We start from the raw sequence: 55,821 nt of genomic DNA on the forward strand, positions 1-55,821 counted from the left end.
GCCCCCCCGCCCCACCCCCCCCACCACCCGGGGGGGGCGCGCGGCCGGCCCCCCCCCCCGGGGCGCGGCCCCCCCCCACACCCCCCGGGGCCGGGGCCCCCCCCCCCCGGGGGGGGGGGCGGCCCCACGGCTGCATGCGTGCGGGTACGACGCGCCGCGCGGGCCCGTGCCGGACGCTCGATCCGGCGTGTCGGTCAGTGGGCCAGTTCCCCGATGTGCGGCACGACCCGGGTCAGCCTCACCACGCCCCACAGGATCAGCCCGACGCCGACGGCCTCGGGCAGCAGCCACCAGCCGGTGCGGACGCTCTCCTCGAACAGGACGACGCCCAGCAACAGGCTGACCGTCGCGTCGCCGATGGTGAGGGCGGGCTGCGACGCGGCGAGGGGACCCGCCTGCAGGGCGTTCTCCAGCAGCAGGATGGCGCCGACGCCGGTCACCGCGAAGCCGTACGTCTGCCACGCGCCGAGGAAGGCGTCGAAGCCGTGGTCGGCGAGTGCCCCGGCGGACGATTTCAGCAGCGCGGCCGTCAGCGCGTTGCTGACGGCCGACGCCGAGCCGAGCACGGCGGCCCGGAACAGCGGCGGTCGCCCCGGCCGGGCCAGCGCGATCGCGCAGCCGACGGCTCCGAGGCACACCACCAGCACCGGGACCCACCGAGTCATCGGCGCCTGGTGTGTCGCGCCCGACGGCGCCGCCGAGCCGAGGACCAGTCCGAGGCCCACGACCACTCCCGCGACGGCCCACCAGCCCGCGCCGGGCAGACGCCGGTGCAGCAACGGGATGGCGAACAGCAGGGCGAAGGGCAGTTCCAGGATGAACAGCGGCTGCACGAGTGCCAGCGGCCCGTTCACGAGGGCCAGGGCCTGGAAGGCCGCGGCCCCGATCACTCCCGCGATGCCGATCAGCCAGGCGGGCTGCCGTGCCAGTGCGATCAGCAGACGCAGACCGCCGCCGGTCGGGACGGTGGATGCCGCCTTGCGCTGGAACGCCGTCCCCATCGCGTTACTCGCGGCCCCCAGCAGGGCGAACAGCACAGCCAGCACGGTCACTCCTCCACCATGCCCTCCGGAACGGCCCCGGGCCTCCCGGGGCGGCGGGGGCACACCCGCGCGGAGCAGCCCGGGGACCGCTCCGGAGCTCTAGAAGGGCGTCAGGGTGAGCCGGATCTCCGTGGGGGCGGTGTCCTGGACGTACGAGGCGAAGTCGGCGACGTCGTCGAAGGCGAAGCCGTACGCCTTGCCGTCCTCGGTCGCCGCGTGGATCGCCTTGGCGTAGTGGTTGGTCAGGTCGGTCCGGTAGAAGTCGCTCGCGGCCGTGCTGGGCTGGGCCGGCACGCTGAGCAGGGTGGAGCGGTTGAATCCGGCACCGAGGACCGCGGCGACCGGACCGGTCGTGCCGTCGTTGGGTGCGGCGAGGTTGCCGTCGCAGAACAGGACGTCGCGGGTGGTGGGCCTGCTGAAGGACACCGCGGCGGGCCCATCAAAGGTGAACTTGTCGGCGCGCACGCGGCCGGTGAACGTGCCGGCGTTCGTGGTGACGGTGAGGTCCTTCCCGGTGTAGGTGCTCCAGACCTCGTCGATGTACGGGGCGAAGTAGTCCTTGCCGAAGAGACCGGCGTCGAGACCGTGTCCGGGAGCGATGACGCGCACGTCGTCCACGACCAGCGGGGCGAACTCCTCGGCCTCGCGCACGGCAGCGAAGGCGGCGGCTCGTCCACCCTCGCGCAGGGTGCCCGTGGTCTGCTGCTCGTCCCCGGTCAGCCGGATGCTGAGGGGCACACTGAACATGTCGACCATCGTCGTGTTGCAGAACATCCCGGACGGGTTGTGGGTGAACTCCGCACAGTCGTGCAGCACGCCGTAGTTGGGGTCGGAGGCGACCCACCCGGCGGGGTACTGGAGCGCCGCGTTGCCGTTGCCGTCCGCCACGGCCTTGAACTTGAGCTTCTCGCCGAGGGACACGTAGACGCGCCCGGACAGGTACGGCAGGGAGAGTCGGGTCTCGCCGCCGGCGGAGAGGCTGAGAGCGTAGTCCGTGAAGCCGTCCGCGCCGTTGTCGGAGAGGGATACGGGGGCCAGGGTGCCGTCCTGGGTGACGCGGACCTGCTGTCCGTCCTGATTGCCGACGATGTAGACGTGCACGGACGCGTTGTCGAAGGAGCCGCTGTCGTTGACGATCGTCAGCGGGAGCGAGCCCGCGGCGGTCTTCGTGGTGCGGTCCGTCGTCCCGGCCAGGGCATGCGGCGCGACGGCGGCGATCGCCGGTGCCGCCACGGCCATGCCGCCGAGCGCGACGAACAGCTTGCGACGGGAGAGGTTGCGCTGGTGACGAGGCGTCATGTGTGCGGTGCTCCTCGGTACTTGTGCCTCAGCGAGGCGGTGGGGGGAGAATTGAGAGCGCTCTCAAACGTGGGGTGAGCGGCACCAATGGGCCCCGATGTTATGCACGAGACCTCCCGGGGCCAACCCTTCGGCCCGCCGGTCGACCCGCCCCGGGACGTGGATATTTGAACTATGTCCCGGTCTCCCCAGGGGCTTGATGCGCCCTTAATCCTCAGTTAGGGAAGGCGGACTCACTCCTGGCCGAGCGTCAGGGACAGCCGCACGGCGGTGCTCGAAGTCGTCGTGAACTCCTGGCAGTCGACCACCGCACGCAGCGACTGAGACGCCGCTCTGACGAGGTCCAGCCGTACCGGGGTCCCGTCCCGGGCGACGACGAGCCGGGCCTCCACCCAGGTCGCGGTCGTGCCCACGTCGGTGCGGTCCGTGCGCCGCCCGGTGAGCCATCGCGTCGCGCCCCGCACACCGGTGCTGCGCAGAGCGGGGATCTCCGGGACGTCGGCGGTGAGACGGCCGTCGTCGTGCAGTGTCCAGTGCGCCTGCCGCATACGGTCCCCGAAATTCGCAGCCTGCCGTGCGCGGGTTCCCGACAGCGGTTCGAGGGAGGTGACGGCGACGGCGTGGAAGGTCCGGGTCGCGTCCGCGGGCAGCGACACCGTGCTCCCCGGCGACGGCCCGTCGGTGAAGGACGGCAGCCCCCGCGGACGCGGCGGCGCGGCCGGTGCCGAAGGGCTGGGACACGCCGTGGGGGTCCCGCCCGCTCCGCCGGACCTTCCGCTCGGTGTGCCCGTGGGCGCCGGGCGGCGCTCGTTCGCGTCGTCGGCGAACACTCCTCCCGAAGGGCGGGACACCAGGGGCAGCAGTCCGACGACCAGGACCGTCGCGGGGAACAGGACCGCCGCCGCGTGGACCCTTGCCGAGGTGACCGCGAACCGGGCGCCGTAGGCGACGCGGACGCGCCTCACCAGCGGCCACAGCAGGACGACCGCGAGTGTCACCCACCATGCGGGGTCGGCGGTGAGCGCGTGATGGGCGAGCGCCAGCGCCTCCCGGGTCGCGCGTTCCCGGGACGCGCCCAGCAGTACGTACGCCGGTACGGCGCCCAGTACGGCCAGGAGGAGCTGGGCGAGAAGGGCGCTCGGCCACAGCAGCGCCTCCAGGAGTTGCACCGCGCCGCTCTCCTCCCGTGTCGCGCACCAGATGCGCAGTCGTACGGGCGGGTGGTGAAGCCGGGCCGGACCGCCCTGGTCGCCCTGCTCCAGACGGCGCAGGGCGCGGACGAGGCCGTCCGGACCGGCGGTGTGCACGGCCCATCGGTCGGCGTCGAGCTCCGCCGACCACAGCGCGGCCACGACGAGGAGCAGCACCTTGGGCACGCTGAACAGCACCAGGATCACCTCGGCGAGCGTCAGCGTGGCGGTCGCGTTGCCCGTGCCGAGGAGCAGGGCGACGGGGACGACGACGAACACCACCAGCACGTACGGCCAGACTCGGACCAGGGCGGTGAACGGGCTGCCGAGTCCGGCGACATGCTGCTCGCCGCGGCGCAGATGTCCGATCTCGTGCAGGAGCACCACACGGGCCGCCGCCACGTCCGTGTCCCACAGATGCACGAGCGGGGCGAAGACCCCGACCCGTGTCGCCCGCCGGCCGCCCGGATAGACGCGGGCGGACAGGCCGGACCGTGTGCTGATGCGCAACCGGGCGCCCGGCGCGTGCTCGTCCAGGAAGGCCTGCATCTGCTGGTGGAAGTGCGGTGCGGGCGTACCGGACGGTGCCGGCCGGACGTCCGGCTCCGTCGGCGGTCCGGTCGGCGCGGGCGAGGGTGCCGGCGGCGGAGCGACCAGCGGATGCTCCGGGGGCAGGAGTCCGTGGCGCCGCTCGATGGCGCGGCAGCGGACCGCCGGGAAGAGGAGCACGAGGACGGCGGCCAGCAGGAAGAACAGCGGCAACAACTGCACCAGGCTGAGCACCGCGGTGACGAAGCGGCCCCGGCCCGCCGCGTCGAGCCGGCGCAGGCCGTCGCCCACTCCGAAGGCGTGGCCGATCAGTGCGGGGACCTGCACGACGAAGAGGGCCAGGGTCACCCACAGCCACGGGGGTGACTCCCCCGCACGCGCCGACGGCCGGACTGCTGTCGGCCCGCTCATGGCATCGCGCGGCGCTGGCGGGTCACCACGCCCGGACGGCTCCGGCGCCGCGGTCGGGTCGGACGGAACGCTCCCAGCTGTCGGTTCGCTCGGATCGGACCCGGCAGTCGCCCGGGCCGAGGCGGGGACGCCCACACCGGTCGGTTCGATCGGGACGGACTCGGCCCGATCGGTCGATCCGGTCGCCGCGGACCGGGCAGGCGCCCCGGCCGTGGTCGGGGCGACCGCATCGGCCGGTTCGACGGCCGCGGTCGGGACGGACCTCTCCGTCGTCCCGGCCTCGGTCGGGACGACGGCATCGGTCGGTTCGGTCGAACGGGGCGCCGCGCCGGGCCCGGTCCGCGAGTGCGCCCGGCCCCGGCCTCGGTCATCCGCGGCCGGCTCCGTCCGGGTCCTGCGGGGGCCGTGGATCGGCCCCGGCGCGCGGACGACGGGGCCGGGAACGCAGGCCGGGTGCCGCGGAGATGAGCCGGCGCAGGCGCGGCCGGATGCCACGCGAGGTCGGCCGCGGCGGTTCCTCGCCCACGAGGGCGTCCAGGAACGCCGCCGCCTCGTCCGGTTCGCCCTCCGCCAGCAGCCGGGCGGTCACCTCGGCGGCGAGGTCGTCGGCCGCAGCCGGGTCCATGCCCCGGGCCCGGAGCCGTTCGCTCATCCTCAGGGCGGCCCGCACGGCCTCGACGGCGGGTGCGGGCGAGGGCGTCGGCCGGGGAGCGGTCCCGGACGAAGCGGCGTCTCCGGACGGGGAGTCGGCCGCGCCCCCGGAAGGGCTGCCGGATGCGGAGGCACCCGCGGGTCGGGGAGGGCGCTCGGGTCCTTCCGGTTCCGGCTCTCCGCCGGTCCGGGCGCCGTCCGTCGGCGCGGGCCGCGGCGGATCGGTCCCGTCGTCCGGTGAGGCGCCCGCGGAACGCTGCGCGCGCAGGCCGATCAGCAGGCCGGAGACGGACAGCACGTTGCCCAACTGCGGGCTGCCCAAGGCCGACTTGAGGGCGTCCGCGGCGTACGCCAGCGCGTCCAGGACGTCGGGCAGCACGGAGACCGTACCGCCCCCCATGCCGCCGGGTGCGGGACGGACGCCGGAGAAGAGGCCACGGCGCGTGGCGCCGCCCGCCGCGTACGTCCGTGCGGTCTGCGCGGCCAGTGCGGACTCGCCGGGCGCGGCCCACTCGGCGATCAGGACGCTCCACCGGTCGAGAAGTGCGGTCGCCGTCATGGCGCCTCCCGGTGCCGGGTGTGCGGGATGCCGCGGGTCACGAGGCCGTTCCCTCGAACTCGATGCGGAACTCGACGAGACCGTCCGTGCTGGTGCCCTCCGCCGTGAGGGATGCGGTGGAGGCGTCGAGAGGGCCCCGGAAGGTCGTGCCGGTGGCCAGGGCGTGCGGGTAGCCGCCGGGCAGCGAGCCCAGGTCGTTCCGGCAGGCCACGACCGGGCTGGACCAGTTGATGAGGTTGAGGGCGACCGCTTCCCGGGTGTGCGGGTCGGTGAGCCTGGCGTCGAGTTCGCCGCCGGACCAGTCCACGTCCCAGTAGGTCAGCAGCAGGTGCGGATCGCGGGGGTTGCCCGCCAGGTCCTGGCCGCTGGTCGTGCTGACGGCGGAGGACCAGAAGGACACGGCGCCGGACCGGGCGGGGTCGCCCGCGGCGAACAGCAGGGAGAACGGGTTGTCCTCGGTCTCGTCGCCGCCCGTGCGCGGTCGGCTCAGATCGAGCGTGCTGTTCGCCGAATAGGTCTGGCTGTCCGCGAGGCGGCGGGAGCCGTCCGCGTTGCAGTAGTCGTAGACGCGGACGGAGATGTCGGCGGTGCCGCCGTACTTCTTGCCCCAGAGTGCCGAGGCCTCCCCGTCGCCCTGTGCGAGCGTCTCCTCGTCCGGCGTGGCGGTGACCGTGTCGGCGGCTTCGGTCGTCGGCGTGTCGCTGATCGAGGGCGTCGGATCGGGGGGCGTGCTCGGCGAGGGCGGGCCGGAGGACGGTGGCGTGGCCGCGATCGTGCTCGCCGCCGCCGACGTTCCCCCGGCGTCCGGGTCCCCGTTCCCGCACGCCGTCAGCGCCGCGCACAGAATCCCCAGGCCCATCGCCGCCACGAGCCGGGTCCGGACGGATCCGGGCAGCCCGGTGGCACCTGTCCTGACGGACATGACATCCCCCTCCCCCGCCTGAAGGCTCCCCCACGAGCCCCAGGAGGCAGGACGTTACGCTTCGCGGTCACTCCGTCACGCGATACGTGTCCTTCGTTACCTTTTCGTGCCTGCGACCGCGCGCCGGTCCGGTCGTCGGCGCCCTGACCGGCGGCCCGGGCCCGCGGTGCCGCGCTCAGTCGGCCGGGCGGTTCAGCCGGGCCCGCTCCTTGGCCGCCTGTACCGCCGCCGTGAGGCTCTCGATGTCGTACGCGCCGTGGTGGCGGCGGCCGTTGACGAAGAACGTCGGTGTCCCCGAGACGCCGCTCAGGTCGGCGGACTCGACGTCCTCGGCGACGCGCGCGGCGCCGGAGTGGAGGCGCAGGGCCTTGTGGAAGCGTTCGGTGTCGAGGCCCAGTTGCTCGGCGTACCGGAGCAGGTCGACCGCCCGCAGGGCGCCTTGGTGGTCGAGGAGCAGGTCGTGCATCTCCCAGAACGCGCCCTGCTCGGCGGCGGCCTCCGCGGCCTCGGCTGCGAGTTCGGCGTGCGGGTGCACGTCGTCGAGGGGCAGGTGGCGAAAGACGTAGCGGACGTCTCCGTAGTCGGCCAGCAGTTCACGGATGACGGGCTCCGCGAGCCCGCAGTACGGGCATTCGAAGTCGGCGAACTCGACGACCGTCACGGGCGCGTCCAGGGGACCGCGGACGTGGTCGCGGTCGACGTCGACCGGCGGGACCAGGTCGACGATCGTGGCCCCGGTGCCGAGCAGGGCACGGGAGCGCGTCCGACCCGGCAGGTGGCCGACGATCCAGGTGACCAGCCACGTCGTCGCGAAGGCGCAGACGACCGCGCTCAGTACGCCGATCTTGGCCTGGGTCAGCCGCTCTCCCGAGAAGGCGAGGGTCGCGATCAGCAGGGAGACCGTGAACCCGACCCCGGCGATGGCCCCTCCTGCCGTGGTCGCGCCCCAGCCGACCGGCGGGCGCAGATTGCCGCGGCTGAACCGGGAGACGAGCCAGGAGGCGCCGACGATGCCCACGGGCTTGCCCACCACGTAGCCGGCCAGGATGCCCAGGGTGATCGGCGACGTGTACGCCTCGGCGAGCCGTCCGCCGTCGACGGTGATCCCGGCGTTGGCCAGCGCGAACAGCGGAACGATCACGTAGCTGGTCCACGGGTGGTACATCCGCTGGAGCCGCTCGTTGGGCGAGATCGCCGAGGCGAGACCGAGTCGTACCGACCGTTCCAGCTCCGGCGTCGGCTGCTCGCGGAACAGCCGGAACAGCCCGCTCGCCCGCTCCAGGTCGCTGCGGCTGGCCGGGTACGCGTAGGTCAGCAGCCCCATGGCCAGTCCGACGACGACCGGGTCGACGCCGGACCTCTCCAGGGCCACCCAGGTCGCGACGGCCAGCACCGCGTACACCGCGCCGCGCCGGACGTGCCCGGCCCGCACCGCGAGGATGACGACGAACAGGCCGAGGGCGGTCCACAGGGCCGGCCAGTCGATGGGGCCGCTGTAGGCGACGGCGATGACGACCAGGGCCACGAAGTCGTCGACCACCGCGACGGTGAGAATGAAGACCCGCAGGCCCGCGGGCAGGCGGCTGCCGAGCAGTGCCAGCATGCCGAGCGCGAAGGCCGTGTCGGTCGACATCGCCGCGCCCCAGCCCTGCGTGGAGGACTCGCCCATGTTGAGCGCGAGGTAGATCAGGACCGGCACGAGCATGCCTGCCAGTCCGGCGATCACCGGCAGGGTGACCCGTCTGCGTTCGCGCAGTTCGCCCATGTCGAACTCGCGCCGCGCCTCCAGGCCGACGACGAAGAAGAACAGCGTCATCAGACCGCTGTTCATCCACTCGCGCAGATCGAGGGCCACCCCTCGCGCGCCGAGGTGGACGGACAGCTCGGTCCCCCAGAACGTCTCGTAGCCACCTGGGGCGAGATTGGCCCAGGCCATCGCGGCGAGGGCGGCGGCGAGCAGGACGGCGGCGCTGCCCGTCTCCGTGCGCAGGAAGTCGCGCAGCGGTGTGTGCATGTCCGAGCCGCACTCGGTCCGCCCGGTCAGGTGGGGCGCCGTCGGCGGCATGCTCGTCTCCCGTTCCTGCCGCTCCGTGCCTGTCGCCGACCGGTTCGGCGTGGCCGGCGTCCGGGTCGGGAAGACGCGGTCCGAGCGGCTTGGTCGTATGTCGAGGTGAACCCTCACCCATCGCGCTCTGTTCCGGGCCGAGGCGCGCGGAGCCGCCGACAGTGCCAACACCAGCGGCGGCCCGGTGACACGCCCGAGCCCCACGTGCTCTGTTCCTGACCACGAGCCGACGCCCCGACTCCGGGTCGGCACACCTCGGCCCACCCGGCGTCCCGAGGGGCCGGCGAGGCCGGTCCGCGCGCGCAGGGGCACACACAGCGCGACAACCGCCGCACAGGTGCGTCAACCTCGATCACGACCAGACGGTCGTCTGCTCTTTTCCGTCATGTTCCGCAGCAGGCACACGAAAACTACACAGAGCCATCACTATGTGACGCGACGAAAGCGTTGACGACCGGCGTCTGAGGGGGGCACCGGCGTCACGCAAGGGGGTGCGTCCGCTCCGTGGGAGCAGTGCTCACCCCTGCCCGGGGAGGGAACTTCACCGCATGAAGCGGACCATTGGCTCGACCGCGCTCAGCGTGGGCACACTCGTCGCCCCGCTCGGCTCACCGGCCGAGGCGGCGCACTCCGACACCACCGCACCGCGCATCGACCCGCGGGTCCCGGTCGTGAGGGGCGGCGGCCCGGCCACCGGCGCGCTCGCGTCCGAACCGGGTGCAACCGCCGGCGTCCCCGAGCAGGACACGCCCGGCGGAGCTCCACGCACACGGGTACCCGCCGGAGTGACCGAGCAGGTGCCCTGCGCCCCGGACAACTGAACGGCGCACCGACCGAAGGTCCCGGCCGCACGCGGCGGCCGGGAAGGCCTGACCACCCCACACCTCGGCCGTGGAGCACATCCATGCACGTTCCCCACGCCGCGCGACGCCCCAGCGCGACGCGCGTCACCCTGCTCACCGAAGGCACATACCCGCACAGTCACGGCGGCGTGAGCGTCTGGTGCGACCAACTCGTCGCCGGCATGCCCGACATGGACTTCGACGTCATCGCCGTCACCGGAACCGGACGTGAACCGATCGTGTGGGACGTGCCCGACCACGTCTCGCGCGTCGTCGGGGTCCCGATGTGGGGACCGCCGCCCGAGGGCAGTCCGCCGCGCGGGCGCCGCCGCGACCGGCTGTCCGCCGCCTACGAACAGTTCCTGACCGCTCTGCTCGACCCGTGTGCAGAGGACCGGTTCGGCACCGCCCTGTACGAGTTGGCGTCCGCGGCGGCCGACGGGCAGCTGAGTCCCTTCCTGCGCGGCGACCGGGCCATCGCGATCCTCGCCTCCGTGTGGAACCGCCCGGGGCTCGCCGTGCGCGAGGCCCGGCCGACCCTGCACGACGCCATCACCGCCACCGCCCTGCTGGAGCACGCCCTGCGTCCGCTGGCCGCACCGCCGCCCGAGCACGGAGTGGCGCACGCCGTCAGCGGCGGCGTCGCCGTCCTGCCGGGACTGGCCGCGCTCCAACAGCACGGGGTGCCCCTGCTGTTGACGGAGCACGGGGTGTATCTGCGCGAGCGCTACCTCGGCTACCGCACCGCTCCCTACCGCTGGCCGGTCAAGGCCGTCGTCCTGGGCTTCTTCCGGCTGCTCGCCGAGGAGACCTACCGGCGGGCCGCGCTGATCACGCCGGGCAACCGCTACAACCGGCTGTGGGAGGAACAGGGCGGCGCCGATCCCGCGTCCATCCGCACCGTCTACAACGGCGTGGACCCGAGCGCCTTCCCGCCGGCCGGTCCCGAGCCGGAGGAACCCACGCTCAGCTGGGCGGGCCGGGTCGACCCGATCAAGGACCTGGAGACCCTCGTCCGCGCGCTCGCGCTCGTCCGGGCTCAACTGCCCGCGGCGCGGCTGCGGTTGTTCGGCGGCACCCCACCCGGCGGCGAGGCCTACCGTGAACGGTGCGAGGCCCTGGCCGCCGAGCTCGGACATGCGGACGCGGTCACCTTCGAGGGCCGCGTCGACGACATCAAGGACGCGTACGCGGCGGGCAACGTCGTGATGCTGTCCAGCATCAGCGAAGGATTTCCCTTCACCCTGATCGAGGCCATGTCGTGCGGGCGGGCGACCGTCTCCACGGACGTGGGCGGCGTACGGGAGGCCGTGGGCGACACCGGACTCGTCGTCCCGCCGCGCGATCCCGCCGCCATGGCCGCGGCGGCGCTGGAACTGCTCGCCGATCCCGGGCGGCGCCGCACGATGGGCGAGGGAGCCCGGCTCCGGGTGGTCGAACAGTTCACCCTGCGCCAGACCGTCGACACCTTCCGCTCGATCTATCTGGAGCTGTCGGCACTCGGCGGCTTCACCCTGCGCGATCCGTGGGAGGCCGGCACCGCCGCCGACCTCGCTCCGACGGGCGAGCCGCGGACCGTCCTGCCGAGGAGTCTGGCCGGATGAGCGGACCGATGGCCCTCGAACCCGGCGGCGCGGAGGGCGACATGCTGTCGCAGCGGCTCGCCGGCCACCGCGCACCGGCCTCGGCGGCGCCGGACCGCCCGGGACAGGCGGACCACCCGGAACGGGACGCGGTCGACCGGCTCGCCGCGGAACTCGCCGACCGCGTCGGCCCGGCCGTCCACCCCTACGAGGTGGCCGCGCTGCTGGAGTCCGAGGGCCTGACCGCCGAGGTGATCCACGAGCGGTACGGGCACCCGAACCTGTTCTCCCTCGCCTCCGCGCTGTACGAGCGGGTGCCGCGCACCTTTCCCGAGCCCGCGGCGCCACCCGACCCGTGGCGGCCGGACCATGTGCGCTGTGCCCTGCGCGGCGCGCTGTTCGCCCTGCCGGGACTCGCCTATCTGCTCACCGCCCGGCTGTGGCACGCCGCGCGCGACACCGACGTCCTGGTCGTGGCCGGGCTGGTGTCGTGGGCCTGGGGCCAGGCGCTCGGGCACCGGGCCTACCTGCGGATGGCCGCGGGACGGCGCGAGGCGGGTCTCACCCTGCGGGCCGGCGCGCCGCTGGGCGCCGCCGTGGCGACGGCCGTGGGGGCCCCGTTCGCCGGCACCGGCACGGCGGTGGCCGTGGCCACCGCGCAATCGGTGTATCTCGCGGCGGCCGGGGTCCTGCTGGTGCTGGACGGAGAACGGCTGCTGCTGGCCGCGCTGGCCCCGGTGGTCGCCGGATCGGTGGTGCTGCCGTGGTGGGAGCCGGGCACCGTCCTGCGTGTCGCCCTGCCGCTGCTGTCCATGGTGGGCACCGTCGGCGCGGCGGGCTGGGCGCTGCGGACCACCCGGTCGGTCGCGTCCGCGCCGGGCGCCGTCCGACCCCCGCTGCTGCCCTCCCTGCCGTACGGGCTGTTCGGCCTGGCCGCCGGGGTGCTGGTCCTGCTGGAGGGACGGCAGCACCCGTACGCCGTGATCGTGCTGACGGTCAGCATGGGGCCCGCCGAGTGGCTGCTGTACCGGTACCGGGGGATGTCGGTCGCGGCGCTGCGGGCGACCGCGACACCGGCCGCCTTCCTGTTCCGGTCCACCGGTGTGCTCGCTCTGTGCCTGTGCGCCTATCTGCTGCCGCTGCTGCCCGCGGCGCTGCTGACCGATGCCGAGCCGATACCACTGCTGCTGCTCGCGGCGACGCTGTGGACCGCGCTGCTCCTCCAGGCCTTCGGGGCCGCATGGCCGCCCGCCGGGGTGTGCCTGGCCGCCGCGGCCGGTGCCGCGGCGACGACTCTGTCGTACCTGCCGAAGGGCCCGGGACCGCTGTCGCTGTGCTGCGGCGCCGCCGCGCTGTGTCTCACGGCATGTGTGCTGCGGCTGCTGGGCCGGCCCGCACCGCACTCCTGAAGCACCCCGCCCTCTCCGACTTCTCATCCCGTCCGCTGTGTCGCACCGCTCGCATCCGGCATCCCGCCGGGACGACCGGACACCACCGCGGCCGTCGCGGGACGCCCGCGACACCGTCGCCAGACGCGGACACCACCTGCGCAACCCGACCGGAAGGACCAAGAGTTGACCACCGCACCGCTCGCCGCCGTCACCGGAGCCGAAGGCTTCATCGGTTCCCACCTCACCGAGGCGCTGGTCGCCTCAGGGTGCCGGGTGAGGGCCATGGCGCAGTACAACTCCTTCTCCTCCTACGGCTGGCTGGAGACGCTGCACCCCGACGTCCTCGACCAGGTCGAGATCGTCCTCGGCGACGTCCGCGACCCCGGCTCGGTCCGGGGTCTGGTCGAAGACGCGGACTGCGTCTACCACTTGGCCGCCCTCATCGCCATCCCGTACTCCTACCGGGCGCCGCACAGCTATGTGGACACCAATGTCACCGGCACGCTCAACGTGCTGGAGGCGGTGCGCGCACTGGGCACGCCCCGGCTGGTGCACACCTCCACCAGCGAGACCTACGGCACCGCCCGGACCGTGCCGATCACCGAGGGTCACCCCATCAACACCCAGTCCCCGTACGCGGCTTCGAAGGCGGGCGGGGACCGGCTGGCCGACAGCTACCACGCGAGCTTCGACACCCCGGTAGTCACCCTGCGGCCGTTCAACACCTTCGGCCCGCGCCAGTCCATGCGGGCCGTCATCCCCAGCGTCATCGGCCAGGTCGCGGCGGGCGAACGCACCCTCACCCTCGGCGATCTGCGCCCGACCCGCGACTTCACCTACGTCGAGGACACCGCGCGGGCGTTCCTCGCGGTGGGTACCGCACCCGCCGACCGGGTCGTCGGCAGGACCTTCAACGCCGGTACCGGCGGCGAGATCTCGGTCGGCGACCTGGTCGCGCTGATCGGCAAGGTGATGGACACGTCCCTCGACGTACGGGAGGACTCCCGGCGCATCCGGCCCGCCAACTCCGAGGTGATGCGGCTGGTCGCAGACGCGACCCGGCTCACCGCGGCCACCGGCTGGAGTCCGGCCCACGACCTCGAACAAGGCCTGGCCCGCACCGTGGAGTTCTTCCGTGACCCGGCCAACCTCGCCCGCTACAAGACCGGCATCTACAACATCTGACCCACCGGTACGTCCACGAAGGAGGAGTCCCATGCACGCAGTGATCCTGGCGGGAGGCAAGGGCGTCCGGCTGCGGCCCTACACCACCGCACTGCCCAAGCCGCTCGTGCCCATCGGCGATCAGCACGCGATCCTGGAGATCGTGCTGCGTCAGCTCGCCACGGCCGGATTCACCGGCTGCACCATCGCCATCGGCCATCTGGGCGAGATCATCCGCGCCTACGTCGGCGACGGCTCCCAGTGGGGCATGGCCGTCGACTACGCCACCGAGGAGAGCCCGCTCGGCACGATGGGCCCCCTGCTCACCATGCGCGAGCGTCTGCCGGAGTCGTTCCTCGTGATGAACGGCGACGTGCTCACCGACCTCGACTACGCCGACGTCCTGGGGCAACACCGCGTCTCCGGTGCGCCGCTGACGATCGCCACGTACGCGCGCAAGGTGCTCATCGACTTCGGGGTCCTGACCACCGACGCGAGCAAGGTCGTCGCCTTCACGGAGAAGCCGAGCATGGACTATCGCGTCTCCATGGGCGTGTACGGGCTGTCCCGGTCGACGCTCGACGGCTACACCCCGGGACTGCCGCTCGGCTTCGACGAGCTGGTGCTCGATCTGCTCCGGATCGAGAACCCCCCGCACGCCTACGAGTTCGACGGGTACTGGCTCGACATCGGCCGCCCCGACGACTACGACCGGGCCAACGCCGAGTTCACCACCCGCAAGTCACTGCTGCTCAAGGGAGCCTGACCACCGTATGCGCATTCTCGTCCTGGGCCTCACCGGCTATCTGGGCGGTCACGTCGCCGACCACCTGCACGCCCTCGTGGGCGTGCGGGTGCTCGGCGGCGGCCGCTCGGCCGCCGCCGAGGTCGGCATCGACCTCGCCACCGACCGCACGGACCAGGTGGCGAAGGCCCTCGCGTCGGCGGCACCCGACGCGGTCATCAACTGCGCGGGAGCGACCGGCGGCGACGCCGTGACGCTGGCCGAGGTCAACTCCCGCGGCCCTGCCGTGCTGTGCGCGGCTCTGCGCGACGCCGCTCCCACGGCACGCCTCGTCCATCTCGGCTCGGCCGCCGAGTACGGTCCCGGCACCCGGGACGTCGACGTCGCGGAGTCGGCCGCCACCCGCCCCGTCACGCCGTACGGAGCCACCAAGCTCGCCGGGACCGTCACGGTGACCGCTTCCGGTCTCGACACGGTGGTCCTTCGCGTGGGCAACCCGGTGGGACCCGGCGCCCCGCCCGCGGGGCTGCCCGGCCGGATCGCCGGGCTGCTGCGCGAGGCCGGCGGGGACCCGGACGCGGTGATCCGGCTGGGTGACCTGTCCGCCCACCGCGACTTCGTGGACGTACGGGACGTGGCACGAGCGGCGGCCCGGGCCGCGACGGCGCCCGCTCCGCTGCCCCGCGTGCTCAACATCGGCGGCGGGCAGGCCGTTCCGGTGCGCGACCTGGTGCGGGCCCTGGCCCGGATCGCCGGGTTCCGGGGGCGCATCGAGGAGAAGGGCGGCGGGTCCGTGCGCTCGGGGGACGTGTCGTGGCAGTGCTCCGACATCACCTCCGCCGCCGACGCCCTCGACTGGCGGCCGTCGTACTCGCTCGACGAGTCGCTGTCCGCGCTGTGGGCCGCGGTCACGGAACCTGCCGGCCAGGAGCGGGAGGGCGACCGCACACCATGAGCCTGCTGATCCCGCTGTACGTCCATCCGGGCGAGGACCCGGCCGCCTGGCATCGTCTGATCACCGCGGCGGACCGGACGTACGCGGTGATCCTCAACCCCGCCGACGGACCGGGTCCGAGCCCCGATCCGGCGTTCACCGCGGCGGCCGGCGCGCTGCGGGACTCGGGGGCCCGGCTGCTCGGCTACGTGGACACCGACTACGGCGCCAGGGGCCCGGACCAGGTCGCGGACGACGTCGCCCGGCACCGGGAGTGGTACGCGACGGACGGCTGCTTCCTCGACCGGGTGCCGTCGGGGCGGGCCGAACTGTCCGCCGTCAGAAGGCTGGTACGGACGGCGCGGCGGCTCGGTGCGGCTCCCGTCGTCCTCAATCCGGGCGTCCACCCGGCACCGGGGTACGCGCGGCTCGCGGATCTGGTCGTCACGTTCGAGGGCCATTGGTCCACGTACGTCTCGGCGTTCAGCAGACCGGAGTGGACCTCGCGCCATTCCGCCGACCACTTCTGCCATCTCGTGTACGGCGTGCCCGAGGCCCTCGTGCCGCTGGCCGTCCGTACCGCCCGTGACCGGGGCGCGGCGGTCTGCGGACCGGTCACGGGCGAACTGCCCAATCCCTGGTCGCGGTTGACGCCCGCGCTGGAGCAGGCGCTCGACTGAGGGCCGCGCTTCGATGTGACCGTCCGGACGGGACGGTCGTGTCGCCCGGGAGCACGGCCGTCCCGTCCGGCGCCGGGAGCCGACCCGGCGAGGCGGCGTCCCCGGCCGGTCGGCCACGGGGCCCGGGCGACGCGCTCCCGCCGGACCGGGAGGAGTCCGAAGTACGCGGAAGTACACGGCTTTTACCCGTACCTGATGGCATGGACCGGTCAAATCTGCGACGCTTCCCGCAGTCGCCGCCCCGGCTGCGGGGCGGCACGGAAGAACTCCCCAGCAATCACGCAACCGTCAGGCACAAGCCCCTGACCGCCCACGGCACACCCACGCCGTGGGCGGCACCGAGCAGGCCGCGATCCCGGCCGCCTCAAAGGAGTTTCGCGTGAGACCAACCCCCCGCAAGGCCATCGCCGCGAGCGCACTCGCCGTCACGGCGCTGGCCACCCTGTCGCTCCCCGGCACACCGGCGGCCGCCGCGCCGCCCGCAGCCCCCGTGGCCGCCGCCTGCACCCCGACGCAGGTGGTCGCCAACGGCGGCTTCGAGAGCGGCACTTCGCCCTGGAGCCAGTCGTCGACCAGGGTGATCACCAACCGCGCCGGCCAGACCGCCCACGGCGGCACCAGTTTCGCGTGGCTCGGCGGCGTGGGCAGCACCCACACCGACACGCTCTCGCAGAGCGTCACCGTCCCGTCCGGCTGCAGCAGCGCCACCCTCACCTTCTGGCTGCACATCGACACCGCCGAGACGACGTCGTCCATCGCGTACGACAAACTGACAGCGAAGATCGGCAGCACCACGCTGGCGACCTACTCGAACCTCGACAAGAACACCGGTTACGCGCAGAAGTCGTTCGACCTGTCGGCGTTCGCCGGCCAGACCGTGACCCTTGCCTTCACCGGCACCGAGGACTCCAGCCTCCAGTCCAGCTTCGTCGTCGACGACGTCGCGCTCGACACCTCCGGCGGTACGACCCCGCCGGCCGACTCCACCCGTACTCCGGCCGCCCCCTCGTACACCGTCAGCCTGAGCAGCGACACGAGCGGCACGGTCTGGTCGGGCCACGAGAGCGCCACCTTCACCAACGCCTCGTCCACCCCGCTGAGCGAGGTCCACCTGAGGCTGTGGGACAACTACCACGGCACCTGCTCGGCCATGCCGATCAAGGTCAGCAACGTCACCGGCGGCACCGCGGGTGCCCTGTCGGTCGGCTGCACCGCCCTGGAGATAGACCTGCCCGCCCCGCTGACGCAGGGCCAGAGCGCCACGATCGGCTTCGACCTGGGCATCACCGTCCCCAGTGGCGCCGACCGGTTCGGCCACGACGGCGCGTTCAGCTTCATCGGCAACGCCCTGCCCGTCCTCGCCGTCAAGGACGGCGCCGGCTGGCACCTGGACCCGTACACGAACAACGGCGAGTCGTTCTACTCCCTGGCCGCCGACTTCAAGGTGACCCTCGACCACCCGAGCACCCTGCTGGTCCCGGCGACCGGCACCTCGGTCGACACCCCCGGCTCCAGCGGACGCACGGTCACCACGGCCACCGCCTCCAAGGTGCGCGACTTCGCCTGGGCGGCGGGCCCCTTCAGCAAGATCTCCGGTACCTCCACCGCCGGCACCCGCGTCAACGTCTACTCCGTCTCGGCCATCAGCTCCGCCGACGCGCAGTCGATGCTCACCACGGCGAAGTCCGCGGTGGACGCCCACGCCTCGCGGTTCGGCGCCTACCCCTACGGCGAGCTGGACGCGGTGATCGACAACAACTACTGGTTCGGCGGCATGGAGTACCCGGGCTTCGTCCTCGACCTGGTCAGCACCACGGCGCTGACCCATGAGATCGGCCACCAGTGGTGGTACGGGATCGTCGGCGACGACGAATACACCAGTCCCTGGCTCGACGAGGCGTTCACCGACTACGCCACCGATCTGGCCCTGAACAAGACCGGCACCAACTGCTGGAACAGCGTCTCCTGGGCCTCAACGGCAGAGAAGATCACCAACTCGATGGCGTACTGGGACGCCCACTCGTCGCGATACTCCACCGTCGTCTACGGGTACGGGAAGTGCGCCCTGCACGATCTGCGGCGCCTCATCGGCGACACGGCCATGACCAAGCTGCTGAAGGACTACGCGACCGCTCACTGGTACGGCGTATCGACCACGGCCGAGTTCAAGGCAGCCGCCCAGGCGGCCACCAGCACGGACCTGACCTCCTTCTGGAGCACGCACCGCATCGACGGCTGACGCCGTACCGGCTCGCCGCGGTGGGCGCTCCCGGCGCCACCCGCGGCGAGCCGACGCCGCACGGCGTTCTGCCGCGTGCCGTCACCGATCGCGGCCGTTCCCGCACACGACGCGCCTCCGCGGGCTCGCCCGGGCGAGCCCGGCCCCCATGGCCCCGTCCACCCGTTTGCCGGCCGACCGGAATGCGCCGCCCGGCCGAATGGTGGAGCGTGGTGGGTGAGGAGGAGCGCTATGGCCGGGAGGGCCGGGTCGGGGCGGCGGAACGGGAAGCAGGGCTGGCTGCGCGGCTCGCCGCCTCCGCGTTGGGTACGGGCGCTACCGCCGGGCCTGCTGGTGGCGATCTGCGCGACCGAGCTCGGGATCGACCACCCGCTCGACGTCGGCTTTCTGCTCGGCGTCATCCCGACCATGGCCGTGCTCTCCTACGGCCCCCTGGCCACGGCTCTCTTCGGAACCGCCGTCGTGCTGCTGCTGAACGTCCCCGCCCTGGGACTGAACCGACCGGGCAACACCGACCTGCTGACCATCACCTTCATCGCCGTGCTCAGCGTGTTCGTGTCCCTGGTGCGCACTCGCCGGGACGCCCAGCTGGTTACGGTGCGCAGCGTCGCCGAAGCCGCCCAGCTCGCCGTCCTGCCACCGCTCGCCGAGCGGGTCGGGACGGTGCGCTGCTCCGGTCTGTACCGGGCGGCACAGAGCGAGACGCTGGTCGGCGGGGACTTCTTCGACGTGCGGGCGGGGCCCTTCGGCGTGCGGGCCCTGATGGGCGACGTGCAGGGGCACGGGCTGTCTGCCGTGGGCACCGTCGCCTCGCTGCTCGGGGCGTTCCGGGAGACCGTGCTCGACCAGCGGGACCTCAAGGCCACCGCGGCGCGCCTCGAACGCAGACTGGTGACGGACTCGGCGGGCGACCATCCCGCCGAGATGTTCGCCACCGCTCTGCTCCTGGACTTCCCGCCGGGGACCGGCGCGGTCCGGCTGGTGTCCTGCGGGCATCCGTACCCCCTGCTGCTGCGCGGCACGAAGGCGTTCGAGCTCGAACTCGAAACGGGGGCGCCCCTTGGGGCGGGGCTGTTCGACATCGCTCCGCCGGAGACCCGCACCGTCCGTCTGGAGCCGGGTGACCGGCTGTTCCTGGCGTCCGACGGCGTGTCCGAGAGCCGGGACAGGAACGGGACCTTCTATCCCCTGGCCGAGCGGCTGACCGCGCTCGCCGAGGAGTCGCCCGTCTCTCTCGTCGACAGCGTCTGGGAGGACCTCACCCGGTTCTGTCCCTCGATCCGCGACGACGTCACCATGCTGCTCCTGACGCCGGGCGAGGAGGAGACCAACCGTACCGACTAGTACGTAGGGTCAGGACGCGGTGGCCGCCGCGATGTCCAGGGCCGCGATGTGACCGAAGGTCATCGCGGGGCCGATCGTCGAGCCCGCGCCCGCGTAGCTGTGCCCCATGACCGCCGCGCCGGCGTTCCCCGCCGCGTAGAGGCCGCGGATCACCGAGCCGTCCGGGCGCAGCACGCGCGCCCGCGCGTCCGTACGCAGGCCGCCTTTGGTGCCCAGGTCGCCCGGGACGATCCGGAAGGCGTGGAAGGGGGCGAGCCAGAGGGGCGCCAGACAGGAGTTGGGGAGGATCGCCGGGTCCGTGTAGTAGTGGTCGTAGACACTGTCACCGCGGTGGAAATCGGGGTCCCGCCCGCTCAGGGCGAGGCCGTTGAAGCGGCTGACCGTGGCGCGCAGGGCAGCCGCGGGCACGTGGATGGCCGCGGCGAGGGCGTCGAGCATCCAGGCCTTGTACGCGGCGCCCGAGGTGTACCAGGCGTCGGGGAACGCGAAGGTCGGCGCGACGTCCTTGAACAGGTACCGGTTGCGGTAGTTCTGGTCGACGATCAGCCAGGCCGGGATGTCGGGCGCGGTCGCGTTCCGTGCGTACATGGTGTGCACGACGTCGCTGTAGGGGGCGGCCTCGTTCACGAAGCGGGCACCGGCCGCGTCGACCAGCAGACCGCCGGGGAGGGTGCGCTCGGCGAGGCAGAAGTAGGGCTGGTCGGGCAGCGGGATCGCCGGCCCCCACCAGGCGTCGTCCATCAGGTCGAGCGCCGCGCCCGCCCGCTCCCCCGCCCGGATTCCGTCGCCGGTGTTCTCCTTGGCGCCGACCGTCCACTCGGTGCCGATGGGCTGTTGCTGGTAGCGGGCACGCATGGCCGCGTTGTGCTCGAAGCCGCCGGAACCGACGATCACCCCGCGCCGGGCACGGACCAGGCCCGGAGTTCCGTTCCGGGTGACCACCGCGCCGGTGACGGCACCGTCCTGCGTGTACAGGTCGGTGAGCGGGCTGTTCAGCCACACCGGGACCTGCGCGGAGAGCAGACCGGCGCGCAGGCCGGCCGCCAGCGACTGGCCCATCGTCAGGGGCTTCTGCCCGAGGAGGGCCGCCTTCGTACCGCGGGCCAGGCATTCGGCGGCCACCGCCGCGCCCTTCGCGCTCACGGCGGCGAGAGTGAGCCACTTGTAGTCCGCACTGAAGACGACCATGCCGGCCGGGACCGGCATGTACGGCGGGTTCAGGTGCGCGAGTTCGGCGCCCAGGACGGTGCCGTCGAGCTGGTCCGGCTCCATCGACCGGCCGCGGGGCAGTCCACCGGGGAGCTCCGGGTAGTAGTCGCTGTAGCCCTCCATCCAACGGAAGCGGAGCGGGCTGTTCGCCATGACGAAGGAGATCATGGCGGGTCCGTGGTCCAGGAAGGCCTGCCGGCGCTCGGCGGACACCTCGGGGCCCACCACGGCCGCGAGGTAGGCGGCGGCCTTCTCGGGGGTGTCCGGGACTCCGGCGGCGAGGACGACCGGGTTGTTCGGGATCCAGATGCCCGCTCCGGAGCGTGCCGCCGAGCCGCCGAAGGTGGGGGCCTTCTCCACGACCACGCAGCTGAGCCCCTGCCGGGCGGCTGTCAGCGCGGCGGTCATGCCCGCCGCGCCGGAGCCGATCACCACGACGTCGAAGGTGCCGAGCCGGGGGAGGTCGGCCGCCGCGGCGGTGCCCGGCAGACCCGCGGCGAGCGCGAGCCCGGCACCCGTCGCGGCGCCGAGCACATGGCGCCGTGAGGGCCCGGGTGCCGGGGAGGGTGCGGTGGTACGTCCGACGGGTTCCGCGCTCGGGGACATGGCAGGGCACTCCAGCAGGGCGAGGGAACGTGGGGGCGTGCGGGTGCTCCGGGAGGCAGCGGGCGCCTGCCGTCACGGTTTCTGATGCGGAGTCAGGAATGTCGCGCGAGGGTCTTGTGAAGTCAAGGGGCGCGGACACCGACCCCCTAACACCCCAAGATCGGACAGAAGTTACCAACCGGTATGTAGTGACTTGACAAGCAAGTATCAGTAGAACGTGTTCTCACCCATCGACAGTGAGGAGCGTCACATGGGTGAGACTGTCCAGTACAACAACGAGTCCAGGGGTGTCTCGCGGCGAAGATTCATTGCTGGAACTGGTTCTATTGTTGGAGCGATGACGCTGGCGGGACATGCCGCCGCGGCGCCGCAGAGGTCGCTCACCGCCGCCGGTCCGATCCCCTCCGGAGCACACGTCCCCGTCCTGGTGATCGGCACCGGATATGGCGGATCCGTCACGGCGCTGCGCCTCGCCCAGGCCGGTGTCGACGTCCAGATGGTCGAGATGGGCATGGCCTGGGACACCCCGGGCTCGGACGGCAAGATCTTCGCCAACACGACCAGCCCGGACTACCGGTCCTTCTGGCTGCGGACCAGGACCAAGCAGCCCATCAGCAATTTCCTCGGCTTCCCGATCGACAAGAACGTGCCCCGCTACACCGGGATCCTGGACGCCGAGGAGATGGGCGGGATCATCGTCTACCAGGGCCGCGGCGTCGGCGGCGGCTCGCTCGTCAACGGCGGCATGGCCGTCACCCCCAAGCGGGAGAACTTCGGCGCCGTGCTCCCGTCGGTGAACGCCGACGAGATGTACGCGACGTACTACCCGCGCGCCAACGCCGGTCTCGGCGTGGGCACCGTCGACCCGACGTGGTTCGACAGCGCGGACTGCTACCAGTACGCGCGGGTCGGCCGTAAGCAGGCCCAGCGCTCCGGCTTCCCGTTCGTCTTCGTGCCCGACGTGTACGACTGGGACTACATGGAACAGGAGGCTGCCGGAACCGTCCCCAAGTCGGCCCTGGCCGGCGAGATCCTGTACGGCAACAACTACGGCAAGAAGTCGCTGCAGAAGACCTACCTCGCCCAGGCCGCGGCCACCGGGCGGGTCACGGTCTCACCGCTGCACAAGGTCACCTCGGTCTCCCCGGCCTCCGGCGGCGGCTACACGGTCCTCATCGACCAGATCAACACCACCGGGGACACCACCGCCACCAAGACCGTGACCGCGGACCGGGTGTTCTTCGCCGCCGGCAGCGTCGGCACGAGCAAGTTGCTGGTCAAGCTGAAGGCCACCGGGGCACTGCCCGGCCTGAACGACCAGATCGGCAAGGGCTGGGGCGACAACGGCAACGTCATGTGCGGTCGCGCCAACCACCTCTGGGACCCGACCGGCGCCCTCCAGGCCAGCATTCCGTGCGGCGGCATCGACAACTGGACCGCAGGGGGCGCGTTCGCCGAGGTCGCACCGCTGCCCACCGGCATCGAGACCTTCGCGTCGTTCTACCTGTCCATCACCAAGAACCCGAACCGCGCCGAGTTCTCCTGGAACGCCGGCACGGGCACCGTCGGCCTGAACTGGCAGACCGCCTGGAAGCAGCCGTCCATCGACATGGCCAAGTCGATCTTCGACAAGATCAACGCGAAGGAGGGGACGATCTACCGCACCGATCTCTTCGGCACGTACAAGATCTGGGGCGACCACCTCACCTACCACCCGCTCGGCGGCGCGGTCCTCGACAGGGCCACCGACAACTACGGCCGTCTGCACGGCCATCCGGGCCTGTACGTCATCGACGGTGCGCTCATCCCGGGCAACACCAGCGTCAACCCGTTCGTCACCATCACGGCGCTCGCCGAACGCAACATCGAGAAGATCATCGCCACCGACCTGTAACGGTCACCGGGCCGGCCGAGCGACCCGGACCCGTCAGTGGGTGGGCAGCACGCACACGGCGTCCAGGCCCAGCACATGGTTGAGCCGGCCGAACGCCAGCCAGGAGCCGATGCTCATGCTCAGCTCCACGATCTCGTGCTGGCTGTAATGCGCGGTCATCCGAGTCCAGAACTCGTCGTCCAGACCGTGGTGATCCAGTGCGTACCGCTCGGCGTACTCCGCGGCCAGCCTGGTGCGGTCGTCGAAGGCGTCGGTGGTACGCCACTGGGTCACCGCGTCGGCGAACTCCTCCTCGACCTTCCGCCCGTCCCGCTCGGTGCGCCAGTCGAGACAGAACAGACACCCGTTGATCTGTGCGATGCGCAGCCGCGCCGCCTCGAACTCGCGCAGCCCCAGGGTCGTGTGCTCGTACACCGACAGCGAGAAGTTCGCGGCGGCCATTCCGATGCCGGGGACCATCTCGCCCCACACGTAGCCGATCGGTTCCTGGCCCTCGGGAATGTCGATGTGCATGGTCGTGGTCACTTCCTTCCGAGTCGGCCGACTGCGGGACGCAGCGGGACGTCGAGTGCGTCGTAGAGTCCGGGTTCCGCGTCCACCAGCCAGTCGATGGCGCCGACCAGCCGTCCGACGGCGGTGGCATTGCCGCCGGCGGAGCGGTTCTCGCCCTCGTCGGTGGCCTCGACGGTCACCTGGATGCGCGGCCGGCCCTCGATGATCACGCGATGGGCGCCGTCGCCGTCGGGCGGCTCCGGCCAGTCCGGTGCGCAGGACGGATGGATGCGGGTCACGTGCTCGATGACGATCCTCGGTTCTCCGCCGACGATCCCCTGCACCTCGAACCGCACCGCACCCTGGGTGCCCGCCTCGAACTCGCCCATCGTCCGGGTGCGCACGGTGTCGGTGAGCGCGCGCCGGTCCGTGGTCTCCCGGATCTCGTCGAGTTCGACGCCGAGCGCCCGGGCCATCAGCCGGATCTGCCCGCCCCACACCATGGTGGGAACGGAGGGCGCGAGCATCAGCGGCTCGTAGTCCATCGGGTGCCCCATGCCGATGAGCTGACGGACGGAATCCTCCTGGTCGTACGTCGAGTAGTCGAAGATCTCCTGGCAGCGGACGGCGTCCACCGTGGTGCCGAGTCCGCTGATCAGCAGGGGCAGGACGTCGTTGCCCCACCCGGGATCGACACCGGAGACGAAGAGGGAGCCGCCGCCCTCGGCGACGGCGGCGAGCATCGGGTCCCGGAACTCCGGCGGGGCGTTGCGCTGGTCGTAGAGCGGATAGAGAGCCGGGGTGACCACCACCGCACCGGCGCGGATCGCCCTGCCGATGTCGGCGAGGGCCTCGTCGGGACGGATGTCGCCGGTCGCCGCGTACACCACGGCCCCCGGTGAGCCGGCCAGGACGGCGTCGACGTCATCGGTCGCCGCGACCCCCAGGCCGTGGTCGAGCCCGGCGAGTTCGCCCGCGTCGCGGCCGACCTTGCCGGGGTTGTGGACGAGCACCGCGGCGAGTTTCAGAGCCGGGTGCGCCTCGACGGCGCGGATGGCCGCGCGGCCGACATTTCCGGTACCCCACACCACCGTGGAAATCATGCGCGGAGGGTAGCCAGAGGACCTCGAGGTTCATAGAGCCGTGAGCGGTGAAATGTCCCGGGCTGTGCGCCGCCGGTGCGTCCGGGCCGTGCGCCGGTCGTCCTGGCGGCTCGGCGGCGGATCTAAGCTCGGTGTATGGCCAAGTACTTCGACGTGCACCCGGAGAACCCGCAACGGCGCATCATCGGCCAGGTGGCCGAGATCGTCCGTTCCGGAGGGCTCATCGTCTACCCGACGGACTCCTGCTTCGCGCTCGGGTGCCAGCTGGGCAACCGGGAGGGGATCGACCGCATCCGCTCGATCCGCCGGCTCGACGAGCGTCACCACTTCACCCTGATGTGCCAGGACTTCGCGCAACTGGGCCACTTCGTACGCCTCGACAACACCACGTTCCGCACCATCAAGGCGGCGACGCCGGGCAGTTACACCTTCATCCTCCCGGCGACGAAGGAGGCGCCGCGCCGGATGCTGCACCCGAAGAAGCGGACGGTCGGGGTCAGGATTCCCGACCATGTCGTCGCCCAGGCGATTCTCGCCGAGCTCGGCGAGCCGCTGCTGTCCAGCACCCTGCTCCTGCCGGACGAGGAGAAGCCCCTCACGCAGGGCTGGGAGATCAAGGAGGAGCTCGACCACGTGGTGGACGCGGTCATCGACTCCGGGGACTGCGGCACCGAACCGACGACCGTCATCGACTTCTCCGGCGGGGAGCCGGAGATCGTCCGCCTGGGGGCGGGGGATCCCTCCCGCTTCGAGTGAACCTCAGAGCATGCGAGTGACACCTTCCCGGTCTCCGCTCCCCCGGCCGACATGACGGAGCCGCGACGTGGGCCGTCCTCACGGAGGACCCACGCCGCGGCGGATGCGCGGTGGTTCAGGCCGTGCCGGTCAGCTGGTCGTCAGGGCGGTGTCGTCGACGACGAAGCTGGTCTGCAGGGAGGAGTCCTCGACGCCGCTGAACTTCAGCGTGACGGTGGAACCGGCGAGCGAGGACAGGTCGAAGGTCTTCAGGGTGTACCCCGAGGCCTTGTTGAGGTTGGAGTAGGTCGCCAGCGTCTTCGACCCGGCAGTGACCGTCAGCTTGTCGTACTGGGTGCTGGTCGTCGTCTCCGCGGAGTCGATGTGCAGGTAGAAGGTGAGCGTGGCCTTGCAGCCGCTCGGGATGGTCACCGACTGGGACAGCGTGTCCGTGTTGGTGGTGCCGTAGCCGTCCAGCCAGGCCTTGTAGGAACCGCCGTGCGCCGCCTGGCTGCTGGAGTTGGTGATGACGCCGCTGGTCGCGGTCCAGGTGGTGTTGCCGGACTCGAAGCCGGGGTTGCCGAGCAGCTGGGTCGAGGTGCAGGTGCCGCCGCCCGAGGGGCTGACGGTCCAGGTGAAGGACGCGGTGCCGGTGGCGCCCGTGCTGTCGGTCACCGTGACGGTCGTGCTGTACGTGCCGGCCGTCGTGGGAGTGCCGGAGATGACGCCGGTGGAGCTGTTGATGGACAGCCCGGTGGGCAGACCGGACGCGGCGTACGACAGGGCGCCGCTGTTGGTGCTGCCGGCCGAGATCTGCAGGCTCACCGCGGTCCCCACGGTGGAGGACTGGCTGCCCGGGTTGGTGACCGTCACGCCCGAGGACGGCGGTGTGATGTGGCTGCCGACGTTGATGCCCGCGAAGGCGTTGCCCACACCGGCGTACTGGGTGGAGTTGGTGCCGTACAGCGCGGCGGCGGCGTTGAGCGCCGCGGTGCGGGCGCCCGCGTAGTTGGTGCTGGACGTCATGTACGTCGTCAGCGCCTTGTACCAGATCTGCAGCGCCGCGGCCCGGCCGATGCCGGTGACGGCGACACCGTCGGACGTCGGCGAGTTGTAGGTGACGCCGTTGATGACCTTGGTGCCACTGCCCTCGGAGAGCAGGTAGAACATGTGGTTCGCCGGGCCCGAGGAGTAGTGCACGTCGAGGTTGCCGACACCGGAGTACCAGCTGTCGGCGGAGCCGCCGTCCTTGCTGGGCTTGTCCATGTAGCGCAGCGGGGTGCCGTCGCCGTTGATGTCGATCTTCTCGCCGATGAGGTAGTCACCGACGTCGCTGCTGTTGTTGGAGTAGAACTCCACGCCGGTGCCGAAGATGTCCGAGGTCGCCTCGTTCAGGCCGCCGGACTCGCCGGAGTACTCCAGGCCCGCGGTGTTGGAGGTGACGCCGTGGCTCATCTCGTGGCCGGCCACGTCGAGCGAGGTGAGGGCGTGGGTGCCGCCCGATCCGTCGCCGTAGGTCATGCAGAAGCAGTCGTCGTCCCAGAAGGCGTTCACGTACGCGGTGCTGTAGTGGACGCGCGAGTAGGCCGCGACCCCGTCGTTCTTGATGCCGCTGCGGCCGAAGGTGTTCTTGTAGAAGTCCCAGGTCATCTGGGCGCCGTAGGCGGCGTCGGCTCCGGCGGTCTGGGTGTTGGAGCCGGAACCGGTGCCCCAGGTGTCGTCGGCGTCGGTCATCAGCGTGCCGGTGCCGGACGTGCCGTTGTTGAGGCTGTACGTCTTGTGCCCGCCGCGCGTGCCGTCGGTCAACTGGTACGTCGAGCCGGACAGCGTGGTGTTCAGGGTCACCGTGCCGCTGTACTGCGTGTTGCCGGTGCCGGTCTGGACGCCCTCGTAGCGGTAGAGCTCCTTGCCGGTGGTGGCGTCGGTGACGACGTGCAGTTTGCTCGGCGTGCCGTCGTCCTGGAGGCCGCTGACGACGGTCTCCCAGGCGAGCCGCGGGGTGCCGCTGCCGGCCCAGATCACCTTGCGGGCGCTGTCGGCGGCGGGCTTGTGCGCGTCGAGGGCCTTGGCGGCCTTCAGCGCCTTGTCCGCGGCCGCCGACTTGGTGACCTTCGCCGTGGTGGAGGCGACCTTGATGGCGCGCTTGTTGTTGAAGGTGGTGCTCACCGTGCCGGAGGCCAGGGAGGCGGGCGGGGTGTGGACGACGAGGTCGCCGCCCAGCACCGGCAGGCCGGCGTAGGTGCGTTCGTAGCGGGTGTGGAGGGTGCCGTCCTTGTCCTTGACGACGTCCTTGACGACCAGTTTCTCCTTGGCACCGAGGCCGAGGGAGTCGGCGGTCGCCGCGGTCCGCTGCGTTGCGTTCTTCAACAGCGCGGTGTGCTGGGCCGGGGTGAGTGCGGCCTCCAGTCCCCCGGTGCGCAGGGGGCTGGTGTGGGGGGCGGGCTTGGCGGCTGCCGGGACCGTCTGTATGCCGACGGCCAGGAAAGCGGCGGTGGCCACCAGGGCTCCGGCCGCGGTCGCCTGACGGGGGATACGTCTCACTCGTACTCCTACTGCTTCGGCCGCGTAGGGGCGGCCGCTGACAGACCGGGCAGACGGGGTTGTGCTGTCCGGGACGAGCTGAGCTGGGGCGTGCGGGAACGCGACCGTGGGCAGGCCGGGTGAGGCCTGCGCGACAGGTGGGGGAAGGATTGCACTGTTGACCGATGCATGACATGGCGTTGCGGTCGATCGAGGGGCGATCGAGGGTTATCCCTACGCCACGCCCTCAGCGCCCCCTGTCCGCCACCGCCCGGCGGGGCAGGACGCCCACGCGACGGCCGACAATCGGCACATGGACGTCCTCGAACTGCTCGAATCCGCTGCGCTGTTGGTGCCCGAGGACCGGGCGTCCGGGAACGACGTCACGGTGAGCGACGTGTGGGAGTACCTCGCGGCAGACGACTGGGAGCTCGCCGTCGGACTGCTGGAGGAGCTGACGGACACCGGTCCGCTTCCTGAGCCGTTCTGGGAATCGCTCGCCGCTGCCGCCGAGGGGCTTCGGCTGGAGCGGAGCGCCGCCTGGTGCCACTGGCGGTGCTCCGAGCTCCGCAACGGCGTGGTGCTGGCCGATCTGACGCTGCGTCCGGCCGCGGAGGGGCCACGCACCACTCCCGTCCCCGGCGCGGGCGTACTCCGCCCGATGTGGGACCTCGGAGAGCGGACCGCCGATGGCGAGCCGGCGGTCCGCATCGCCGGGATGTGGGTGGAGCGCACCGCCCTCCTGGAACCGGGCGGACAGGGCCGGGTCCGGCTCGTGCCGCTGGTGCCGTCAGGCTGGCTGCACGTCGAGCCGGGTCAGGAGATCACGATGTACGAGACCCGGGTCGCGGCCGGGACAGCGGTCGTCGTGGACGTCCGTCTCCCTGCCGGGCAGGGTGGCTGACCCGCGGGGGCGACTCCGCAAGGCGGACAGCGCCACGGGGGACGACTCCCCCACAGCGGACGGAGCTTCGACACGCAGCCTCCCCAAGGACGACTTCCCACAACCGACGGCGCATTGACGCCCGGCCCTACCGAGGGTGCCCTCACGGCCGGCCGGCCCCCGGCACCTCGACCTCGACGGCCAGCACCTGGCCGTTTGCGGGCGTGACCATCTCGGACTCCGTCATTCCTCGCCATTCCGCGGCCACGACGAACAGGGTCGTGCCGTCCGGTCCGCCCAGTGCGCAGGTGAAGCCGCCGCGGTCGAGGTCGACGCGGTCCAGCACCTCGCCGCCCTCCGCGACGCGCACGCAGCAGCGGTTGGGCACGTCGGCGTACCAGACCGCCCGTCGCGCGTCGACGCAGATGCCGTCCGGGGTGCCGTCGCCGAGGTCGGCCCAGACGCGCCGGCCGGACAAGCCGCCGTCCGGGGCGATGTCGAAGGCCAGCAGGCGGTGCCGGTACGAGTCCGCGACGACGAGCGTGGCCTCGTCGGGCGTCACCGCCATCCCGTTGGGGAAGGCGATGTCGTCGGCGACCCTGCGCACCGAGCCGTCCGGGGCGACCGCCGAGACCCAGCCCGGCCTGAAGTCCTCCCCCGCCGTCGGGTCGAAGTCCGCACGGTTCACGTAGGCGGTGCCGCGCCCGTCGATCACGATGTCGTTCCAGCCGGACCTGCCCCGTTCTGCGTACGTGGTCAGCGAGCCGGCGGCCTCGCGGCGCAGCAGCTACCCGTCCGGCGAGGAGACGATCACCATCCGGCCGTCGGGATGCCAGGCGGTGCACAGCGGCAGCGACGCCGCACGGGCGAACACCTCGACCTGCCCGGCCAGGTCGACGCGGACCACCTCCCCGGCCGTCCAGTCGGAGACGTACAGCCGGTCGCCGTGCCGGCGCGGCGATTCGAGAAGTCCTCGCCGGTCGAGCAGTGTCCGTACCTCGCGCATCCTCACCACAGCCCTCGTCCGGCACCGGCACGGCGCCGGCGTCTCGCCCTCTGGACGAACGCGCACCGGCGGAATCGACAGGTTCCCTCCGCACGGGGCCGGCCGGCACAAATCCGGTCGCCACGTGGAACCGCCGCTGCCTAGCATGACCGGATGCCCGAACTCGAACGCCTCCGCCCCGAACACGCCCCGGCTCTCCTGCAGTTCGAGCGGGAGAACAGGGCGTATTTCGCCGCGTCGATCCCCGACCGCGGCGACGACTACTTCGCCCGCTTCGACGCGCGCCACGCCGAGCTGCTCGCCGACCAGGCGGCGGGCCTGGACATCTTCCACCTGGTCGTGGGAGACGGCGGCGAGGTCCTGGGGCGGGTCAACCTGGTCGACGTGGCGGACGGTTCGGCCGAACTGGGATACCGCATCGCCGAACGCGCGGCCGGGCGTGGCCTGGCGACCGCCGCGGTGCACGCGGTCTGCTCCCTGGCCGTCGCGGAGTACGGTCTGCGCGAGCTGCGGGCCAGGACCACCGTCGACAACGCCGGTTCACGGACCGTCCTCGCCCGTACAGGATTCGTGTCCGTCGGCGACGTCGAGTTGAGCGGTCGCCCCGGGATTCGTTACGTGCGAAAGCTTCGGGACGCCGACTCCTCGGCGGCCCGAAGCCTCCGGCAGGTTCAGGGAATCGGTTCGGCGGACGGGTTGCGCGGCGATTGATAGGCGCCGCTCGCCAGCATGCGCACCTCACCCGCCGGGGTGATCTCGGCACGGAGTATGCCTGTGGGATCGCTGTACACCGGGTGGCCACCCGGCCCGAGACTCTCGGTCCGCTCGACGACCACCTCGTCGGTCACGACGCTGGCACCGCCCGATCCCGGATGGGTGAAGGACAGCCGGAAACGGTCCGGGTTCTTCATGACGACCTCCCGCGCTCAAGCCACAAATGCGGGCAAAAACTTCCTTCTCCATCATGCGGCCAGATCCTCGTGAAGGCAGCCCCGCCGCGGCGGCAACAGCAGTTCCGCCTCTACGGCGTAGGGGCGGGCCCGTTGTGCGGACCGGCATCCGCGGCCCCTCACGTTGCGTGATGCCTCTCGCCTCCGGGCGCCGGGCAGTGTAGACATAGCACATGGTCGGACTATTGGGTCGAACCCGGGCTCAGTCGACCCGCCGCACCACCACACCGCTCCCTCAGCGTGGGTCGAACGAGGGCAAGCACCGTCGCGGCGCGTCCGCCGGGCCCCGGTCGGCACTCAGTGTGCGCAGTGTCGCCGGACAGGTGTTCGTCCTTCAGGTCGTGATCGTGCTGCTGCTGGTGGTGTCCGCAGTGGTGGCCCTGGTGCTTCAGGTGCGCCACGACAGCACCCAGGAGGCCCGCAACCGCTCCCTCGCGGTGGCCGAGACGTTCGCCAACGCTCCGGGCACCCGGGCGGCGCTGAGCTCCCCCGACCCCACCGCCGTCCTCCAGCCGAGCGCGGAGGCGGCCCGCAAGGCCTCGAACGTGGACTTCATCGTCGTGATGAGCACCGACGGCATCCGGTACACCCATCCCAAGCCCGACCGGATCGGCAAGAAGTTCGTCGGCACGATCGCGCCCGCGGTGGCCGGCAAGTCGGTCGTCGAGGAGGTCAACGGCACCATCGGTCCGCTGGTGCAGGCGACGGTGCCCGTCGAGGACCCCGGCGGCAAGGTCGTGGGCCTGGTGTCGGCCGGCATCACCACGGCGAACGTGGGCGGCGTGGCCGACCGGCAGCTGCCGATCGTCCTGGCCTCCGCGGGTGTCGCACTCGCCCTGGCCACCGCGGGCACCGCGCTCGTGAGCCGGCGGCTGCTGCGCCAGACACGCGGCCTCGGCCCCTACGAGATGACCCGGATGTACGAGCACCACGACGCGGTGCTGCACGCCGTCCGCGAGGGAGTGATCATCGTCAGCGGCGAGGGACGGCTCGTGCTCGCCAACGACGAGGCCAACCGGCTGCTCGACCTGCCCGAGGACGCCGAGGGACGGCACGTGCTCGACCTGGGGCTCGACGCGGACACCGCGGACCTGCTGGCCTCGGGGCAGATCGTCACCGACGAGGTGCACCTGGTCGGCGACCGCCTGCTCGCCGTCAACCAGCGACCCACCGACCTCCAGGGAGGCCCGCCGGGCAGCGTCGCGACCCTGCGCGACTCGACGGAGCTGCGCGCACTGTCCGGACGGGCGGAGGTGGCACGCGAGCGCCTGAAGCTGCTGTACGACGCCGGAGTGGGCATCGGCACGAGCCTGGACGTGCGACGGACCGCCGAGGAGCTCGCCGAGGTGGCCGTCCCGCGCTTCGCCGACTTCGTGACCGTGGACCTCGCCGACGCCGTCCTGAACGGGCAGGAGCCGGACCCCGTCAACGGGCTGCGCCGCACCGCGTCGGGCGGCATCCGCGGGGACGCACCGCTGTATCCCGTGGGCCACCACATCGGCTTCGTGGCCACCTCCCCCCAGGCCCACAGCCTGCGCACCGGGCAGGCGGTCATCGAACCCGCCCTCGGCGACGCCCCCGGGTGGCTCGCGCAGGACGTCCAGCGCACCGCGCGGGTCGTGGACTACGGAATCCACTCGCTGATCGCCGTGCCCCTGCGCGTGGGCCCGCTGATGATGGGCGTGGTCAACTTCTGGCGCTCGGAGAAGCCCGAGCCCTTCGACTCGGAGGATCTGGCCCTCGCCGAGGAGCTGGTCGCGCGCGCGGCGGTCTCCATCGACAACGCGCGCCGCTACACCCGCGAGCACACGATGGCGGTGACGCTCCAGCGCAGCCTGCTGCCGCGCAACCTGCCCGAGCAGAACGCGCTCGACATCGCCTACCGCTACCTGCCCGCCCAGGCCGGGGTGGGCGGGGACTGGTTCGACGTGCTGCCGCTGCCCGGTGCCCGGGTCGCGGTCGTGGTGGGCGACGTGGTCGGCCACGGGCTGCTGGCCGCGGCGACGATGGGGCGCCTGCGCACCGCGGTCCACAACTTCTCCGCCCTCGATCTGCCGCCGGACGAGCTCCTCGGCCTCCTGGACGAGCTGGTCGGCCGGATCGACCAGGACGAGCTGTCCGAGGAGGGCAGGTCCGCCGTCACCGGCGCCACCTGCCTGTACGCCATCTACGACCCGACGTCGCGGCGGTGCACGGTGGCGCGGGCCGGGCACCCGCCGCCCGCGGTGGTGCGGCCGGACGGCAGTGTGGAGTTCCCGGACGTGCCGGCCGGTCCGCCGCTCGGCCTCGGCGGCCTGCCGTTCGAGACGGCCGAGCTCGACCTGGAGGAGGGCAGCCGGCTGGTCCTGTACACGGACGGCCTCGTCGAGGACCGGGAACGGGACATCGACGAGGGCCTGGGACTGCTGCGTACCGCCCTGGCCGGGGCGGACCGCTCGCCCGAGGAGACCTGCCGCGCCGTGCTCCACGCTCTGCTGCCCGCCCGGCCGAGCGACGACATCGCACTGATCGTCGCCCGTACCCACGCCCTGGGCGAGGACCGGATCGCCGACTGGCAGGTCCCCTCGGACCCGGCGGCCGTCGGCGAGGTGCGCGCCTCGGTGACCCGTCGGCTGGCGGAGTGGGGGCTGGAGGAGATGGCGTTCACCACCGAGCTCGTCATCAGCGAACTGGTCACCAACGCGATCCGCTACGGCAACGGCCCGATCCGCGTCCGTGTGCTGCTCGACCGCACGCTGATCTGCGAGGTCTCCGACGGCAGCAGCACCTCACCCCACCTGCGCTACGCGGCGTCCATGGACGAGGGCGGGCGCGGCCTCTTCCTGGTCGCGCAGCTCGCCGAACGCTGGGGCACCCGCTACACGCCCGGCGGGAAGGTGATCTGGGCCGAGCAGCCGCTGCAGTGACCCGGCGCGGTGGCGTGCGCCGGGTACGCGGTGCGGACACGCTCAGCGGGCCAGCCGGCCGAGCAGGGACGAGGCGGACAGGATGCCGAGCGCCGCGGCCACGACCAGGACGCCGTAGTCCAGGGCTAGGTGGGCGGGCGTGCCGAGCAGCAGTCCTCGCAGGGCGTCGACCTGGTAGCTCAGGGGGTTGACCATGCTGACGGCCTGGAGCCAGCCGGGCATGACAGCGACCGGGTAGAGCGCGTTGGAGCCGAAGAACAGTGGCATCGTGATGGCCTGGCCGATGCCCATCAGGCGGTCCCGGGTGAGCACGATGCCGGCGATCGTCATGGACAGGCAGGAGAAGAAGGCCGAACCGAGGACGACGGCCACCGCGACGCCCAGCAGCCGCAGCGGGTTCCAGGTCATCGCCACCCCGAGCAGCGCGGCGATGACGACCACCACGACGGCCTGGATCAGCGCCTTCACGCCCGCGGCGAAGGCCTTGCCGGTGATCAGCGCCGAGCGCGGGGTCGGCGTGACGAGGAGTTTCGTGAGGATCCCGGCGTCCCGCTCCCAGATGATCATGATGCCGTAGAAGATCGCGATGAACATCGCGGACTGGGCGATGATGCCGGGTGCCAGGTAGTCGAGGTAGGGGATGCCCCCGGTGGGTATCGCGCGGATCCGCGTGAAGGTCTCGCCGAAGATCAGCAGCCACAGAGCGGGCTGGATCGCCCGGGTGTACAGCTCGGTGCGGTCGTGGCGGAGTTTCTGCAGTTCGACGGCGCACATCGCGCCGACCCGGGCGGGCAGCACCCGCCAACCGGTGCGGGCCCGCGGCGGGACCACGAGCAGGTCCAGTTCCCCCGTCGGCCGCACGCCGTCAGCCGACACGGGACGCGGTGCGGCGGGTGCTTCGCACATCGCTGAACTCTCCTGACCGGTCGTCGAGGCCACTGCCGGCGATGTCACGGAAGACGTCCTCCAGCGTGGGCAGTTCACCGTCCCCGGCGGTTCCCCGCCGTTCGCCGAGGCCCGTCCTCAGCTCGTCCGGGGTGCCGAGGGCGCGGATCCGCCCGCGGTGCATCAGCGCGACCCGGTCGCAGTACTGGTCGGCCTCGTCCATGTAGTGGGTCGTCACGAGGACCGTCATCCCGGTGGCCGCCCGTACCGCGTTGATGTGGTCCCACACGTTGGTCCTGGCGATCGGGTCGAGGCCGATGGTCGGCTCGTCGAGGATCAGCAGGCGGGGCGCGCTGACCAGTGCCTGGGCCAGTTCCAGGCGCCGGACCATGCCTCCGGAGTACGTCTTGGCCAGCCGGTCGGCCGCGTCGGTCAGGTCGACCGCCGCGAGTGCCTGGTCGACGCGCGCCGTGCGCTCGCGGCGGGGGACGTCGAAGACGCGGGCGAACAGGGACACGTTCTCCCGTCCCGTGAGTCCGGAGTCGGCGGAGAGCTGCTGCGGCACGTAGCCGAGCAGTCGGCGCACGGCCATGCGTTCGCCGGCGGCGTCGTGCCCGAAGACGCGGATCGTGCCGGCCGGGACGGGCAGCAGCGTGGTGATGCAGCGGATGGCGGTCGTCTTGCCGGCGCCGTTGGGTCCGAGCAGGCCGAACACCTCGCCGTCGCGGACGGAGAGTTCGAGCCCGTCGACCGCGGTGGTCTCGCCGAAGGTGTGGACGAGTCCGGTGCAGGTGAGGGCGTAACCGTCCGCCTCCGGCGGCTCCGGGGCCGCCCGGCCGGCCGTCTGAGGCCGGCCCTCGGCCGCAGCGGGGCCGCCTGTTCCGTCCGGCGCTTCGGAGCCGTGGTCGGCCCGTCGGGCGGGGTCTCCCCCGTCGGTGCTGTACCGCCTCATGTCTCCTCGGCCTCCTCGTGCAGGTTCGCCGCCAGCTTGCGCAGCGCCGGGATCGCCGCCTCCAGGGCCGCGCGGTCGGCGTCGTCCAGGCGGTCCACCTGGCGGCGTACGAGTGCCGCCCGGCGCTCGCGCCAGTCGCGCAGCCGGGATTCGGCCGCCGGTGTGGGCAGCAGGCGCGCGGCGCGCCGGTCGGCCGGGTCCGTCTCACGGTGCAGATAGCCGTCCCGCGCCAGCCGGTTGACCAGCGTCGAGACGGAGTTGCCCGCGAGACAGAGCTCCTTGGCCGCTTCCGACACACCGATGCCGGGACGGGCGACGAGCAGACGCAGCAGTTCGACCTCGGCGCCGCGCAGCCGCGGGGCGGTCATGCCACCGCGCAGCCGGCGCCGGATGAGGCGCTGCACCCCGGCCAGGGTGTCCGCGAGTGTGTCGGGAAAGGTCTCTGGCTCCACGGTGCGACGATAGCTCTGTGACAGAGGTATTTCGGGAAAGGGAGGGTCAAGAGCACGCAACCCTTCGGAACCCGTCCGTGCGCGAAAGATCCGGGTGTGCACCGCATTTCGAGGGGTACCCGGTGACGTGCTCGCCGGCGTCCCGCACGCCGGAAGGATTCCGACGGGTCAGTGTCCATTGGAGGGAAACCGTGCCGGCCGAACCAGCTCCCGTGTCCATCGACGTGACACTGCCCCGGGAGGGCATCGCCCTGGTCACCGTCGAGGGGGACCTGGACGTCGAGACCGCCCCCGAACTCCGTCATCATCTGTCCGGCCAGGTCCGCGCCGGCCGTCGGCACCTGCTGATCGACCTGGCCGCGGTCCCGTTCATGGACTCGTCCGGCATCAACGCCATACTCAAGGCCCTCGAGGAGACCCGGCTGGCGGGCGGGAGCATACGTCTCGTCTCGCCCGCGCCGGCCGTCCGGCGCGTCCTCGACCTGACCGGCGTCAACCTGGCGATCGCGTCCTCGGACAGCGTGGACGCCGCACTGGCTCTCGTGGCCGAGGACGCCACACCCCGCTAGCAGCACCGGCTCCGCCGGCAACGGCGAACCGTCGCCCTCGTGGGCTCAATAGTTGTCATTTGACAACTATAGCCGTGAGGCAACAAAGTGATCGACGTCGGAATGCGGAAAGGACCTGAGACATTGCAGTGGGTGAACTCGGCTGCCCACTCGGGAGATCAGCCGCACAGGGACCGGGACACACCGGCGCCCGCCTGCCGGGGACGTGCCGGTCAGGCCGTACGGGCGTCCATCGTGTCGTCCTCGTGCAGCTGCGCCGCCGCGGCCGCGCAGAAGGCCTCCAACCCTTCCACGAGCGCGTTCCGCTTGGCCGCGGGCATCTGCGCCAGCACGGCCTCCAGGGCCTGCTCGCGACGTGTCCGCAGCTCCTCGAGGAACGAGGTGCCCCGAGGGCTGAGGAAGAGGCGCAGTTCACGGCGGCTGGTGGAGCTGGGCCTCCGGTCGACGTACCCCACCGCCTGGAGCCGGTCGCAGAGCCTGCTCGTCGAGGGCGGAGTGGAGCCGAGCGCGTCGGCGAGCGTCCGCAGATTGATTCCCTCGTTGTGCTCCAGGATGAACAGCACGCGCAGCTGGGAAGCCGAGACGGGGGCCGTCGAGGCGCGCCCCCAGAGGATCTCCAGCAGTTCGGCCGCCTCGGAGGTCACACGAGCCACCTCGCTGGGCTGCGGACGCGGGCCGGAGTAAGTCACCGTCTCACTCTCCCAGTCTTCATGCGCGCTGTCAGCCTGCAAAGGCTCCCACACGACCAAACAATAGACAGCGGTACCCATCAGTGACCGAGCCGCTCCCCCAGGAGCGTGGACCGGGCATCGTACTAGTCGAAGAATGGCATATCCGACATCGTGAACAGATTCGTGGCCGCGGAGCGGGCATTGCGCACGGCGGCACCCCACCAGTTGCTGGACGCGGTCCGTGCCGTGCTGTGTCGTCATTACGCGGCCGAGTCCGTCGAACTCTTCATGGCCGACTACGGACTCACCGTGCTCCAGCCCGTCTCCGTCCTGCCGCACACACTCGAACCCGTGGGAGTGCACAGCAGCCCGCAGGGCCGGGCCTTCGGCGCCCAGGAGACCTTCGTCGAACCGCACAGCGGCGACCGCCGCCAGGTGCACCTCCCGGTCACCGTGCGCGGCGACCGGCTCGGCGTCCTGTCCGTCATGCTGCCCCTGCGGGCCTGCGACACGGAAGCGCTGACCGAGCTCGCCGACATCGCGGAAGTCCTCGCTCACGAGGTGCTCGTGGCCGAACGGGACACCGACCTGTACCTCCAGGCGCGCCGCAAGGACCGGCTGACGCTGGCGGCCGAGATGCAGTGGCAACTGCTCCCGGGGCGTTCCTGCTCGCGGCCCGAGTACGAACTCGGCGCCCAACTGGAGCCCGCGTACGCGATCTTCGGCGACAACTTCGACTGGTCGTCCAGCGCCGACCGCCTGCTGCTCTACATCACCAACGGGATGGGCGAGGGCATCGAGGCCTCGCTGCTGACCAATCTGGGCATCAACGCGCTGCGCAACGCCCGGCGCGCCGGCATTCCCCTCCACGACCAGGCAGCCCTCGCCGACCAGGCGATCTACGCCCAGTACCGTGGCTCCTCGTACCTGTCGGTCCTCATGCTCGACTTCGACCTGTCCACCGGACGCATGCGGGTCATCGACGCGGGCTCGCCCCAGATGGTGCGCCTGCGCGGCAGGACCGTCGAGCGGGTCGACTTCGAGGCGCAGCTGCCCCTCGGCATGTTCGAGGAGACCGACTACATCGTGCAGGAGTTCGAGGTGGAACCCGGCGACCGACTGCTGTTCGTCAGTGACGGCGTGTACGCGGTCACCGGACCGGGCGGCGAGAAGTACGGAGAGAACGCGCTGGCCAAGGCGATCACCTCCACGAGACTGCTGCCCGCCACCGAGGTGCCGCGCGCCGTCCTGCGCGAGCTGTCGGGGCACCGCGGCAGACCCAGGCCGGAGGACGACGCCCTGGTCGTGTGCCTGGACTGGCACGGTCGCCGGCCGGCCGGGGAAGCGGGCCCGGAGAACGACCCCGGGCAGGCCACGGAAGCCCCCTCCCCCTGACGGTGATCTCCACGAGCCGAGCGGGTGTCGTCCGCGCGCGGGCCGTGGCTACAGTTGTCGCACGACAAGAGATCATGCCGTGGCAGTAGTCCCGGCGCCGGCAGGCGTACACAGATCCGAAGGAGACGAGCAGGTGGCGGACCACGAGGCAGCGGAAGAGCGGAATTCGTCGGCACAGGAGGTGGGGGAGTTCCTGCGTCGCCGGCGCGAGCAGATCGCCCAGCGCTGGGCCGACGAGACGCTGTTCCGCACCGTCTTCACGATGTCCCGGGACGAGGCCGTGGAGGCCTGCCGGGCCGTGGTGGAGGCGCTGGCCGCGGTGGCCGTGGCGGACCAGGTCGAGAACCTGGGGGCGGCGGGCTTCATCGCCGTGCGCGACCAGCTGGGACGCATGGTGGCGTCGCGCACCCGCACGGGAGCCGGTTCCACCCAGATCGCCGACGAGGTTGCCGCGCTGCGGACGCCGGTCGCCGAACTGCTGCGCTCCGAACTCGACGGTTCGCCCTCCGGACGGGCCGAGGAGTGTTCGGTCACCCTCACCGCCCTGTTGGGAACCCTGCGGCTGGTCGTCCTGGAGACGGCACTCAACGCGGGGCAGGAACTCATCGACCGGCAGCGCCTCCAGCTGCTGGAGGTGGCCACCCCCGTCATCAAACTCTGGGACGGCGTCGTCGCCGTCCCGCTGATCGGCACCCTCGACAGCGCACGCAGCCAGGTCGTGATGGAGAGCCTGCTCGACGCCGTCGTCAGCCAGCAGGCCCGGTTCGCCATCCTGGACATCACCGGGGTGCCGACCGTGGACTCCCTCGTCGCCCAACACCTGATGAAGACCGTGGCGGCAGCCCGCCTCATGGGGGCCGAGTGCATCGTGTCGGGCATCCGCCCCGCCATCGCCCAGACCATCGTCCACCTCGGCATCGACCTCGGATCGGTGATCACCCGGGCCAGCCTCGCCGATGCCCTCGCGTACGCGCTGCACGAGCAGGGCAGCGTGGTCGTGGACAGGAACCGCACCGGTACGAGCGCGCGATGACCGGCCCGATCCACGGCTCCCCGGGCACCCATGTGCCCGTGCTCAAACTCGGCAACGTCCTGCTGGTCACGCTCCAGGGCGAGCTGCACGACCGCGCCGCCGAACAGCTGCAGCAGGACATCGGCGAGGCCATCGAGGCCAGTTCCGTCACCGGCGTCGTCATCGACATCTCCGGCGTCGAGATGGTCGACTCGTTCCTCGGCCGTGTGTTCGCGGAGATCGCCGCCCAGGCGAAACTGCTCGCGGCGCAGACGGTCGTCGCGGGCATGCGGCCCGCCGTCGCCATCACCCTGGTCGAGCTGGGACTCACCCTGCCCGGTCTGTGCACCGCGCTCGATGCCCAGCAGGCCATGCTGATGCTCGGCCGGGCGTCCGCGCCCGTCCCCCACAGTCCAGTACGCCGGGAGAGCCCGTGACGGAAACTTCCGGCTCCGTCACCGCCTGCCTGCCGATCCACTCGGACATGGATCTCGCGTGGGTGCGCCAGCACGTACGCCAGGCAGCGGCCCAGCTCGGATTCGGCCTCGTCGAGCAGACGAAGCTGGTCACCGCGGCGAGCGAACTCGCCCGCAACACCCTGGTGCACGGCGGAGGAGGCCAGGTCGAGTCCACCGCACTGACGAACGGGATCTCTCGGGGCCTGTGTCTGACGTTCAGGGACGAGGGGCCCGGCATCACCGACGTCCAGCGGGCGCTCAGCGACGGTTTCACCTCCGGCGGCGGCCTCGGGCTGGGACTGGGCGGAGCCCGGCGCCTGGTCCACGAGTTCTCCATCGACAGCCGTCCCGGCGAGGGCACCGCCGTCACGGTGATCTGCTGGGTCGGCGGTCCGCCCCACCCGCGCCAGGAGGGCCGATGACGCGTGTGTGGGACGTCCCCGTCCACGACTCCACCCGGATCCGCGACGTCCGGGTGGCCGCCGAGGCCGCGTCCGGCCAGGCCGGGCTCGACCAGGGCCGCACGGCCGTGGCCGCGCTCGTCGCCACGGAACTCGCCACCAACCTGCTCAAGCACGCGGGCGGCGGTCAGATCCTGATCGACACCCCGGTGGCCGACCTCTCGTTCTCGGGCGACGAGCAGGGACCCGGGCTCCAGATCGTGGCGCTCGACCACGGACCGGGCATGGCCGACCTCGCGGCGGCACTGCGCGACGGGTATTCGACGACGGCCTCGCTGGGCGCCGGACTCGGCACCTGCCGTCGTATCGCCGACGGCTTCGGCGTGCACACGGTGCCGGGGCAGGGCACGGTGGCGGTGGCCCGTGTCCACGCGGCCCGCGGGGAGCAGCAGCCCGCACGTGTCGCGGCGGCGGGCTCGCCGGTGCGGGCGGGCGGCGTCAACATCCCGCTGCGGGCTGCCGAGCACTCCGGCGACGCCTGGGCCTGCATACGCTCCGGCGACTTCGTGACCCTGCTGCTGGCCGACGGGCTCGGCCACGGCCCGGCCGCCGCGGAAGCGTCCGACGCGGCCGTACGACTCCTGCGCCGGCGTGCGCACCTGCCGCCGCCGGACCTGCTCGGGGAGTTGCACGGCGCGCTGCGCGACACCCGGGGAGCAGCGATCGCGGTGGCCCGGCTGGATCTCGCCGCCGGACAGCTGGACTTCGCCGGCATCGGCAACGTCGGCGCCCGGCTGGGCGCCGACGGCACCTGGCGGCCACTGCTGTCGCACCCCGGAATCGTGGGCGCGCATCGTCCGGCCCGGCTGCCCGGTTCCCGGACCCCCTGGACCTCCGACAGCGTGCTCGTCCTGCACAGCGACGGTCTGCCCAGCCGCTGGGCTCCCCCACCCGTCGCCGCGCTCGCCTCCCTGGACCCCACCGTGTCGGCAGCCGTGATCGTGCGCGATTCGAGCAGTGCGGCCCGCCCCGCGCGGGACGACACCACCGTGGCCGTGCTGAACCCCACCCCACTGGACCCTCAGACATGACGCAGACCTGGCAGATCACCACGGTCGGCGACGCGGCCCGGGCCCGCGTCGCCACGGCCCGGCTCGCCGCCGCCCACGGTGTCTCCCCCCTCGACCGCACGCGCCTCGTCACCGCCCTCAGCGCGCAGCTGCGTCAGTGCCTCGTCAAGGGCGGCGACTGGCAGTTGACCCTGCGGACCACGGCGCCATCGGCCCGGGAACGCGGCGGGCGGCTCACGGTCGTCGTCCGACAGCAGGAGGCGAACGGCTCGGCGGACAAGCCGGGTTGGCAGACCTCGGTCGGCCTCCCGGACGACGGCAGCGGCGCGATCCCGGCACAACTGCCCGGCGGCCGCGCGGTCCTGGCCGATGCCCTGCTCAGCGCCGACGAGGACACCTCGCTCGTCCTGGACAAGCTCGCCGAGCAGGAGGAACTGGTCGCCTTCCACCGCGAGGAACTGCACCAGACCAACCAGGGCGTCCTGGCGCTGCACGCGGAACTCGACGCGGCCGGGCGAGTGCAGCGCGAGCTGTTCACCGCCGAACGCGAGGCCCGTACGGAGGCGGAGAGCTCCCGGCGCAGACTGACGTTCCTCGCCGACGCCAGCGCGGACCTCACCGCCTCGCTCAACCACGAGGAGATCCTGCGCCGCCTGCCTGAACTCCTGGTGCCCGCCTACGCCCAGAGCGCGGAGGTGTGGCTCTTCACCGAGGAGAGCACGGGCCACAAGCAGGACCCCCACCCCGCGGCCGCCGTCGCCGCCGCGCGCACCGGCCGCCCCCAGTACGCCGCCGACCACCCGGGCGGTCTGCCCGGCGTGGACGACCATCCGCCCTCGGTGCTGCACCCGACGCAGGCCCTGCTGTGCATCCCGCTGCCGGCCCGCACCGCGCCCCTGGGGGTGGTGACGCTGACGTCGCCGCAGGAGCGCTGGAAGGCCGACGACGTCATCATGCTCGTCGAACTCGCCCGCCGGGCCGGCATCGCGATAGACCACGCCCAGCGCTTCGAGCACAGCCGGGACATCGCGGAGACGCTGCAACGCGCCCTTCTCACCGACCTGCCGACCACTCCCGGCCTCAGCCTCGCGGCGCGCTACCTCCCGGCCACCCATGGCCTGAACATCGGCGGCGACTGGTACGACGCCTTCCGGCAGCCCGACGGGGGCCTCGTGGCGGTCATGGGCGACGTCACCGGCCACGGCCTGCACGCGGCCGTCATGATGAGCCAGTTGCGCACCGCGCTGCGCGCCTACGCGGTCGCCGGAGGAACACCGGGCCGGCTGCTCACCCAACTGCACTCGTTCCTGCACCACTTGCAGCCCGACCTGTACGCGACCGCGGTCATCGCCCGCTTCCATCCCGACGAGACGACCGTCACCTGGGCCGCCGCCGGACATCCGCCGCCGCTGCTGCGCGGCCCGGACGGCCGGGTGCGGGTCCTGGACGCCAAGCCGGGCGCGATGCTGGGCATACCGCTGCACCAGGACATCCGCGACCACACGGAACACATGCCGCCGGGGTCGACGCTCGCCCTCTACACGGACGGTCTGGTGGAGCGCCGGGCCCAGGGCATCGACCCGGGCATCCGGCGCCTGGCCGACACACTCGCGGCCCAGCGCACCTCCGACCTGGAACACCATCTGGAGCAAGCCGCCGACCGCATCCTCGATCCGATGCTGTACGACTCGCAGCGGGACGACGACGTCTGTCTGCTCCTGTGCCACATCGGCGGGTCGTCGGTCACCGCGCCCGCCGTGGACGGGTCCCGCGCGGCCTCCGCCTGACCGTGCGAGGGCCTGACCGTACGAGGCCCTGACCGTACGAGGCGACGGGCCGGCTCCCGATCGGCCCTAATCGTCCGCCCCGCTGCCGACGCCGGGAGAGTGACGGGCGTCTCGGAACGCCCGCAACCCCTCGTCCAGCGCGGTTCGTTGGACGGGGCTCATGGCCGCAAGGACGGCGGCCAGGCTCAGCGTCCTGCGCTCACCGATCTCCATGAGGAGCCGGCCGCCCTGTGGTGTGAGCAGGAGTTGCAGAGCGCGCCGGTTGTGGGGATGCGGGACGCGCTGCACCAGACCCGCGGCCTCCAGGCGATCGCACAGCCGGCTCGCGGCGGGCAGCGCGATGCCGACCGTGTCGGCCAACTCGGTGAGGTTGAGTTCGGAGTGGCCCCCGACGGCCCTCAGGGCCTTCAACTGATGTGCGGACAGCCGGGGTGTGACCATCTCGCCCGAGGAGGTCCACAGTTCGACGAGGGTCTCCACGGCGTCGGCCATCCGGCCCGCCACGGCTTCCGGGCGGCTTCCCGGCTCCAGGGGGCTGCCGGGTTCCGGACGACGGCCCGCGTCGTGTCGGCTCCCTGACTCCGGACGACTGCCCGCGTGGTGACGGCTGCCGGGCTCCGGACGACCGCCCGCGTCCGCACGGCTGCCGGGCTCCGGGCGACGGTGGTCTCCGGGCTCCACGGCGTGCTGCACGTCCCCGTCATCCGCCACGGGTCATCACGCGCTCCCCCGGGGCCGGTTCACGACACGCTCCCGGCCGACGGAGGACTCCGTCACGGCGGGTGTCGCTGCTGGATCGCGAATGATGCTTCGTCCTCGGGTTCTCAGAAGGGCACGACGGCACGGACGGTCTTGCCGTCCGGGCGGAAGTTCACGGTCAGTTCGGCGGACAGACGCCGCACCATGGGCCAGCCGAAGCCGCCCTGCCCCGTGTAGTCGACGCGGCGCGGGCGGGGTGGCGAGGGGTCCTCGTCGGAGACGGATATGCCGACCCCGTACCCCATGTCCTGGAGGGCGACGCGGCACCAGCGGCCGCGCGCGTGGCGTACGGCGTTGGTCACCAGTTCCGACACCACCAGCGTGATGGCCTCGGCGACGTCCCGCGGCACGTGCCCCGGCAGGCCGCCGACGAACGTCCGCACCATGCGTCGTGCGCGTTCCGCCGCCTGTGGCTCGCGCTCCAGCCTCGCATCGCAGACCGAGCCGGAGCCAGGGAGCGGTTCGACGGTCGTCATGCCTCGGCCTCCCTCGCCGTGTCGATGTCGATGGCGTGCACCGCGTGCACGCGACGCCACCCGGTGTCCGGCCGACGTGCCGGGCGGGCTGCAGCCCTCCTTCCCGCCTCCCGCAAGCCCATGTCATGAGATCACTCACCTTCACATCCCGGTCACACCTGGGCACCGCGCCGCAGGATCCGGGGTGCCCCGCGAACTGTGCGCCGAAGCCGGGCGGGCGCCTCCGTCGCACCGGGCGGGCAGTGTCTCCTCACCCGGGCCCCGGCACCGGCTACGTGGGTTTCTCGCCCGTCTCGCAGATGCGGCGGGCGATCTCGCGCAGCTTGATGTTGTGGTCCTGCGAGGCCTTCTTCAGGACCTTGAACGCGTCGTCCTCGCTCAGGCCGTGCCGCTCCATGAGGATGCCCATGGCCTCGCCGATCTCGTGACGGGTCTCCAGGGCGTGCCCGAGCTGCTGGTGGGTGCGGGCGGCCGAGAAGGCGACGGCCGCGTGGGAGGCGAGTATCCAGCCGGCGGTCTGGGCCGACTCGTCGAAGGTGCGCGGCGCGTGGGAGTACACGTTCAGCGCGCCGAGCTCGTCCTCGTCCGTGAAGAGCAGGAAGCCCATCATGCTGCCGAAGCCGAGCTTCCTCATCTCGGGCGCGAATCTCGACCACCGCTCGTGCGGCTGGCGCAGGTCCTCGATGGCGTAGAGCTGCTGTCGGTCGGTGACGGCGTCGAAGCACGGGCCCTCGCGCAGATCCTGCTGGATCCGGTCCGCCATGCGCACCACGTCACTGGTCGCCGCCAGGGCGCTCACCTCGCCCCGGCGCACCGTGAGGATGCCGGCCTCGTCGCATCCGTTGATCAGTACGGTCGCGTGCTCGACGATCCGGTCCAAGGTGGCCTGGACCGAATCCTGAGCCAGCAGATCACGTGCCATGTCCGCCAGGGCGACGGAGAACTCCTGCCACACTTCGCCGGACTCGTGCGCCATGTCCCACCTGCTCATCCGTCGGAACGCCGCCCGCGTTCACCTGGGATTCCATCTTGCCACCCGGCCGCGCGCGCCGTGCCGGGCCCGCGTTTTCGTCCGCTGCCGGGCCGGGGTGCGGGGGCCTGATACCGGTGGCCCGAGGTCGTGCCACCGGAGTCCGTTCGCACCTCGCCCGTTTCACCCGGGCGATCAAGGGTGACCCGGGAAGAGACCGAACCCACGAGTACCACCCTTCGCGACCAAGGAGGTCCTATGAGCGACTGGCGAGAATCCGCTGCCTGCCGATCCGTCGACCCCGACCTGTTCTTCCCCATCGGCAACACGGGCCCCGCCGTGTTGCAGATCGAGGAGGCGAAGGCCGTCTGCCGCGCCTGCCCCGTACGTGACGCGTGCCTGCGCTGGGCGCTCGACACGGGCCAGGCCATCGGCGTCTGGGGCGGCACGAGCGAGGCCGAACGGCGCGCGCTGGCGCGGCGCGAGGCCCGTCGCCGATCGCGGGACACCACGGCGTAGAGGGGCGACGGGAGGCCGGTCCCGGTCCGCGCCCGCGGGCCCCACACCGCGCGGCAGTACGGAATCCGGCCGACGAGATCCGGGAAGGCGCGATGGAAATCGAACCCAGTCGGGACAAGAACCGGTCGGGTGCGGAGACCGAGACTCTCACCATGACCTTCGCGGGTCGGCTGCAGAACGTGACCGACGCGCGCCTGGCCGCCGAGGGCTTTCTGCGCGACCTCGCGCGGGCGTCTCCGCCGTCGGCGGCGGAGCACTGGGACGACGTCCTGCTCGTGGTGACGGAACTGGCCGCGAACACGATCCAGTACGCGCCCGGCCCCTTCGAGCTCCATATGCGCCCCACCATCACCCGCGACGGCGTGCACGTGACGTTGCGCGACGGCAGCAGCACCCCGCCGACCCCGCGCCGCTTCCGTCCCTCCGAGGGCGGCGGGGGCATCGGCTGGCACCTCGTCCACGCGCTCTGTGACGAGGTGAGCGTGGTGACGCGGTCCGACGGCAAGGACGTGCACGCCTTCCTCCCCTGGTGAACGCCCCGGCCCGCGGTCCCGGGCGGCCACCGCTCGCAGGGACGTTCTTCCGTCGACAGGTGTCGGTGCTGCTCACGGGGGCAGACGGGACTGCCTGAGGAGTCATCACTCGCCGGTACGCGAACGAGGTGGAGCAGTGAGCCTGCAGCAGGACCGAATGCCGGACCCCGCCCCCGGCGGCGCCACGGGCGACGCCGGGGCGCATCCCTCCGAGCAGGAGCACGCCGCCTGGTCGCAGGTACGCCGTACGGCGACGGGGATGGGACATCACGCGGCCAAGAACGCGCTGGCCGCCGCCAGGAAGGCGGCCGACGACGATTCGCTCATCGGCCGGGACGCGTTCCTCGCGCGCGCTGTGGCGGAGGAGTGGGAGCGGATCACCGAGTCCCTGGCCGACCACGCGGGGACGTACGACCCTGCCGACGATCCCTTCGTCCAGGGCGAGCTCGCGGCCCGTGCCCATCGGGAAGAGACGGCGGTCCACGAACACTGACCGGAACGGCCACACGCGCCTCGCGCCGGGCACGCCGCGGCTCCTGGCGGTGCCCACGGGCACCGCCCGACCGCATTGTCAGTGCCCTGAGGAACAATGCTGAGCAGCGAGAACGTCACCGCCCAGACGGCAGGTGATCCGCCCCGTCCGTCGAAAGGCCGCATGGAGATGACGCCCACCCCGCACCGCCGCGCCGTGCCGCGAGTCCTGAGCGGAGGCCGGTGACGATGCTCCGCGCGCTTTCCCGCCCGCACGCGCCGCTGGGCGCCGGTGGTGCCGAGATCCTGCGACTGATCACGGAGCGGCGATTCCCGGTGTTCCTCACCGTGCACACCAACGGCCGCCGCCGGTACGGCTATTGGCAGCCCTCCCCCACCGGGGCCGGACGGGGTGGCTGCCACGTCGCGCTGCCCACGGACGAATGCGACGCCCTGCACGCCGCCGGCCGGATCGTGCTGGGGGATCCGCTGGAGGATCCGGGCAAGACCACGTATCCCGTGCGGGCCGCAGCCGTCACGGCGCGCGGCGCGGCAGGTGTCGCGCGTGCGTCCCGGCACGCCTTGACGGCCTGAGTACGACGCGCCTCACGCGGTGCCGGCGCCGACCCGGCGAGGGCGCTGCCGCTCGAACCGACGCTCGCGGGGGTGCGGCCATGCGTCCCAGCGCCGTTTCCGGTGACCGCCGCACTCGCATGGCCCCTACGGGGATCGCAGTGCGTGCATGGCCCATACCGGGACCGCTGCGCGTGCATGACGTCTGCCGCTCACCGAGGTTCTCCGTGCGTGCACGCCACGGGGCCCGCCGCGACTTCGCGCTGCGGGCCCCGTGAACGGTTCGGACGCCATTGGACCGCCGATACCGGATTCCGTGACGTTCGGTATCGGATTCAGTGCGTGTTGCCACCTGATTCGGTGCCGGTCGTCCGTGACGAATTCAGTGACGGAATACGTCCTTCGTCTTTTCCTTGGCCTGCCGGGCGTCACCCTTCGCCTGCTCGGTCCGGCCTTCGGCGGTCAACCGCTCGTTGCCGACCGCGCGTCCGGCGGTCTCCTTGGCCTTGCCCTTGGCCTGCTCCATCTTGGCTTTGGCCTTCTGGTCCTTGGCCACAGCAGTTCACATCCTCACTGCCTCGACAAATGCGATCCACCTCCACGACTCACCGTGAAAGGAAACTCCAAACGCCGTAGGCCGTGAATTCCTGAGGATTCCCGCACACCGTCGTGAGCGCCGTGCCGGTACATGCCCGGGTGAGCGGGCCCCGCCCCAATGCGGATGGTGGGCGGGACCCGTTCACCCTTCCATTTTCTGTATGCGTTCGAGCTGTCGGCAGCGAGTGGGACCAGCCACCTGCGCACAACCGCGTACACCCCGTGTGCGGACCGTGCGCCCGGTGTGCGTCCGCGACGAGATCGAGCCGGTCGCGCCGTGACGGTCGACGACCGGCCGGAAGGCCGGACGGAAGGAAGGCGCGCGCAGGCGGACAGGCGGGCAGGCGCGCAGGGAGCGTACGCAGGCGTCTTCCGCGGCCCGGAATCGCGTGCACCCCGTACCCCCCTTCCACTTACCGTCCAGTAATATCGCGCGTCAGTGTCCCCCTGAGGAGGAACCGTGCCACGGTCGGAACGCTCACCCCTGCTGCTCGCCGGCCTGCTGGCCACAGCGGGCGTAGCCCATTTCGTCTCTCCGCGCCAGTTCGACGCGACCATCCCGCGGGCCCTGCCGGGCGCCCCACGGACCTGGACATACGCGAGCGGTGTCGCCGAACTGGCCCTGGCCGCCGGTCTGGTGTCGCCCCGCACGCGCCGCGCCGCCGCGCGCGCCGCCACCGCCTTCTTCGTCGGTGTGTTCCCCGCCAACGTGCAGATGGCCGTCGACTGGCGGGACCGCCCCGCGCCGCAGCGGACCGCGGCACTGGCACGCCTTCCGCTCCAGGTGCCGCTGGTCCTGTGGGCGCGCGGCGTCGCCCGGAACGCGCCGGGGCAGTCATGACGGGCCGGGTGAACGTCGGGGACACGGTCGAGGACTTCACGCTGCCGGACGAGAGCGGAACGGACCGGCGCCTGTCGGAGCTCCTCTCCGACGGACCCGTGGTGCTGTTCTTCTACCCGGCCGCCCTCACCCCGGGCTGCACCGCCGAGGCCTGTCATTTCCGTGATCTGGCCGCGGAGTTCGCCGCCGCGGGAGCGAGTCCCGTCGGGATAAGCGGTGACCCGGTCGACCGGCAGCAGGAGTTCGCCGACCGGCACACGCTCGGGTTCCCCCTGCTCTCCGACCCCGAGGGCGTCGTCCGCGAACGCTTCGGTGTCAAGCGCGGCTTCTCCCTGGCCCCCACGAAGCGGGCCACTTTCGTGATCGCGCAGGACCGGACGGTCCTGGAGATCGTCCGGAGCGAGCTGCGGATGAGCGCGCACGCCGACCGCGCCCTCGCGGTCCTGCGCGACCACAAAGGCTGACACGGCCCCAAGGGCTGACCGGAGCGCTCCGGGCGGCACGGCCGCTCCTCGGGTCACCGCCCGCGCCTCCTCCGACGGGCGTCCTCCGTCGGCACCCCGGCGTCCCCCGTACGGCCGCACAGCGTCCGGCGGGGTGACGTCGGTCCCACCCGCACGGACCCGGTAGCGATCCGGACGAGCGCGTGCGGGGGGCCTCTTCAGGGCCGAAGCTGGGGTCGAGACCAGCGAGGCGCGCGGTGCTGCCGCCGCGCGCGTGCCGAACGAGGAGGACACACCCGCGTGCCTGCCAAGAACGTCTCCGTCAATCGCGCGGCCCTCGGGCACCGCGTCGCCTACGCGCTGCGCCACCCCGAGCGGGTGCCTCGTCATCTCGCCCGTGCCGCCCGCGACGCATGGCTGCGCCACCGCTGGCCGGACCACATCTCGTACTACCGCGCGGTGATGCGCTCCGACACGCGTGCCGACCCGGACGCGGCCGTCGGAAGCCGCAGCCACGAGCGGTGGCTCGCCCTGGGCGCCCTGCAGTTCGACTACCTGCTCGGCCACGGCCTGCGCCCCGAGCACCGGATGCTGGAGATCGGTTGCGGCAATCTGCGGGCGGGCTGGCGGTTCATCAGGCACCTGGAACCCGGGCACTACTACGGCATCGACATCTCCCCCGACATCCTGCTGGCCGCGCAGGACACGATGGTGCGCATGGAGCTCCAGAAGCGGCTCCCCACACTGACCCCGGTGCGCGACCTGAAGCTCGGCTTCCTGCCGGACGCCCACTTCGACGTGGTGCACGCGCACAGCGTCTTCTCCCACTCCCCGCTCCCCGTCATCGAGGAGTGCTTCGCCCACGTCGGCAGGGTGCTGGCCCCCGGAGGCTGGTTCGACTTCACCTTCGACCGCACCGAGGGCGAGGAGCACCACGTGCTGCGCGAGGACTTCTACTACCGCACCGAGACCCTCCTCGCCCTGGCCGAGAAGCACGGACTGGCCGGACGCTTCATGGACGACTGGGAGCAACTGCCGCACGGTCAGTCGAAGATCCGCGTCACCCACCGCGACGCGCCCTGTCCGGCGAAGGGCCCACGCGTCATGCTGGACCCCGACGAATCGACCACACGATCGACGGAGCCCACATGACGGACCAGGTCGCACGACTCGAAGTGAAGCCGGCCGCCGGACACATCGGCGCCGAAATCACCGGAGTCGACCTGGCCGACGAGTTGGACGACACGGTCGTCGCCCGTGTCCGGGAGGCGGTGCTGCGATGGAAGGTGGTGTTCTTCCGGGGCCAGCGCCTCGACCACGCCTCCCACATCGCGTTCGCGCGGCGGTTCGGCGAGCCGGTCCGCCTCCGTTCGCGCGGCGGCGCGTCGCCGAAGGACTTCCCCGAGGTGGAGACCACCGCCGACCGGCTGGAACTGGGCGGGCGTTACGGCATGGGCCACGAGGAGTGGCTGCGCCGGCGGCGCCATTCGCTCCTGCGGGGCTGGCACTGCGACCACGGTGCCCGGGTCGATCCGCCCGCCGCGACCATCCTGCGTGCCGAGACCGTGCCGCCGTACGGCGGAGACACCACCTGGTCCAATCTGGCCGTCGCCTACGCGGGCCTGTCGGAACCGGTGCGGGAGTTCGTCGACGGGCTGCGCGCCGAGCACCGGCTCGGTGTCGGCTATCAGACGCGCCCCGGGGACGACGCGTACCTGCGCCATCTGCTGGACCATCAGATCGCCTCCGACCACCCGCTGGTGCGGGTGCACCCGGAGACCGGCGAACGGGTCCTGTTCGTCAACGGCTACTACATCGAGCAGATCCTCGGGCTGTCCCGGCCGGAGAGCGGGGCGATCCTGGAGATGCTGCTGGAGCAGGCCACCCGCCCCGAGTACACGGTCCGGTTCCGGTGGGAGCCGGGCAGCGTGGCCTTCTGGGACAACCGGGCCACGATCCATCTCGCGCCGGGGGACACCGCGCACGTGGACCATCCGCGGATCATGCACCGGGTGATGCTCGCCGGGGACGTCCCGGTCGGTACGGACGGCAAGCCGTCCGTACCGATCGTGGGCAGCGAGCCGCAGCGTTGGTGAGCGGTGCCCACGGGCGCCGGCCCGCGGGCACCGGGGGTGACCGGCGGCGCTCCGGGACGTGGCTCCGTCAGAAGATGCCCTGGCCCGGTACGAGGATGCCGCGCGGGTCGTAGGTGTGCCGGGCGGTGGCCAGCCGGCGCCAGGCGGGCCCGAAGTGCTCCCGCCAGTCGGCGGATGCGAAGGGGACGGAGCCGACCGGGTAGTGGGTGCCGCCGGCCGCGTGGACGGTGTCGTAGGCGGCCCGGTTGGCGGCGAGCAGACGGTCGACGGTGGCCGTGTCGTCGGGCGGAGTGGTACGCAGGACGGCCAGCAGGTACGGCACCGGGTCGTCGGGCATGCGCAGCAGCGGAGTGCCGAGCCGGTCGCGCAGCAGCGGGTAGAGGAGGACGACTCCCGGGCCGAGGTCCTCGGGGGTGAGGTCGTCCAGCACGGCTCCGGCGACGGCGGCGGCCGTACGGCCGGGCAGCAGCAGGTTGAGCCACGGGTGGGCGTACGCCCACAGGCCCGCCTCCTTCAGGGCGGCGACGCTCGGCGCGAGCCGGTCGAGGAAGTCGTAGTACGCGAGGTCCGACTTCTGCACGCCCGATTGCTCGTGGCGCAGCCCGCTCAGCAGTCGGGCGTCGTCCGGGGCGGGCCCGACGGGCGGGCCGTAGGCGACCGCTTCGAGGAGGTAGCCGCGGAAGGCTCCTGCGGCGTCCGGAACGACCTGCCCCTCGACGTAGGCGAAGCGGCCCTCCTCGACGAGCCGTCGCTGGTCGTCGAGGAAGACCCGCAGATCGTCGTACGGGAGGAGGTAGTGGCGCACGGTCTCGGGTGCGCGGACCAGTCGCAGGGTGGCCCCGACGACGACGGCGCACTGGCCGAGTCCCGCGAGCACGGCGAGGAACAGGTCGCGGTGGCGGGTCGGCGAGCACCGCACGAGTTCGCCCGCGCCGGTGACGACCTGGAGTTCGGTGACGTTGTCGACCTGGGCGCCCTGCCGGTGGGTCTGGCCGCCCAGACCACCGACCGAAAGAGTGCCACCCACGGAGAGTTCGAGGTAGTCGGTGAAGGTGGGCGGTGTGAGTCCGTGGGCGATCGTGGCCTTGGCGACGTCGCTCCACTTGGCGCCCGCCCCGACCGTGACCGTCCTGCTGCCCGGTCCGACCGGGCCGATGTCCGCGAGTGGCGTGGTCTCGATGACCAGGCCTCCGTCGACCTGGGCCTGCCCCTGGGTGGCGTGGCCCTGGCCCCTGGGAGCGACCTCGACACGGTGCGTGTTGCAGAAGCGGATCATCGCGACGACGTCCTGGACCGAGCCCGGTCGCAGGACGGCGACGGGACGCCGGTGGACGATGTGCCCGAAGTCGTCGGAGGCGGCCCCGAGCGAGGCGTCGTCGGTGTGGATGGTCCCGTCCAGCGGCGGGAGACCCGTCAGCGGCCGGGCGGACGCGGTGGTCGCCCAACTGCGGGTGAAGGGGTCGAATCCGATGACCGCGGCTCCGGCGGCCGCGAGGCCGTGCAGTGCGGTACGTCGCGAAGGGGTCCGGGGCACGCGCTCCTCCTGGGGCGGGCGGGATGCAGCGGTCGACTGCCGCCGATCATAAGGCAGTTGGGTCTTGGACCAAGGGAAAACGATGTTGCGGGTGTCGCACCCGCCACGAGGCCCGGCCTCCCCCGCTCCGGCACGAACCGGCGACGCCTCCGCCCACCGGACCCGAGGCCCGGTCTCCCCCCGGCACGGACCGGGCGACGCGTCCGCCCACCGGTGCAGCGTGCCTGCCACCGGGGCCCGAGCGCATGGCCCCCGCCGGCGCTCGGACCGGCCGGGTCACGCCCAGGGGGCCGGAGCCCCGTACGGCCCCGACCGCGTTGCGCGGACGCCGCCGGAGTCCGGGCTCCCGGCCGCCGTCGGACGACGGCGGCCGGGTTTCACCGTGCCGCGCGCAAAGGCGTGCGCCGACGCGCCCGGGGTCGTACGGGGTGGCGGTCGGCGGTCACTCGTCGACGGCGGCACCGAAGCGGGCGTCGCCGCCCGGCGCCCCCAGCGCACTGGCCCCGAAGAGCCAGGAACCGTCGGCCACCAGGCCCTTGGTACCGGCGGGCAGGTGCCAGACCACGCCGTCCGCGGTGTCCTCGCCGGGCGCGGCGGCCAGAAGCTCGCCGCGGCCGTCGGCGTCCGTGTCGGCGAGCCGGACCTGCGCGCCCCACGTGTCGTCCATCTCGGCGGTGCCGGGGATGCCCGGAGTGTTCTGGTCGAAGGACTGCGCGCCCGTCGCGGTCAGGCCGTCCACGGAGCCGCGCAGCAGCCACACCGCGCCGGCGTCCGACACGGTGCCGATGTCCTCGCCGGGTGCGCCGACGGCCACGTCCGCGTAGCCGTCGCCGTCGCTGTCGCCGACGGACAGTTCCGTGCCCCACGCGTCGCCGTGCTCCCCGGTGCCGGGCACCCCCGACGAATTCTGGGTCCACCACAGGGGGGTGCTGCCGGGTCCGTCCTGGCCCTCGGGGCCGTCCTCGCCGCCGTAGTAGACACCGACGAGTCCGCCGGTCAGGCCCTCCGCCTCGTCGTCGGGGCTGCTGTTCTGCCCGGTGACGAGGTCGTCGTAGCCGTCGTTGTCGATGTCGCCCGAGGCCGTGGAGATGCCGCCGCGCAGGTCGCGCAGGTGGGTCAGGCCGTGTGCGCCGCCCGAGTAGACCGCCGACCAGCCCTGCGTGTAGTCGTCGTCGGGGCTGTAGCCGGAGACGACGAGGTCGGCATAACCGTCGCGGTCGTAGTCACCCGTGGTCACGTAGGCCGGCCGGATGGCCCGGCCGGCCGGGTGCGCGGTCGTGTCGAGCGTGCCGGTGTGGTGCAGTGCGCCGCCGCTGTACGTGAACAACTGCGCGCCCTGCTGGTCGAGTACGGCGACGACGTCAGCGGGCGTGTCCCCCGTCAGCCGCGCGGCCGTGACGGCGGCGCCGAAGCGGGCTCCGGCCGCCGGGGCGGCGGAGGCGAACGTGACGCTCCGGGCCGGGCCGAGTCCGCTCCTGGAGCCGTACAGCACCGTCACGCGGCCAGCGTCCTCCAGGGATCCGACGTCCTCGCCGGGCGCCGCGACGACCGCGTCGTCGTAGCCGTCGCCGTCGAGGTCTCCGGTGGCGACGGCCGCGCCGAAGGAGTCGTAGGTCTCCGAGGTGCCCGGGACGCCGGCGGTGGACTGGCTGAAGACGGCGGTACGCGCCTTGGGGACGCTGTTGCCGACACCGATGCCGTTCGCCGCCCCGTACTGGACGGTGACGAAGCCGGCACCCTTCTTGCCGTCGACGGTGCCGTCCGGCGCGCCGATGAGGACGTCGTCGTAGCCGTCGCCGTCGAAGTCGGAGTTGCGGTCCTTCGCCTGGGTGCCGCCGGGGGTGCCCGCGTAGGAGGCGGGTGCGGCGGCGATGCCGAGGCCCGCGAGCAGCAGGAAGGACGCGGCTGCCAGGGCGGCCGTGCCCCTTCTGCGGCGGGCACCCGTGGTGCCGGTGGTGGAGGTCGTCGTGCCGGTCGCACGCTGCGCGCTGGTCATGTGCTGCTCCCCGTGTGATGAAGACGCGGCCGGGTCGAATGGCCGGGCTTGGTGGTCAATGTGGGGAAAGGACCAAGTTCCTTTCACTCACGCCCAGTTCGACACGACACGTACCCGGGGAGTTGTGGTGCCCCGAGGGGCCGTGACACAGCAGTGACAAGTGTTGCGCAACGCGGACCTCCGGGCGGGTGCTGAGCCCGCCCGGACGCTTCAGGCCTGGCCGGTCCGGCCGTTCTGCGGTCCGGCCTCCTCGGTGTCCTCGTCCGGTGTGCGGGTGTAGCCCTGGAGTGCGAGCGGGACGTCCGCCGTGTCGGGGCGGCTGTCGGGATTCTGCCCGTTCAGGTTCTGCCGGACGGAGTCCAGGATCGTCAGACCCTGGGCGACCAGTCCCGCCGCGATCTCGCCGAGGCCGTCCGCGCCGTTGAGGACGTTCACGTTGGCTCCGG

At 72.2% G+C, this 55,821-nt stretch carries 53 protein-coding genes (1 of these 53 only partly in view); 29 read left to right on the forward strand and 24 right to left on the reverse strand.

The features are described 5' to 3' along the window. Positions 1 to 194: 194 nt before the first annotated feature. The 6 genes from ACZ4IF_RS42300 to nhaA all read right to left on the reverse strand — a co-directional run bounded on the left by ACZ4IF_RS42300 (position 195) and on the right by nhaA (position 8,689). Complete coding sequence (locus tag ACZ4IF_RS42300) at positions 195 to 1,052, reverse strand: DMT family transporter (protein ID WP_359501732.1); 858 nt, start codon at positions 1,050 to 1,052, stop codon at positions 195 to 197. A 90-nt stretch (positions 1,053 to 1,142) separates the two neighbouring features. Beyond that, a complete protein-coding gene (locus ACZ4IF_RS42305) occupies positions 1,143 to 2,342 on the reverse strand; it encodes a beta-1,3-glucanase family protein (RefSeq protein WP_467573887.1) in 1,200 nt (399 codons plus the stop codon). Between the two features lie 233 nt (positions 2,343 to 2,575). Continuing rightward, positions 2,576 to 4,429, reverse strand: a complete 1,854-nt coding sequence (locus tag ACZ4IF_RS42310) for a hypothetical protein (protein WP_467573890.1) — start codon at positions 4,427 to 4,429, stop codon at positions 2,576 to 2,578. Positions 4,430 to 4,859: 430 nt separating this feature from the next. Further along, positions 4,860 to 5,702: a hypothetical protein gene (locus ACZ4IF_RS42315; RefSeq protein WP_467573895.1), complete on the reverse strand. Its 843-nt coding sequence runs from the start codon at positions 5,700 to 5,702 to the stop codon at positions 4,860 to 4,862. A 37-nt stretch (positions 5,703 to 5,739) separates the two neighbouring features. After that, complete coding sequence (locus tag ACZ4IF_RS42320; RefSeq protein WP_467573898.1) at positions 5,740 to 6,624, reverse strand: hypothetical protein; 885 nt, start codon at positions 6,622 to 6,624, stop codon at positions 5,740 to 5,742. A gap of 175 nt (positions 6,625 to 6,799) precedes the next feature. Beyond that, entirely contained in the window at positions 6,800 to 8,689 is a 1,890-nt protein-coding gene (gene nhaA / locus ACZ4IF_RS42325) for a Na+/H+ antiporter NhaA (protein WP_467573901.1), read from the reverse strand. Between the two features lie 548 nt (positions 8,690 to 9,237). Between nhaA and ACZ4IF_RS42330 the strand changes: the two genes are divergently transcribed. The 9 genes from ACZ4IF_RS42330 (at position 9,238) to ACZ4IF_RS42370 (ending at position 19,611) form a co-directional block, all read left to right on the forward strand. Then, positions 9,238 to 9,510, forward strand: coding sequence for a hypothetical protein (locus ACZ4IF_RS42330; RefSeq protein ID WP_467573904.1), 273 nt, complete (start codon positions 9,238 to 9,240; stop codon positions 9,508 to 9,510). Positions 9,511 to 9,593: 83 nt separating this feature from the next. Then, positions 9,594 to 11,135: a GT4 family glycosyltransferase PelF gene (gene pelF, locus ACZ4IF_RS42335; protein WP_467573908.1), complete on the forward strand. Its 1,542-nt coding sequence runs from the start codon at positions 9,594 to 9,596 to the stop codon at positions 11,133 to 11,135. Then, complete coding sequence (locus ACZ4IF_RS42340) at positions 11,132 to 12,523, forward strand: hypothetical protein (protein ID WP_467573912.1); 1,392 nt, start codon at positions 11,132 to 11,134, stop codon at positions 12,521 to 12,523. Before pelF ends, ACZ4IF_RS42340 begins: the two co-directional genes overlap by 4 nt. A gap of 165 nt (positions 12,524 to 12,688) precedes the next feature. After that, positions 12,689 to 13,690 carry an SDR family NAD(P)-dependent oxidoreductase gene (locus ACZ4IF_RS42345; protein WP_467573917.1) on the forward strand — a complete coding sequence of 334 codons (1,002 nt, stop codon included), beginning with the start codon at positions 12,689 to 12,691 and terminating at the stop codon, positions 13,688 to 13,690. Between the two features lie 31 nt (positions 13,691 to 13,721). After that, the gene (locus tag ACZ4IF_RS42350; RefSeq protein ID WP_467573920.1) at positions 13,722 to 14,435 is read left to right on the forward strand and encodes a nucleotidyltransferase family protein; all 714 of its coding nucleotides are present in this window, start codon (positions 13,722 to 13,724) and stop codon (positions 14,433 to 14,435) included. A gap of 7 nt (positions 14,436 to 14,442) precedes the next feature. Further along, on the forward strand, positions 14,443 to 15,369 hold the full coding sequence (locus ACZ4IF_RS42355; RefSeq protein WP_467573923.1) for an NAD-dependent epimerase/dehydratase family protein: 927 nt from the start codon (positions 14,443 to 14,445) through the stop codon (positions 15,367 to 15,369). After that, complete coding sequence (locus ACZ4IF_RS42360) at positions 15,366 to 16,028, forward strand: spherulation-specific family 4 protein (protein WP_467573926.1); 663 nt, start codon at positions 15,366 to 15,368, stop codon at positions 16,026 to 16,028. Before ACZ4IF_RS42355 ends, ACZ4IF_RS42360 begins: the two co-directional genes overlap by 4 nt. Before the next feature lie 379 nt (positions 16,029 to 16,407). After that, on the forward strand, positions 16,408 to 18,267 hold the full coding sequence (locus ACZ4IF_RS42365) for a M1 family metallopeptidase (RefSeq protein ID WP_467573929.1): 1,860 nt from the start codon (positions 16,408 to 16,410) through the stop codon (positions 18,265 to 18,267). Between the two features lie 231 nt (positions 18,268 to 18,498). Then, positions 18,499 to 19,611 (forward strand): PP2C family protein-serine/threonine phosphatase, encoded by a 1,113-nt coding sequence (locus ACZ4IF_RS42370; RefSeq protein WP_467573932.1) that lies wholly within the window; start codon positions 18,499 to 18,501, stop codon positions 19,609 to 19,611. Between the two features lie 9 nt (positions 19,612 to 19,620). On the opposite strand, the gene kstD is transcribed toward ACZ4IF_RS42370, so the two are convergent. Beyond that, entirely contained in the window at positions 19,621 to 21,426 is a 1,806-nt protein-coding gene (gene kstD / locus ACZ4IF_RS42375; protein ID WP_467573935.1) for a 3-oxosteroid 1-dehydrogenase, read from the reverse strand. A gap of 250 nt (positions 21,427 to 21,676) precedes the next feature. On the opposite strand from kstD, the gene ACZ4IF_RS42380 reads away from it, so the two are divergent. Continuing rightward, entirely contained in the window at positions 21,677 to 23,320 is a 1,644-nt protein-coding gene (locus tag ACZ4IF_RS42380; RefSeq protein WP_467573938.1) for a GMC oxidoreductase, read from the forward strand. Positions 23,321 to 23,353: 33 nt separating this feature from the next. On the opposite strand, the gene ACZ4IF_RS42385 is transcribed toward ACZ4IF_RS42380, so the two are convergent. Further along, positions 23,354 to 23,833 (reverse strand): carboxymuconolactone decarboxylase family protein, encoded by a 480-nt coding sequence (locus tag ACZ4IF_RS42385; RefSeq protein ID WP_467573941.1) that lies wholly within the window; start codon positions 23,831 to 23,833, stop codon positions 23,354 to 23,356. A gap of 8 nt (positions 23,834 to 23,841) precedes the next feature. Then, positions 23,842 to 24,915, reverse strand: coding sequence for an NAD(P)H-dependent amine dehydrogenase family protein (locus ACZ4IF_RS42390; protein WP_467573944.1), 1,074 nt, complete (start codon positions 24,913 to 24,915; stop codon positions 23,842 to 23,844). 135 nt (positions 24,916 to 25,050) lie between these two features. Here ACZ4IF_RS42390 and ACZ4IF_RS42395 point away from each other — a divergent pair, with 135 nt between their 5' ends. After that, a complete protein-coding gene (locus tag ACZ4IF_RS42395) occupies positions 25,051 to 25,671 on the forward strand; it encodes an L-threonylcarbamoyladenylate synthase (RefSeq protein WP_467573947.1) in 621 nt (206 codons plus the stop codon). A 129-nt stretch (positions 25,672 to 25,800) separates the two neighbouring features. On the opposite strand, the gene ACZ4IF_RS42400 is transcribed toward ACZ4IF_RS42395, so the two are convergent. Continuing rightward, entirely contained in the window at positions 25,801 to 28,191 is a 2,391-nt protein-coding gene (locus ACZ4IF_RS42400; protein WP_467573950.1) for a M4 family metallopeptidase, read from the reverse strand. A 292-nt stretch (positions 28,192 to 28,483) separates the two neighbouring features. Here ACZ4IF_RS42400 and ACZ4IF_RS42405 point away from each other — a divergent pair, with 292 nt between their 5' ends. Beyond that, positions 28,484 to 29,074 carry a hypothetical protein gene (locus ACZ4IF_RS42405; RefSeq protein ID WP_467573953.1) on the forward strand — a complete coding sequence of 197 codons (591 nt, stop codon included), beginning with the start codon at positions 28,484 to 28,486 and terminating at the stop codon, positions 29,072 to 29,074. A gap of 142 nt (positions 29,075 to 29,216) precedes the next feature. On the opposite strand, the gene ACZ4IF_RS42410 is transcribed toward ACZ4IF_RS42405, so the two are convergent. Next, positions 29,217 to 29,840, reverse strand: a complete 624-nt coding sequence (locus ACZ4IF_RS42410; protein ID WP_467574068.1) for an SMP-30/gluconolactonase/LRE family protein — start codon at positions 29,838 to 29,840, stop codon at positions 29,217 to 29,219. Beyond that, positions 29,841 to 30,059 (reverse strand): hypothetical protein, encoded by a 219-nt coding sequence (locus ACZ4IF_RS42415; RefSeq protein WP_467573956.1) that lies wholly within the window; start codon positions 30,057 to 30,059, stop codon positions 29,841 to 29,843. It abuts the gene before it with no gap. Positions 30,060 to 30,212: 153 nt separating this feature from the next. Between ACZ4IF_RS42415 and ACZ4IF_RS42420 the strand changes: the two genes are divergently transcribed. Further along, a complete protein-coding gene (locus ACZ4IF_RS42420) occupies positions 30,213 to 30,770 on the forward strand; it encodes a GNAT family N-acetyltransferase (RefSeq protein WP_467573958.1) in 558 nt (185 codons plus the stop codon). Here the strand turns inward: ACZ4IF_RS42420 and ACZ4IF_RS42425 are convergent. Then, positions 30,731 to 30,970, reverse strand: a complete 240-nt coding sequence (locus tag ACZ4IF_RS42425; RefSeq protein WP_179332278.1) for a DUF6296 family protein — start codon at positions 30,968 to 30,970, stop codon at positions 30,731 to 30,733. The two genes, ACZ4IF_RS42420 and ACZ4IF_RS42425, sit on opposite strands and share 40 nt — an antisense overlap. 212 nt (positions 30,971 to 31,182) lie before the next feature. Between ACZ4IF_RS42425 and ACZ4IF_RS42430 the strand changes: the two genes are divergently transcribed. Next, positions 31,183 to 33,915 (forward strand): SpoIIE family protein phosphatase, encoded by a 2,733-nt coding sequence (locus ACZ4IF_RS42430; RefSeq protein ID WP_467573961.1) that lies wholly within the window; start codon positions 31,183 to 31,185, stop codon positions 33,913 to 33,915. A 42-nt stretch (positions 33,916 to 33,957) separates the two neighbouring features. Here ACZ4IF_RS42430 and ACZ4IF_RS42435 read toward each other — a convergent pair whose 3' ends face one another. From ACZ4IF_RS42435 to ACZ4IF_RS42445, 3 genes are read right to left on the reverse strand one after another with little or no spacing between them, the layout of a single operon-like run. After that, positions 33,958 to 34,821: an ABC transporter permease gene (locus ACZ4IF_RS42435; protein WP_467573964.1), complete on the reverse strand. Its 864-nt coding sequence runs from the start codon at positions 34,819 to 34,821 to the stop codon at positions 33,958 to 33,960. After that, positions 34,781 to 35,752, reverse strand: a complete 972-nt coding sequence (locus ACZ4IF_RS42440) for an ABC transporter ATP-binding protein (RefSeq protein ID WP_467573967.1) — start codon at positions 35,750 to 35,752, stop codon at positions 34,781 to 34,783. Before ACZ4IF_RS42440 ends, ACZ4IF_RS42435 begins: the two co-directional genes overlap by 41 nt. Continuing rightward, positions 35,749 to 36,204 (reverse strand): MarR family winged helix-turn-helix transcriptional regulator, encoded by a 456-nt coding sequence (locus tag ACZ4IF_RS42445; RefSeq protein ID WP_467573970.1) that lies wholly within the window; start codon positions 36,202 to 36,204, stop codon positions 35,749 to 35,751. The genes ACZ4IF_RS42440 and ACZ4IF_RS42445 overlap by 4 nt, the downstream gene beginning before the upstream one ends. 191 nt (positions 36,205 to 36,395) lie before the next feature. Between ACZ4IF_RS42445 and ACZ4IF_RS42450 the strand changes: the two genes are divergently transcribed. Continuing rightward, a complete protein-coding gene (locus tag ACZ4IF_RS42450; protein ID WP_359501790.1) occupies positions 36,396 to 36,773 on the forward strand; it encodes an STAS domain-containing protein in 378 nt (125 codons plus the stop codon). Between the two features lie 212 nt (positions 36,774 to 36,985). On the opposite strand, the gene ACZ4IF_RS42455 is transcribed toward ACZ4IF_RS42450, so the two are convergent. Continuing rightward, positions 36,986 to 37,417, reverse strand: a complete 432-nt coding sequence (locus ACZ4IF_RS42455) for a MarR family transcriptional regulator (RefSeq protein ID WP_467573972.1) — start codon at positions 37,415 to 37,417, stop codon at positions 36,986 to 36,988. A 198-nt stretch (positions 37,418 to 37,615) separates the two neighbouring features. On the opposite strand from ACZ4IF_RS42455, the gene ACZ4IF_RS42460 reads away from it, so the two are divergent. The 6 genes from ACZ4IF_RS42460 (at position 37,616) to ACZ4IF_RS42485 (ending at position 43,567) form a co-directional block, all read left to right on the forward strand. Continuing rightward, positions 37,616 to 38,839 (forward strand): PP2C family protein-serine/threonine phosphatase, encoded by a 1,224-nt coding sequence (locus ACZ4IF_RS42460; protein ID WP_467573976.1) that lies wholly within the window; start codon positions 37,616 to 37,618, stop codon positions 38,837 to 38,839. Between the two features lie 133 nt (positions 38,840 to 38,972). After that, positions 38,973 to 39,872, forward strand: coding sequence for an STAS domain-containing protein (locus ACZ4IF_RS42465; RefSeq protein WP_467573979.1), 900 nt, complete (start codon positions 38,973 to 38,975; stop codon positions 39,870 to 39,872). Beyond that, positions 39,869 to 40,288: an STAS domain-containing protein gene (locus ACZ4IF_RS42470; protein ID WP_467573982.1), complete on the forward strand. Its 420-nt coding sequence runs from the start codon at positions 39,869 to 39,871 to the stop codon at positions 40,286 to 40,288. The genes ACZ4IF_RS42465 and ACZ4IF_RS42470 overlap by 4 nt, the downstream gene beginning before the upstream one ends. Before the next feature lie 47 nt (positions 40,289 to 40,335). After that, positions 40,336 to 40,731, forward strand: coding sequence for an anti-sigma regulatory factor (locus tag ACZ4IF_RS42475; protein WP_467574070.1), 396 nt, complete (start codon positions 40,336 to 40,338; stop codon positions 40,729 to 40,731). Further along, positions 40,728 to 41,801, forward strand: a complete 1,074-nt coding sequence (locus ACZ4IF_RS42480; RefSeq protein WP_467573985.1) for a SpoIIE family protein phosphatase — start codon at positions 40,728 to 40,730, stop codon at positions 41,799 to 41,801. Before ACZ4IF_RS42475 ends, ACZ4IF_RS42480 begins: the two co-directional genes overlap by 4 nt. Next, positions 41,798 to 43,567: a PP2C family protein-serine/threonine phosphatase gene (locus ACZ4IF_RS42485; RefSeq protein WP_467573987.1), complete on the forward strand. Its 1,770-nt coding sequence runs from the start codon at positions 41,798 to 41,800 to the stop codon at positions 43,565 to 43,567. The genes ACZ4IF_RS42480 and ACZ4IF_RS42485 overlap by 4 nt, the downstream gene beginning before the upstream one ends. Positions 43,568 to 43,633: 66 nt before the next feature. Here ACZ4IF_RS42485 and ACZ4IF_RS42490 read toward each other — a convergent pair whose 3' ends face one another. The 3 genes from ACZ4IF_RS42490 to ACZ4IF_RS42500 form a co-directional block, all read right to left on the reverse strand. Beyond that, entirely contained in the window at positions 43,634 to 44,059 is a 426-nt protein-coding gene (locus ACZ4IF_RS42490; protein ID WP_467573991.1) for a MarR family winged helix-turn-helix transcriptional regulator, read from the reverse strand. Positions 44,060 to 44,391: 332 nt separating this feature from the next. Next, positions 44,392 to 44,802 (reverse strand): ATP-binding protein, encoded by a 411-nt coding sequence (locus ACZ4IF_RS42495; protein WP_467573993.1) that lies wholly within the window; start codon positions 44,800 to 44,802, stop codon positions 44,392 to 44,394. A 271-nt stretch (positions 44,803 to 45,073) separates the two neighbouring features. Next, positions 45,074 to 45,778: a GAF and ANTAR domain-containing protein gene (locus ACZ4IF_RS42500; RefSeq protein WP_359501807.1), complete on the reverse strand. Its 705-nt coding sequence runs from the start codon at positions 45,776 to 45,778 to the stop codon at positions 45,074 to 45,076. A 252-nt stretch (positions 45,779 to 46,030) separates the two neighbouring features. Between ACZ4IF_RS42500 and ACZ4IF_RS42505 the strand changes: the two genes are divergently transcribed. The 4 genes from ACZ4IF_RS42505 (at position 46,031) to ACZ4IF_RS42520 (ending at position 47,889) form a co-directional block, all read left to right on the forward strand. Beyond that, a complete protein-coding gene (locus tag ACZ4IF_RS42505; protein ID WP_467573996.1) occupies positions 46,031 to 46,291 on the forward strand; it encodes a WhiB family transcriptional regulator in 261 nt (86 codons plus the stop codon). A 92-nt stretch (positions 46,292 to 46,383) separates the two neighbouring features. Then, the gene (locus ACZ4IF_RS42510; protein ID WP_467573999.1) at positions 46,384 to 46,824 is read left to right on the forward strand and encodes an ATP-binding protein; all 441 of its coding nucleotides are present in this window, start codon (positions 46,384 to 46,386) and stop codon (positions 46,822 to 46,824) included. A 136-nt stretch (positions 46,825 to 46,960) separates the two neighbouring features. Continuing rightward, complete coding sequence (locus ACZ4IF_RS42515; RefSeq protein ID WP_467574002.1) at positions 46,961 to 47,317, forward strand: hypothetical protein; 357 nt, start codon at positions 46,961 to 46,963, stop codon at positions 47,315 to 47,317. Between the two features lie 227 nt (positions 47,318 to 47,544). Beyond that, positions 47,545 to 47,889 (forward strand): hypothetical protein, encoded by a 345-nt coding sequence (locus tag ACZ4IF_RS42520; protein WP_467574005.1) that lies wholly within the window; start codon positions 47,545 to 47,547, stop codon positions 47,887 to 47,889. 361 nt (positions 47,890 to 48,250) lie between these two features. Here the strand turns inward: ACZ4IF_RS42520 and ACZ4IF_RS42525 are convergent, their stop codons facing one another. Further along, a complete protein-coding gene (locus tag ACZ4IF_RS42525; RefSeq protein ID WP_078629094.1) occupies positions 48,251 to 48,424 on the reverse strand; it encodes a CsbD family protein in 174 nt (57 codons plus the stop codon). Between the two features lie 501 nt (positions 48,425 to 48,925). Between ACZ4IF_RS42525 and ACZ4IF_RS42530 the strand changes: the two genes are divergently transcribed. From ACZ4IF_RS42530 to ACZ4IF_RS42545, 4 genes are all read left to right on the forward strand, one after another. Further along, entirely contained in the window at positions 48,926 to 49,306 is a 381-nt protein-coding gene (locus ACZ4IF_RS42530) for a DoxX family protein (RefSeq protein WP_467574008.1), read from the forward strand. Further along, complete coding sequence (locus ACZ4IF_RS42535; RefSeq protein ID WP_359501818.1) at positions 49,303 to 49,770, forward strand: peroxiredoxin; 468 nt, start codon at positions 49,303 to 49,305, stop codon at positions 49,768 to 49,770. Before ACZ4IF_RS42530 ends, ACZ4IF_RS42535 begins: the two co-directional genes overlap by 4 nt. Positions 49,771 to 50,049: 279 nt before the next feature. Beyond that, positions 50,050 to 50,901: a class I SAM-dependent methyltransferase gene (locus ACZ4IF_RS42540; RefSeq protein WP_467574012.1), complete on the forward strand. Its 852-nt coding sequence runs from the start codon at positions 50,050 to 50,052 to the stop codon at positions 50,899 to 50,901. Beyond that, complete coding sequence (locus ACZ4IF_RS42545; RefSeq protein ID WP_467574015.1) at positions 50,898 to 51,845, forward strand: TauD/TfdA dioxygenase family protein; 948 nt, start codon at positions 50,898 to 50,900, stop codon at positions 51,843 to 51,845. Before ACZ4IF_RS42540 ends, ACZ4IF_RS42545 begins: the two co-directional genes overlap by 4 nt. A 67-nt stretch (positions 51,846 to 51,912) precedes the next feature. Here the strand turns inward: ACZ4IF_RS42545 and ACZ4IF_RS42550 are convergent, their stop codons facing one another. The 3 genes from ACZ4IF_RS42550 to ACZ4IF_RS42560 form a co-directional block, all read right to left on the reverse strand. Continuing rightward, positions 51,913 to 53,379 carry an FAD-binding protein gene (locus ACZ4IF_RS42550; protein WP_467574018.1) on the reverse strand — a complete coding sequence of 489 codons (1,467 nt, stop codon included), beginning with the start codon at positions 53,377 to 53,379 and terminating at the stop codon, positions 51,913 to 51,915. Positions 53,380 to 53,821: 442 nt separating this feature from the next. Further along, the gene (locus ACZ4IF_RS42555) at positions 53,822 to 55,375 is read right to left on the reverse strand and encodes an FG-GAP repeat protein (protein ID WP_467574020.1); all 1,554 of its coding nucleotides are present in this window, start codon (positions 55,373 to 55,375) and stop codon (positions 53,822 to 53,824) included. A gap of 210 nt (positions 55,376 to 55,585) precedes the next feature. Then, positions 55,586 to 55,821 carry the 3' end of an SPFH domain-containing protein gene (locus tag ACZ4IF_RS42560; protein WP_467574022.1) on the reverse strand. 964 nt of this gene lie beyond the right edge of the window, so the window shows 236 of its 1,200 coding nt (coding positions 965–1,200); its start codon lies off the right edge, out of view — the gene reads right to left on this strand; its stop codon occupies positions 55,586 to 55,588.

This window comes from Streptomyces sp. NPDC025784, assembly GCF_055558435.1.

Excerpts from the sequence above, each read along its gene's own strand:
- ACZ4IF_RS42305 (WP_467573887.1), bottom strand. The coding sequence starts at position 2,342 with ATGACGCCTCGTCACCAGCGCAACCTCTCCCGTCGCAAGCTGTTCGTC.
- ACZ4IF_RS42315 (WP_467573895.1), bottom strand. The coding sequence starts at position 5,702 with ATGACGGCGACCGCACTTCTCGACCGGTGGAGCGTCCTGATCGCCGAG.
- ACZ4IF_RS42320 (WP_467573898.1), bottom strand. The coding sequence starts at position 6,624 with ATGTCCGTCAGGACAGGTGCCACCGGGCTGCCCGGATCCGTCCGGACC.
- nhaA (WP_467573901.1), bottom strand. The coding sequence starts at position 8,689 with ATGCCGCCGACGGCGCCCCACCTGACCGGGCGGACCGAGTGCGGCTCG.
- ACZ4IF_RS42330 (WP_467573904.1), top strand. The coding sequence starts at position 9,238 with ATGAAGCGGACCATTGGCTCGACCGCGCTCAGCGTGGGCACACTCGTC.
- pelF (WP_467573908.1), top strand. The coding sequence starts at position 9,594 with ATGCACGTTCCCCACGCCGCGCGACGCCCCAGCGCGACGCGCGTCACC.
- ACZ4IF_RS42340 (WP_467573912.1), top strand. The coding sequence starts at position 11,132 with ATGAGCGGACCGATGGCCCTCGAACCCGGCGGCGCGGAGGGCGACATG.
- ACZ4IF_RS42350 (WP_467573920.1), top strand. The coding sequence starts at position 13,722 with ATGCACGCAGTGATCCTGGCGGGAGGCAAGGGCGTCCGGCTGCGGCCC.
- ACZ4IF_RS42355 (WP_467573923.1), top strand. The coding sequence starts at position 14,443 with ATGCGCATTCTCGTCCTGGGCCTCACCGGCTATCTGGGCGGTCACGTC.
- ACZ4IF_RS42360 (WP_467573926.1), top strand. The coding sequence starts at position 15,366 with ATGAGCCTGCTGATCCCGCTGTACGTCCATCCGGGCGAGGACCCGGCC.
- ACZ4IF_RS42370 (WP_467573932.1), top strand. The coding sequence starts at position 18,499 with ATGGCCGGGAGGGCCGGGTCGGGGCGGCGGAACGGGAAGCAGGGCTGG.
- kstD (WP_467573935.1), bottom strand. The coding sequence starts at position 21,426 with ATGTCCCCGAGCGCGGAACCCGTCGGACGTACCACCGCACCCTCCCCG.
- ACZ4IF_RS42380 (WP_467573938.1), top strand. The coding sequence starts at position 21,677 with ATGGGTGAGACTGTCCAGTACAACAACGAGTCCAGGGGTGTCTCGCGG.
- ACZ4IF_RS42385 (WP_467573941.1), bottom strand. The coding sequence starts at position 23,833 with ATGCACATCGACATTCCCGAGGGCCAGGAACCGATCGGCTACGTGTGG.
- ACZ4IF_RS42390 (WP_467573944.1), bottom strand. The coding sequence starts at position 24,915 with ATGATTTCCACGGTGGTGTGGGGTACCGGAAATGTCGGCCGCGCGGCC.
- ACZ4IF_RS42395 (WP_467573947.1), top strand. The coding sequence starts at position 25,051 with ATGGCCAAGTACTTCGACGTGCACCCGGAGAACCCGCAACGGCGCATC.
- ACZ4IF_RS42405 (WP_467573953.1), top strand. The coding sequence starts at position 28,484 with ATGGACGTCCTCGAACTGCTCGAATCCGCTGCGCTGTTGGTGCCCGAG.
- ACZ4IF_RS42415 (WP_467573956.1), bottom strand. The coding sequence starts at position 30,059 with ATGCGCGAGGTACGGACACTGCTCGACCGGCGAGGACTTCTCGAATCG.
- ACZ4IF_RS42420 (WP_467573958.1), top strand. The coding sequence starts at position 30,213 with ATGCCCGAACTCGAACGCCTCCGCCCCGAACACGCCCCGGCTCTCCTG.
- ACZ4IF_RS42425 (WP_179332278.1), bottom strand. The coding sequence starts at position 30,970 with ATGAAGAACCCGGACCGTTTCCGGCTGTCCTTCACCCATCCGGGATCG.
- ACZ4IF_RS42430 (WP_467573961.1), top strand. The coding sequence starts at position 31,183 with ATGGTCGGACTATTGGGTCGAACCCGGGCTCAGTCGACCCGCCGCACC.
- ACZ4IF_RS42435 (WP_467573964.1), bottom strand. The coding sequence starts at position 34,821 with ATGTGCGAAGCACCCGCCGCACCGCGTCCCGTGTCGGCTGACGGCGTG.
- ACZ4IF_RS42440 (WP_467573967.1), bottom strand. The coding sequence starts at position 35,752 with ATGAGGCGGTACAGCACCGACGGGGGAGACCCCGCCCGACGGGCCGAC.
- ACZ4IF_RS42470 (WP_467573982.1), top strand. The coding sequence starts at position 39,869 with ATGACCGGCCCGATCCACGGCTCCCCGGGCACCCATGTGCCCGTGCTC.
- ACZ4IF_RS42475 (WP_467574070.1), top strand. The coding sequence starts at position 40,336 with ATGGATCTCGCGTGGGTGCGCCAGCACGTACGCCAGGCAGCGGCCCAG.
- ACZ4IF_RS42480 (WP_467573985.1), top strand. The coding sequence starts at position 40,728 with ATGACGCGTGTGTGGGACGTCCCCGTCCACGACTCCACCCGGATCCGC.
- ACZ4IF_RS42485 (WP_467573987.1), top strand. The coding sequence starts at position 41,798 with ATGACGCAGACCTGGCAGATCACCACGGTCGGCGACGCGGCCCGGGCC.
- ACZ4IF_RS42490 (WP_467573991.1), bottom strand. The coding sequence starts at position 44,059 with ATGGCCGACGCCGTGGAGACCCTCGTCGAACTGTGGACCTCCTCGGGC.
- ACZ4IF_RS42495 (WP_467573993.1), bottom strand. The coding sequence starts at position 44,802 with ATGACGACCGTCGAACCGCTCCCTGGCTCCGGCTCGGTCTGCGATGCG.
- ACZ4IF_RS42500 (WP_359501807.1), bottom strand. The coding sequence starts at position 45,778 with ATGGCGCACGAGTCCGGCGAAGTGTGGCAGGAGTTCTCCGTCGCCCTG.
- ACZ4IF_RS42505 (WP_467573996.1), top strand. The coding sequence starts at position 46,031 with ATGAGCGACTGGCGAGAATCCGCTGCCTGCCGATCCGTCGACCCCGAC.
- ACZ4IF_RS42510 (WP_467573999.1), top strand. The coding sequence starts at position 46,384 with ATGGAAATCGAACCCAGTCGGGACAAGAACCGGTCGGGTGCGGAGACC.
- ACZ4IF_RS42520 (WP_467574005.1), top strand. The coding sequence starts at position 47,545 with ATGCTCCGCGCGCTTTCCCGCCCGCACGCGCCGCTGGGCGCCGGTGGT.
- ACZ4IF_RS42535 (WP_359501818.1), top strand. The coding sequence starts at position 49,303 with ATGACGGGCCGGGTGAACGTCGGGGACACGGTCGAGGACTTCACGCTG.
- ACZ4IF_RS42545 (WP_467574015.1), top strand. The coding sequence starts at position 50,898 with ATGACGGACCAGGTCGCACGACTCGAAGTGAAGCCGGCCGCCGGACAC.
- ACZ4IF_RS42555 (WP_467574020.1), bottom strand. The coding sequence starts at position 55,375 with ATGACCAGCGCGCAGCGTGCGACCGGCACGACGACCTCCACCACCGGC.